The 45,628-nt window shown below is 45.4% G+C and carries 50 protein-coding genes and 1 tRNA gene (1 of these 51 running past the window's edge); 10 read left to right on the top strand and 41 right to left on the bottom strand.

Translation table 11 applies throughout. The features are described 5' to 3' along the window. Positions 1–185: 185 nt before the first annotated feature. The 6 genes from QGT46_RS09920 to QGT46_RS09895 form a co-directional block, all read right to left on the bottom strand. Positions 186–258 (bottom strand) — tRNA-Arg (locus QGT46_RS09920). 47 nt (positions 259–305) lie between these two features. Then, positions 306–539 carry a type II secretion system F family protein gene (locus QGT46_RS17285; RefSeq protein ID WP_369882344.1) on the bottom strand — a complete coding sequence of 78 codons (234 nt, stop codon included), beginning with the start codon at positions 537–539 and terminating at the stop codon, positions 306–308. A gap of 72 nt (positions 540–611) precedes the next feature. Then, entirely contained in the window at positions 612–1,388 is a 777-nt protein-coding gene (locus QGT46_RS09910) for a prepilin peptidase (protein ID WP_024727267.1), read from the bottom strand. A gap of 105 nt (positions 1,389–1,493) precedes the next feature. Beyond that, positions 1,494–1,787: a hypothetical protein gene (locus QGT46_RS09905; protein WP_235824599.1), complete on the bottom strand. Its 294-nt coding sequence runs from the start codon at positions 1,785–1,787 to the stop codon at positions 1,494–1,496. A gap of 237 nt (positions 1,788–2,024) precedes the next feature. Further along, positions 2,025–2,204 (bottom strand): hypothetical protein, encoded by a 180-nt coding sequence (locus QGT46_RS09900; protein ID WP_270433330.1) that lies wholly within the window; start codon positions 2,202–2,204, stop codon positions 2,025–2,027. Positions 2,205–2,208: 4 nt separating this feature from the next. Then, positions 2,209–2,526 carry a hypothetical protein gene (locus tag QGT46_RS09895; protein ID WP_301590637.1) on the bottom strand — a complete coding sequence of 106 codons (318 nt, stop codon included), beginning with the start codon at positions 2,524–2,526 and terminating at the stop codon, positions 2,209–2,211. A gap of 57 nt (positions 2,527–2,583) precedes the next feature. On the opposite strand from QGT46_RS09895, the gene QGT46_RS09890 reads away from it, so the two are divergent. Both QGT46_RS09890 and QGT46_RS09885 read left to right on the top strand, forming a co-directional pair. Continuing rightward, positions 2,584–2,997: an acyl-CoA thioesterase gene (locus QGT46_RS09890; protein ID WP_148459714.1), complete on the top strand. Its 414-nt coding sequence runs from the start codon at positions 2,584–2,586 to the stop codon at positions 2,995–2,997. 392 nt (positions 2,998–3,389) lie between these two features. Further along, positions 3,390–3,581, top strand: coding sequence for a MerR family DNA-binding transcriptional regulator (locus QGT46_RS09885; protein WP_301590634.1), 192 nt, complete (start codon positions 3,390–3,392; stop codon positions 3,579–3,581). 199 nt (positions 3,582–3,780) lie between these two features. Here the strand turns inward: QGT46_RS09885 and QGT46_RS09880 are convergent, their stop codons facing one another. The 14 genes from QGT46_RS09880 to QGT46_RS09815 form a co-directional block, all read right to left on the bottom strand. Further along, complete coding sequence (locus tag QGT46_RS09880; protein ID WP_148459715.1) at positions 3,781–4,656, bottom strand: sensor histidine kinase; 876 nt, start codon at positions 4,654–4,656, stop codon at positions 3,781–3,783. A 19-nt stretch (positions 4,657–4,675) separates the two neighbouring features. Then, complete coding sequence (locus QGT46_RS09875) at positions 4,676–5,290, bottom strand: hypothetical protein (RefSeq protein WP_148459716.1); 615 nt, start codon at positions 5,288–5,290, stop codon at positions 4,676–4,678. Between the two features lie 28 nt (positions 5,291–5,318). After that, positions 5,319–5,492, bottom strand: coding sequence for a response regulator transcription factor (locus tag QGT46_RS09870; RefSeq protein WP_301590631.1), 174 nt, complete (start codon positions 5,490–5,492; stop codon positions 5,319–5,321). Next, positions 5,489–5,953 carry a 23S rRNA (pseudouridine(1915)-N(3))-methyltransferase RlmH gene (rlmH, locus tag QGT46_RS09865; protein ID WP_024727258.1) on the bottom strand — a complete coding sequence of 155 codons (465 nt, stop codon included), beginning with the start codon at positions 5,951–5,953 and terminating at the stop codon, positions 5,489–5,491. Before rlmH ends, QGT46_RS09870 begins: the two co-directional genes overlap by 4 nt. Then, complete coding sequence (locus QGT46_RS09860) at positions 5,950–6,432, bottom strand: YbaK/EbsC family protein (protein ID WP_334300623.1); 483 nt, start codon at positions 6,430–6,432, stop codon at positions 5,950–5,952. The genes rlmH and QGT46_RS09860 overlap by 4 nt, the downstream gene beginning before the upstream one ends. Before the next feature lie 349 nt (positions 6,433–6,781). Continuing rightward, positions 6,782–7,483, bottom strand: coding sequence for a zinc metallopeptidase (locus tag QGT46_RS09855; protein WP_024727256.1), 702 nt, complete (start codon positions 7,481–7,483; stop codon positions 6,782–6,784). A gap of 60 nt (positions 7,484–7,543) precedes the next feature. Then, positions 7,544–7,939 (bottom strand): hypothetical protein, encoded by a 396-nt coding sequence (locus QGT46_RS09850; protein WP_270433326.1) that lies wholly within the window; start codon positions 7,937–7,939, stop codon positions 7,544–7,546. Between the two features lie 88 nt (positions 7,940–8,027). Beyond that, complete coding sequence (locus tag QGT46_RS09845) at positions 8,028–8,756, bottom strand: YebC/PmpR family DNA-binding transcriptional regulator (protein ID WP_024727254.1); 729 nt, start codon at positions 8,754–8,756, stop codon at positions 8,028–8,030. 8 nt (positions 8,757–8,764) lie between these two features. Next, on the bottom strand, positions 8,765–9,715 hold the full coding sequence (locus QGT46_RS09840) for a hemolysin family protein (protein ID WP_270433325.1): 951 nt from the start codon (positions 9,713–9,715) through the stop codon (positions 8,765–8,767). Positions 9,716–9,784: 69 nt separating this feature from the next. Next, complete coding sequence (locus QGT46_RS09835) at positions 9,785–10,132, bottom strand: type II toxin-antitoxin system PemK/MazF family toxin (RefSeq protein WP_024727252.1); 348 nt, start codon at positions 10,130–10,132, stop codon at positions 9,785–9,787. A 117-nt stretch (positions 10,133–10,249) separates the two neighbouring features. Further along, entirely contained in the window at positions 10,250–11,416 is a 1,167-nt protein-coding gene (gene alr / locus QGT46_RS09830) for an alanine racemase (protein ID WP_270433324.1), read from the bottom strand. After that, positions 11,400–12,881: an NAD(P)H-hydrate dehydratase gene (locus tag QGT46_RS09825; protein ID WP_270433322.1), complete on the bottom strand. Its 1,482-nt coding sequence runs from the start codon at positions 12,879–12,881 to the stop codon at positions 11,400–11,402. The genes alr and QGT46_RS09825 overlap by 17 nt, the downstream gene beginning before the upstream one ends. Next, positions 12,878–13,240: a holo-ACP synthase gene (gene acpS / locus QGT46_RS09820; protein ID WP_024727249.1), complete on the bottom strand. Its 363-nt coding sequence runs from the start codon at positions 13,238–13,240 to the stop codon at positions 12,878–12,880. Before acpS ends, QGT46_RS09825 begins: the two co-directional genes overlap by 4 nt. A gap of 16 nt (positions 13,241–13,256) precedes the next feature. Continuing rightward, the gene (locus tag QGT46_RS09815; protein ID WP_024727248.1) at positions 13,257–13,916 is read right to left on the bottom strand and encodes a redox-sensing transcriptional repressor Rex; all 660 of its coding nucleotides are present in this window, start codon (positions 13,914–13,916) and stop codon (positions 13,257–13,259) included. A 152-nt stretch (positions 13,917–14,068) separates the two neighbouring features. Here QGT46_RS09815 and QGT46_RS09810 point away from each other — a divergent pair, with 152 nt between their 5' ends. Next, on the top strand, positions 14,069–15,979 hold the full coding sequence (locus QGT46_RS09810) for an ABC-F family ATP-binding cassette domain-containing protein (RefSeq protein ID WP_024727247.1): 1,911 nt from the start codon (positions 14,069–14,071) through the stop codon (positions 15,977–15,979). A gap of 195 nt (positions 15,980–16,174) precedes the next feature. Here QGT46_RS09810 and QGT46_RS09805 read toward each other — a convergent pair whose 3' ends face one another. Further along, positions 16,175–17,662 carry a hypothetical protein gene (locus QGT46_RS09805; protein ID WP_301590622.1) on the bottom strand — a complete coding sequence of 496 codons (1,488 nt, stop codon included), beginning with the start codon at positions 17,660–17,662 and terminating at the stop codon, positions 16,175–16,177. Between the two features lie 184 nt (positions 17,663–17,846). On the opposite strand from QGT46_RS09805, the gene QGT46_RS09800 reads away from it, so the two are divergent. From QGT46_RS09800 to QGT46_RS09780, 5 genes are all read left to right on the top strand, one after another. Next, positions 17,847–18,863 carry a glycosyltransferase family 2 protein gene (locus QGT46_RS09800; protein ID WP_024727246.1) on the top strand — a complete coding sequence of 339 codons (1,017 nt, stop codon included), beginning with the start codon at positions 17,847–17,849 and terminating at the stop codon, positions 18,861–18,863. A gap of 181 nt (positions 18,864–19,044) precedes the next feature. Then, positions 19,045–19,788 (top strand): MerR family transcriptional regulator, encoded by a 744-nt coding sequence (locus QGT46_RS09795; protein ID WP_270430747.1) that lies wholly within the window; start codon positions 19,045–19,047, stop codon positions 19,786–19,788. 71 nt (positions 19,789–19,859) lie between these two features. After that, entirely contained in the window at positions 19,860–20,576 is a 717-nt protein-coding gene (locus QGT46_RS09790; protein WP_270430748.1) for an ABC transporter ATP-binding protein, read from the top strand. Positions 20,577–20,580: 4 nt separating this feature from the next. Further along, positions 20,581–21,324, top strand: a complete 744-nt coding sequence (locus QGT46_RS09785) for an ABC transporter permease (RefSeq protein ID WP_270430749.1) — start codon at positions 20,581–20,583, stop codon at positions 21,322–21,324. Positions 21,325–21,400: 76 nt separating this feature from the next. After that, entirely contained in the window at positions 21,401–22,279 is an 879-nt protein-coding gene (locus tag QGT46_RS09780; RefSeq protein ID WP_024727242.1) for a S8 family peptidase, read from the top strand. On the opposite strand, the gene hemW is transcribed toward QGT46_RS09780, so the two are convergent. The 5 genes from hemW to gpr all read right to left on the bottom strand — a co-directional run bounded on the left by hemW (position 22,274) and on the right by gpr (position 28,564). Beyond that, positions 22,274–23,410, bottom strand: coding sequence for a radical SAM family heme chaperone HemW (gene hemW, locus QGT46_RS09775; protein WP_024727241.1), 1,137 nt, complete (start codon positions 23,408–23,410; stop codon positions 22,274–22,276). The two genes, QGT46_RS09780 and hemW, sit on opposite strands and share 6 nt — an antisense overlap. After that, positions 23,400–25,211 (bottom strand): translation elongation factor 4, encoded by a 1,812-nt coding sequence (gene lepA / locus QGT46_RS09770; protein ID WP_024727240.1) that lies wholly within the window; start codon positions 25,209–25,211, stop codon positions 23,400–23,402. Before lepA ends, hemW begins: the two co-directional genes overlap by 11 nt. A gap of 83 nt (positions 25,212–25,294) precedes the next feature. Continuing rightward, positions 25,295–26,524 carry a right-handed parallel beta-helix repeat-containing protein gene (locus tag QGT46_RS09765; protein WP_270430751.1) on the bottom strand — a complete coding sequence of 410 codons (1,230 nt, stop codon included), beginning with the start codon at positions 26,522–26,524 and terminating at the stop codon, positions 25,295–25,297. Positions 26,525–26,575: 51 nt separating this feature from the next. Next, the gene (gene spoIIP, locus QGT46_RS09760; RefSeq protein WP_148459730.1) at positions 26,576–27,691 is read right to left on the bottom strand and encodes a stage II sporulation protein P; all 1,116 of its coding nucleotides are present in this window, start codon (positions 27,689–27,691) and stop codon (positions 26,576–26,578) included. Positions 27,692–27,700: 9 nt separating this feature from the next. Continuing rightward, positions 27,701–28,564, bottom strand: coding sequence for a GPR endopeptidase (gene gpr, locus QGT46_RS09755; protein WP_148459731.1), 864 nt, complete (start codon positions 28,562–28,564; stop codon positions 27,701–27,703). 197 nt (positions 28,565–28,761) lie between these two features. Here gpr and rpsT point away from each other — a divergent pair, with 197 nt between their 5' ends. Continuing rightward, positions 28,762–29,025, top strand: coding sequence for a 30S ribosomal protein S20 (rpsT, locus tag QGT46_RS09750; RefSeq protein ID WP_270430753.1), 264 nt, complete (start codon positions 28,762–28,764; stop codon positions 29,023–29,025). A 61-nt stretch (positions 29,026–29,086) separates the two neighbouring features. Here the strand turns inward: rpsT and holA are convergent, their stop codons facing one another. From holA to argC, 13 genes are all read right to left on the bottom strand, one after another. Beyond that, positions 29,087–30,064: a DNA polymerase III subunit delta gene (gene holA, locus QGT46_RS09745; RefSeq protein WP_095142939.1), complete on the bottom strand. Its 978-nt coding sequence runs from the start codon at positions 30,062–30,064 to the stop codon at positions 29,087–29,089. A 2-nt stretch (positions 30,065–30,066) separates the two neighbouring features. Then, positions 30,067–30,975: a selenium metabolism-associated LysR family transcriptional regulator gene (locus tag QGT46_RS09740; RefSeq protein ID WP_148459732.1), complete on the bottom strand. Its 909-nt coding sequence runs from the start codon at positions 30,973–30,975 to the stop codon at positions 30,067–30,069. Next, positions 30,956–31,597 (bottom strand): nucleotidyltransferase family protein, encoded by a 642-nt coding sequence (locus QGT46_RS09735; protein ID WP_024727236.1) that lies wholly within the window; start codon positions 31,595–31,597, stop codon positions 30,956–30,958. The genes QGT46_RS09740 and QGT46_RS09735 overlap by 20 nt, the downstream gene beginning before the upstream one ends. Continuing rightward, positions 31,594–33,864 (bottom strand): DNA internalization-related competence protein ComEC/Rec2, encoded by a 2,271-nt coding sequence (locus tag QGT46_RS09730; protein ID WP_270430754.1) that lies wholly within the window; start codon positions 33,862–33,864, stop codon positions 31,594–31,596. The genes QGT46_RS09735 and QGT46_RS09730 overlap by 4 nt, the downstream gene beginning before the upstream one ends. Positions 33,865–33,869: 5 nt before the next feature. Continuing rightward, complete coding sequence (locus QGT46_RS09725; protein WP_148459734.1) at positions 33,870–34,388, bottom strand: GerMN domain-containing protein; 519 nt, start codon at positions 34,386–34,388, stop codon at positions 33,870–33,872. Between the two features lie 14 nt (positions 34,389–34,402). Continuing rightward, positions 34,403–35,803, bottom strand: coding sequence for an ATP-binding protein (locus tag QGT46_RS09720; RefSeq protein WP_148459735.1), 1,401 nt, complete (start codon positions 35,801–35,803; stop codon positions 34,403–34,405). 28 nt (positions 35,804–35,831) lie between these two features. Beyond that, positions 35,832–36,518 carry a response regulator transcription factor gene (locus tag QGT46_RS09715; RefSeq protein WP_024727232.1) on the bottom strand — a complete coding sequence of 229 codons (687 nt, stop codon included), beginning with the start codon at positions 36,516–36,518 and terminating at the stop codon, positions 35,832–35,834. Positions 36,519–36,532: 14 nt separating this feature from the next. After that, positions 36,533–37,102: a helix-hairpin-helix domain-containing protein gene (locus QGT46_RS09710; protein WP_270430757.1), complete on the bottom strand. Its 570-nt coding sequence runs from the start codon at positions 37,100–37,102 to the stop codon at positions 36,533–36,535. A gap of 109 nt (positions 37,103–37,211) precedes the next feature. After that, complete coding sequence (locus tag QGT46_RS09705) at positions 37,212–37,649, bottom strand: DMT family transporter (protein ID WP_024727230.1); 438 nt, start codon at positions 37,647–37,649, stop codon at positions 37,212–37,214. 60 nt (positions 37,650–37,709) lie between these two features. Then, positions 37,710–38,891 (bottom strand): aspartate aminotransferase family protein, encoded by a 1,182-nt coding sequence (locus tag QGT46_RS09700; RefSeq protein ID WP_270430758.1) that lies wholly within the window; start codon positions 38,889–38,891, stop codon positions 37,710–37,712. A 9-nt stretch (positions 38,892–38,900) separates the two neighbouring features. Continuing rightward, entirely contained in the window at positions 38,901–39,785 is an 885-nt protein-coding gene (gene argB / locus QGT46_RS09695; protein WP_024727228.1) for an acetylglutamate kinase, read from the bottom strand. Positions 39,786–39,796: 11 nt separating this feature from the next. After that, positions 39,797–41,023 (bottom strand): bifunctional ornithine acetyltransferase/N-acetylglutamate synthase, encoded by a 1,227-nt coding sequence (gene argJ / locus QGT46_RS09690; RefSeq protein ID WP_270430759.1) that lies wholly within the window; start codon positions 41,021–41,023, stop codon positions 39,797–39,799. Between the two features lie 21 nt (positions 41,024–41,044). After that, positions 41,045–42,085, bottom strand: a complete 1,041-nt coding sequence (gene argC, locus QGT46_RS09685; protein WP_270430760.1) for an N-acetyl-gamma-glutamyl-phosphate reductase — start codon at positions 42,083–42,085, stop codon at positions 41,045–41,047. Positions 42,086–42,368: 283 nt separating this feature from the next. On the opposite strand from argC, the gene QGT46_RS09680 reads away from it, so the two are divergent. After that, a complete protein-coding gene (locus QGT46_RS09680) occupies positions 42,369–43,586 on the top strand; it encodes an argininosuccinate synthase (protein WP_270430761.1) in 1,218 nt (405 codons plus the stop codon). Between the two features lie 115 nt (positions 43,587–43,701). Here the strand turns inward: QGT46_RS09680 and QGT46_RS09675 are convergent, their stop codons facing one another. Next, on the bottom strand, positions 43,702–44,376 hold the full coding sequence (locus QGT46_RS09675) for a SanA/YdcF family protein (RefSeq protein WP_270430762.1): 675 nt from the start codon (positions 44,374–44,376) through the stop codon (positions 43,702–43,704). A gap of 22 nt (positions 44,377–44,398) precedes the next feature. Then, positions 44,399–45,628: the 3' portion of a DNA topoisomerase III gene (locus QGT46_RS09670; protein ID WP_024727223.1), read on the bottom strand. 891 nt of this gene lie beyond the right edge of the window; only the last 1,230 of its 2,121 coding nucleotides appear in the window; the start codon falls outside the window, past its right edge; its stop codon occupies positions 44,399–44,401.

The following is a 45,628-nucleotide window of genomic DNA, read 5'->3' as shown; positions in this document are numbered from 1 at the left end:
ATATCGGGTTTCTGTCCGTAGGGCTACGATTTCGCTATCCCTTCTTCTCGCCCACACCTCACGATGCAAACCTTGGGAGTCGCTTACAAGTTCGTCGGTAGCTACGCCTATGTGGACTTGCACCACAGAACACGGACATGCCCGTCATACTTAAAAAAACCGCATATATATGCGGTTTTCAAAACTGCACCAGGCAGGAGTCGAACCTGCGACCAACAACTTCGGAGGCTGTCACTCTATCCACTGAGTTACTGATGCAAAGTAGTATATTAAATGTCCGTGTTATATATTACAACAATTCCAAATCATTTGCAATCATATTTTTGAAATTTTAGGACATTTTCTACATTAAATCCGGCATTCCTGACTTTTCCGTTGAGCCTGTTTTCTTTATCATAATGCTCCGCCATGTGCAGTGAGGTACGGTCCAAATTTCCATTGACCTCCGCAGAGCGCATCATACTGACTAAAAGGACCGGGAACGTCCTCCCCTGTTCCTCCATCGCCTCTGAGAAAGGAAATTCAGGGAGTGAACCAATGAGACTCCTTCATCTTTCTTTTGATTTATATTTATATTTCGGCATATATAATTTCCCTCCTCAAGCATCATCTCACGGCAAAAGTCCAAAATACCAGCCGAAGATCTCATTTCCCCAACAAATGGCTGCCCAGATGCCCACACATAAAAACGGTCCGAATGCAAAATGATCTTTGCCTCCTTTTTTCTTTCCGGCCAGCAGGTAGATTCCGTACAGCCCTCCGGCTAACATAGAAAAGAAAAATGCGGCGCCGGTAAGCTTTGCCCCCAGCAGGATTCCCGCTGCGGCCATCAGCTTAATATCACCGCCCCCGAAAGCTCCAGGGATCAGTACCGTAAGCAGCAGCATCGGAACGCTGACCGCAAAACATCCGGTCACCCTCACAGGCAGAGAAACTTCCGGAAACACAAAAAGAGACACGGCTCCAAGACACGCTAACGCCAGTACAAAGCCATTGGGAATTTCCATTGTGTCAATATCTACAAATGTCACTGCAGTCAAAAGAGCCCCAGTCATTAATAAAAAAACTGTTTTAAAAAGGTAGATGCCTGCTCCCGTCTCATCCAAAGGAACGGCTGCCGCACACTGAACAGCTAAAATTCCTCCCAGTAATTCTACAAAGAGGCAGCGGACCGGGATCTTTGATTTACATTTTCTGCATCTGCCTTTAAGGAGAATATAACTGAATACCGGTATCATATCGTATAGTTTTAGATTGGTCCTGCAGGACGGACAAAAACTTCTGCCGCCGACAAAAGAAATCTTCCTGGGCACCCTATAGATCAAGACATTCACAAAAGAAAAGACGGATGCTCCGATCCAGAAGAATATAAAATATACAAGTCCCATGTTTCCCCCTTTTGCAAAAGAAAAGGATACCCCAGAAATAAAAATACTTTTGGGACACCCTTTTACTTAAATCTCTTATGAATCCCCTATCATCCGGCTCAATCGCTACACTTTCCTGACTGGTTTTCCCTTCATTTCTTTGTAGCTTACGATGTAGCCATCCTCAATATATACAAGTTCTGTCACTTTTACATCCCGTCTGTCATAGGCAATGGTGTCGATCCTTCCATAACTCCTGGCAGTTTTTAAAATGTCCTTTTCCACATCCCCGGAGAACACCTGGCGTTTTCCCGCGTCAGGAACTTCTTCCCCTTTTGCATATTCTATGAACTTGTGATTTTTAAACCTTCTTCGTGTGCACAGGTTATACCGTCCGAAATGTAATAGAAACACTATCATATTTGCTTGCCTTTACCTCTGAAAGTTTCTCAACGAACGGGCAGCAGCAGCTGTACCAGCGGCAGAAAAGTAACCATCAATTCCACATGGGTCATTCCGCTTCCGTATTTTTCTCATGCAATCACTCCTGCCATTTTGTCGCCCAGATCCACTGCTCCGGCTCGCCAGTGTTTAGCTTTAAAGAATACCTGGTCGTTATATGATATTCCTGCTTTCTGGAACTTGCACTTACTTTTGTCACAAGTACAGCCTGGTCAAGGGATTCATCCTTTTGGACTCCCAGTAGACCGTAACCTTTATGTCTCCCAGTGTATCTTTCGCCGATTGGATCATCTCAATATCCAGAGTGCGGAAAGCTTCTTTTTTGCCGTAGCCTTCTTCTTTCTCATTGTAGTAGACCCGCTTATCGTTTTTCATCCTTTTAGTTCATGCCGTTATAATAGCCATTGATCGTGCGCTCGATTTTAGCATAAAAATCTTTTATATTTGCTTCTGAAAGCTGCGTCGGATCTACAGTAAAATTGCTGATCGTAACTTTCCTGCCTTCTTCAGTTCCCGATGTCCTGTAATTCTGAGTTCCCTGTCTTTCCACCGTCAGCTCTACCAATGTATATCCTCTGTTGCTTTCAGCCTGTTTTTTATAGAAGCTCTCCTTGCTTTCTTTTCTGCTGTCTGTTTCTTTTATGATACAATATAAATCTAAGAAATTCAACGATTCCATGAAAGATGGGTTAGACATATCAGGACGTTTTATTATATACTGGTAGAATTGACAAAGCTAAGAAAGGATGATTTTATGTACACATCAAAAATCGTTGTAAGATACGCGGAAACAGACCAGATGGGGATTGCTCATCACAGTAATTATCCAGTCTGGTTTGAGGTTGCAAGAACCGATTTTATCAAAGCCTCAGGAATCAGCTACACAGACGTGGAGAAAGCCGGCATTATCACACCTCTTACCGGTCTTACGGTCAGGTATAAACAGGCCGCTTTTTATGAAGACGAACTTTCCATCCGGATAAAACTGACAAGGCTTACACCGGTGCGCCTGGAATTCTCCTATGAAGTCATTCGGGAAAATCCCCGCGCCCTGATCGCCACCGGCACCACCTCTCACGGGATGGTCGGCAAAAATCTGATGCCGGTCAATGTAAAAAAAGAACATCCCGAGATCTACCGGATGTTTGAGGAAAGTCTGGACAAATAGAGTTCAGGCCATGCTTCTGTCCTCCTGTTCAGACAAAAAGAATTTCATTTTGGCCGGCTGTGGACAGTGAAAATTTGGGTATGTTCCCTGCACCGGTTCATACCCTGATGTTCATAAAATTTAAAATTACAGCTTGTGTCTGTAAACAGATAAATACTTTGAATCTCTTCATTTTTCATACAGATTTATACATCCAAAAATCTTGATAACCTGAAGTCTGGCTGCAGAGGCAGCTGTACAGAAAAACTCTTGCCAATTTAGATGCTGTCTCTGTCCATGTATTCTCTTATCCTGATTTGTTCTTTCATTTGATTGCTCCTATTCTAATTAAACTTATTGGTATATAATTACCTTAAAGTATTCAGTAAGTGTGAAGTCAAGGAGGAAATATCATGAATCGCCGCTCAATAAAGATGACAACTTCACAGTTTGCAAAAATCTACGCAATCACCAAGCGGACTCTGCACTATTATGATACGATCGGTCTGTTCTCACCACACTCTAAAGGAGATGATTTTGTGATTTCCAGTGCAGACGAATACATCACACAGATGATGATACAGTCAGAAACTAAAGAGAGGTAAGACATGAAATTAATTTTATTTCTTGTAATTATAGGCGTGAAATCCTTAATCACAAAGCTGGCCGCGCTGGGACTTATTTTTTTTATATTTTTGATGAAAGACAAATCTCTATGCTTCGCTCCCGGCAGATGGATCGGGTACGCGGCTTTCAATTTTATAATCTGTGGAACCGTTATATCCTGGATGAATGGAATAAGTATCATCCGTCAGAAGGAAGTTCGACATAGATCCACAGCCAGCCGTCCTTTTTTCTGGCCCTGACAGTTCCCCCCATCTGTTCTGCCAAAAGTTTTACAATGGCAAGGCCCATACCTCCCGGCCGGCTTGTTGATCGGTCTTCTCTGTAAAACCGGACAAACAGGCGATCCGGGTCTACTGTTACCGTTGTCCGGTTTCCAAATGAAAAAACCGCTTTTTTTGTTTTTACTACCCTGACCACAGCATCGGATTCTGCATAGGCAAGACAGTTACGAATCAAATTCTGAATAATTCTGATGAGCATTTCCTTATCCGCTTTTGCATAAACCAGATCTGTTTCTTTCATCCGGATGGAAAGTTTATGTTCTTCCAGCACCGGAACCATTTCCGCAATACATTCGGCGATCAATGCCCCAAGATTAATCCGTTCACATTTTGGCTCTGATGCTTTATAAGAAAAAAGAGAATACTCAAAAAATTGTTCGATCATCTTCCCCAGTTCATCTGCATGTTTCTGAGCGGTCCGGAGTCTTTCTCTCTGTCCTTCCTCCGTTAGTGTAGCCATGAGCAGCTGCTGGTATCCCTTGATTGCCGTCAGAGGTGTTCTGAGATCGTGGGATAAGTCTGCTATCATTTCCTTCTGCTCCTTTTCCCTGCGCACAGTCTCTTCCCTCAGTTTTTCCTCACTTTTCAGGCATCGGTTGATATTTCCCGCAAGGCTTGTAAGCCCGGAATCTATCAATTCCAGGCTTATCGGCTGTCTCGTATTTTCTTTTCTGCGTTTTTCCAGCTGGCGGTTTATTTTATTGACCTGCTTCCGGAGCAAAATCACATATCCGACCAGAATTACGATCACCGCTGACAATATAAGAACCATCTGTACATCTCCTATATGTTTATTTGATCTCGGCTCTCCTGAAAATGAGCATGGCCGCCAGGATCATCAGAACGGTAAAACCGACTCCGGTTCCGACACTCTTCAAAAACATTTCCGGTTCTGCGTCCATAGAAAGCCGGGTTAAATTTTTAAAGTGGAACGGCGTCATACTGATCATTTTTTCAAATACTTTGTTTCCTCCTGCCTGAAGCATTCCGCAGGTCATTGATACCAGATATCCAATCCCGATGACCGGCACCGGCCTGCGAAAAATAAACGCCAGCGGAAGACAAATGCTCAGCTGTCCCGCGTAGACCACACATACCGCCGCCGTGATCCCAAGAATTTTCAATACAGAATATAGTGTGAGCGCATTTCCTGATTCTCTGCAAATCAAAGTGAGAAACACAGACGGGATATACAGCTGATACTGGCTGTCTATAAAAAATGCCGTGATCGTGACTGCGAAATACGGAAGAATCAATAGAAAGAGGATCAAAAAATATGAAAGTGCTTTCCCCAGAACCAGCTGACTTCTTCCGATGCCTCCGGACACTGCATCGTGAACAGTCTTATTTTCAAAATCCCCGCAAAGAAACATTCCTGCGGCCACTGTTCCCAAAAGGGCCACCATCTGAGGATCTGCCAGGAAGGATGCATTGCTAGGGAAGCATCAGATCCAGGAGCACCAGGTCATAGCAGTGTTCTTTCAGTTTTCTAAGCCCGTCCGTTCCGGAAAAAGCTGACTCTGGCTGATAGCCGGACTCTAAGAGAAACTCCGACAGCATCCGGCTGACATCCTTATTGTCCTCTATGATCAATATTGATCCCATCATTCCTCCTTCATCCCTGCCGCATATACAAGCTGTTCCAAGAGGATCAGCCTCATCAGCTGATGTGGAAATGTCATTGCACTGAAACTCAGCTTAAATGTCCCCCTCCTCTGGACCGCACTGCAAAGTCCCAGAGATCCTCCGATAACGAATACAACCTCTGCATCCCTCTGCCTGTTCCATTTCTCCCACTTGTGCCTGAGTTCGTCTGAAGTCATTTGTTTTCCGTCAATACAAAGCGGGATCACAATGCTTCCTTCCGGAATCCGGTTTAAGATCCTCTTGCCCTCGATCTCCCGGATGCGCTCCTCCTCCTTCTCACTGGCTCCGTCAGGTGTTTTTTCATCTTTCAGTTCAATGATCTCCAGACGGCAGCTCCTGTTCAGTTCTTTCACACAGCGCTCGATCAGTTTTCTTAAATATGGCTCCTTAATCTTCCCCACACAGATAATCTTTACGTTCATTTTGGGGCTCCTGCGGCCTTTGTCACATCCACCCACTTCACGGCTTTTGCACATTGAAAGAGTTCTTCCGGTTTGAGCTCAATCGCAGAATTTGCGCTGCCGCAGGCAGGAAAAACAGTTTCAAACTTTACCAGCGACTCATCCAAAAATACTTCTGTATGCTCCGGATTTGCAAATGGGCAGACACCGCCCTTTTCATGTCCGGTAAGCTTTTTTACATCGTCTCCTCTCAGCATCTTTGCCTTTAACCCGAACATATTTTTAAATTTTTTATTGTCGATCTTTACGTCTCCGGCGGTTACCACAAGGATACAGCACCCATCCGGCCCGTAAAAGGATAACGTCTTGGCGATCCTCGCTTCTTCCACACCCAGTGCTTTGGCCGCTAGCTCTACTGTGGCACTGGAAGCTTCAAAATCCTTCATTCTGTCAGCCATATTAAATTCTTTTAAATAACTCCTGACCTCTGTTACAGACATGTCAATCATCCTTTCTCTTCCTGAATACTTACTCTTCACTATTTTAAGCTTTCTTTATTCAGTTGACAAGTTTTGCTTTCTGTGATCCGTGCATCCAGACTTTTCCCGAAACAAAAGAAGACAGCCAGGTTTGTTTCTCCCGGCTGTCCACTCCTCCATCTTCTTTTTCTTAAACAGACAGACTGCTGCTCCCGTCAATCGTATCACGCATCCAAAAATCCACGGCGTCTTATGTTTATTCCCAGTCTTTGCAACACGGTGTCTTTATCTTTATAAGAACTTTGGATACAGCGAAAAGACGGGCTTTTCAAAACCGAATGCAGAAAATCGAGAAAATCTCTTTAATTTATTAATCGTCTCTGCCGCCGCCGAATAAAATCACCAGACGCAGCAGACTCAAAATAGCTGCAGCCGCAGATGCTACATAGGTCAATGCAGCCGCAGATAATACTTTTCTTGTATCTTCCACTTCATCATCATACATCATCGCAGAGTCTTTCAAAACTCTCAGCGCACGGCTGGATGCGTTGAACTCTACCGGAAGAGTTACTAACTGGAAGATCACGGCCAGCGAGAACAGGAGTATCCCGATATTCAGGAGTGTCTGATTGGCCCCCATGATGATACCCAGGATAATAAAAACCCATGAAAGATTAGAGCCAATATTAGCTACAGGTACTAGACTTCCGCGGAGTTTGAGCGGTGCATACGCCTCTTTGTCCTGCATAGCATGACCGCACTCATGAGCGGCGACACCGATTGCCGCTACCGATGTGGCATTATACGTAGCGTCGGACAATCTTAATACTTTACTTCTTGGATCATAGTGGTCGGTCAGGTTACCGGACACACGTTCCACTACTACATCATAGATTCCCGCATAATTCAAAATTTTCGTAGCTGCCTGTGCTCCTGTCAGCCCTGAGTGACTGCGGACCCTTGAGTACCTCCTAAAAGCCGAATTCATCTTGGCAGATGCCGCAAGCGTAATAATAACACCTATTATAATCAAAATATAAGTCGGATCAAAAAATCCATACATCGGAAACATAAGTCATCCCTTCCTCTTCAAAAAGTTTATCTTTTCTTTACAGTAACATGCATTATATCTTCAAGCTGTTATAAAATCAATAGATTTTATAGTTATTTTAGAAAAAATCACAGGATGTTCACAAAGAAAATTCGTCCTGTCTTCTTTCATATAATCCTGAAAGATTAAGGTTATTAGTATCTCATAGGAGATCAAAATCCATACAAAGTTTACTTTCTGATTTTTAAATTCTGAGTTGGACGCTGTACAGATCTCATAACCGCTTGGCCTTTTATCCTTTTTCCAGCTGATCCTTAATTTTTTCCCTTTTATATTCTTAATGCTGAATGAAGGACGCTTCGGTGCCGCATTGACCGTAATATTTTTAGAAGCACTGCTATAAATGCCCGATTCAGGAACAGATACTTTGATCACAGCCCTGCCGGTTCCCCTGATGGCACCTTCCCGGATCTGCATGATATATCATCTTCTTAATTATATCATAAAAAGACCCTTCATCATGACATAAATGCATAATGAAAGGTCTCTGTTCGGTCTGTACAGTCTATTCGTTCCAGTTATGCCAGACATCCTGGACGTCATCATCTTCTTCCAGCAGATCCAGCGTCTTCTGCAGATTCTTGATATCATCCTCAGAAACCAGCTCTACCATGGTGTTCGGGATCATGGTGACTTCCGCACTGGCCATCTCGATGGACTCCGCTTCCAGGGCCTCCCTGACTTTAGAAAAATCATCCGGGTCCGTAACGATCTCATAGCTGTCTTCCTCTGCGGCAAAATCCTCTGCTCCCGCATCCAGCGCAGTCATCATGAGATCGTCCTCATCCATCTGACAATCCTCTTTTGCGATAATGATCTGGCCCTTTTTCTCAAAATTGTAGGAGACACAGCCCGGTGTCCCGATGCTTCCGTTTCCTTTGGTAAAGGCACTCCGGACATTGGAGGCAGTCCTGTTTTTGTTGTCTGTCAGAGCCTCTACGATGATCGCAACTCCGCTCGGGCCGTATCCTTCATATGTAATAGCCTCATAGTTGACGGCGTTTGCATCGCCCGCAGCTTTTTTGATGCTTCGGTCAATGGTGTCATTGGGCATATTGTTGGCCTTTGCCTTAGCGATAATATCACGGAGCCGGCTGTTATTTTCCGGGTCCGCACCGCCTTCTTTCACCGCCACAGCAATCTCTCTGCCGAGTTTGGTAAAGATCTTGCCTTTTTTCGCGTCATTTTTTTCTTTCTTGTGTTTAATGTTTGCAAATTTACTATGTCCTGACATAACTGTATTTACTCCTTCTCTGAATCATTTTCTTCTTTTTTTGTACGCTTTTTCTCCACTTTTACCTGTTTGATCACGTTGTCGTGAATATCCACGGATTTAAAAGACCATCCTTCATAAATGATCTCCACTTCTTCTCCCTGTTCCGGAAGATGGCCCAACTGGTCTACCAAAAATCCGCTCAGCGTTTCAATCTCTTCTACTTCAAACTCGATGCCGAGCACTTCCTCGATCTTTTCAAGTCTCGTGCTTCCCCGCATCAGGAAAATATCGGCCCAACCAAGCTTTGTGATCTCCCTGTCTTCCACATCATACTCATCCAGGATATTTCCAACGATCACTTCCAGCATATCTTCCATTGAAACAATGCCTTCTGTCTGACTGTATTCATCCACAACGATCGCCATATGGATCTTTTTTGTCTGCATTTCCTGAAACAACACAGACAGATTCATGGTCTGGTGTACATAGAACGGCTCCCTGGCAATCTCATAGAGCTCCAGATCTTTATTATTTATAAAGGCGTCGATCACATCCTTGAGATACAGGACACCGATGATATGATCGATATCCTCCTCATAGAGAGGAAATCTTGAATATGGCTCATCCAGCATAAAATGCAGGGCTTCTTCCAGAGACATGGTGCAGTCGATCCCATCGATCTTCTTTCTGGAAGTCATGACATCGGTTACATCTTTGTCCCCGAACTCAAAAATATTGGTGATCATCTTGGCTTCATCTTCCAAAATGGCCCCCTGCTCATGCCCCTGGTTGACAATGTTCATGATCTCTTCTTCATATTCATTGTCATTATCGTCATCCGCTTCCCGCTCTGTCTGATCGTTTTGCTTACCCTTGGGCTTATTTTTGCTTTTCGTTCCAATTATGTAGCCGAAGACGGCACCTAATACCAACGTAAGCAGCGGTATCAGGATCATCGCGGCACTTAAATCTTCCATATACATCTCCTTTATTCATCAGTCGTAATAAAATATACCATTTTACGAAGAAAAGGTCAATCTGTCCATCTATGTATCAAGACTTAAACTGATCTTTAGTGCCCTGTCAACTTTCTCCAATATAAAACTGTTCAGATGACAGACCTTTTCTCTCAGCCGGCTTTTATCGATCGTCCTGATCTGTTCCAGCAAGATAACCGAATCTTTTTCCAGCTGGCATTTCCTGCAGTCCACCGGCACATGCGTCGGAAGTTTTGCCTTGTTCATCTTGCTCGTGATCGCTGCACAGATGACCGTGGGGCTGTATCGGTTGCCCGCGTCGTTCTGCAAAATAATGACCGGGCGGACGCCTCCTTGTTCTGAGCCGACAACAGGCCTCAAATCTGCATAAAAAATATCTCCTCGCTTAATTACCATAAGCCTAATCACTCTCCATCTCTTTCATAATAGTTTATGAAGAGTATTGACATTTCTTTCAGAAGTATTCAACTTAATCCTATTTTCCAAACGATTTTCGTCCGGCTTTAGAATACCTCAGTCTTCCAGATAGTCCACTGCCTCTTTTGCCTTTCCATCCTGGAAGTATACTCTGGGAACCCTTTTTCCGATCCCGCAGACAAATTCATAGTTAAAGGAACCTGCCAGATCTGCCGCCTCTTCCACCGTGATATTTTTATCTCCGTCTGTCCCTACCAGGGTGACCTGGTCCATGACGCTGACGCCTTCGATATCGGTCACGTCCACCATAAACTGATCCATGCAGATCCTTCCAATAATCGGCGCATACTGTCCCCGGATAATGACCCTTCCCCTGGAAGATAAGGCCCTCGGATAGCCGTCAGCGTAACCTACCGGTATCGTCGCGATCCTGGTCTTCCTGTCCGTAACGAACGTTGAGCCGTAACTGACCCCTTCTCCCGGTCCCACTTCCTTTACATGGATCACATGGCTGATCAGGGAAAGTGCCGGCTTTAAATCAATGGCCGACTTATCCACTTCTTCGGATGGGTACAGTCCATAGGTGATGATGCCGGAGCGCACCATATCCATGCGGCATTCACAAAGGTCCATGATGGCTGCGCTGTTGGAGACGTGCTTGACCGGGATCTTGATCCCTTTTTCTTCAATCTTTGAGACAAACTGATCAAACAGTTCCTTCTGGTGTCTGGCTGATGTCTTCTCCTCCTCGTCCGCACATGCAAAATGAGTAAAAATCCCCTGGATCTTAATATTCGGAAGCTTCCGGATACGCTGTACCTGCCCGACAGATTCTTCCGTGGGCTTAAAACCGATCCTGTTCATTCCGGTATCCACTTTGATATGTATCTTGGCTTCCTTCTTCATCGTAACCGCAAATTTAGAGATCGCCTCCGCCATCTCATAAGAAAATACCGTCTGTTCAATTTCGTGCTGGATCAAAGAAGCATACTGATATTCCGAAGTATATCCAAGAATTAAGATCGGTTTTGTGATCCCCTGTTTTCTCAGTGCGATCCCTTCCTCAATGATCGCCACCGCAAAACCGTCGACGCCGATCTTATTCAATGCCTTCGCCACCGGGACTGCCCCGTGTCCGTAGCCGTCGGCCTTGATCACCGGCATGATCTTTGTATCCGGCCCCACAATTTTCTTTATCTCGCTGATATTTTGGCAGATCGCATCCAGGTCGATGGCTGCATATACTCTATAATATTGATTCATTGCTGATTCCTCCTAAAACACTGCTGACCGCGTCGATGATGTCTGATGCCAGCATGCTGTCGTATCCCAAAATTTCTGCAGCATGGTCTCCTGCAAGCCCGTGGACATAGACGCCCAGAACCGCAGCTTCCAAACATCCCATGCCTCTCCCGAGGAGACTTGCGATCATGCCGCTTAACACGTCTCCGCTCCCCCCTGTGGCCATTCCGTTGTTGCCGCTGCTGTTATAATAAACGGGCCGGTCGGCTGACACTACGAGCGTCGCCGCATCCTTCAGCACAGCAGTGCCGCGGAATCTGTCCGAAAGCCTCTGCCCCGCATCCGTCAAACTTTCTTTCACCTGCTCTGCGGATATTTCAAGAAGCCTTGCAGCTTCCAGGAGATGCGGTGTGAGAACACACCCTGCCGGATAATCGATCTCCATTCCATAACGGCTGACCGTATTCAGGCCGTCGGCATCCAGCAAAAGAGGTTTCTTTCCACACTGTAAAACCTCTTCCAATAATTCTTTGGTCCGCTCTGAGACTCCCATTCCAGGTCCGAATAAGATACAGTCACACCATTCAAGGGCTTTTTTTACATTCTCATATGTTCCGAACAGTACTTCCGGAAGCATAGACTGCAGAATCGGACGGTTGGCTTCACAGGAAATCACCTTTACCAGTCCGCTGCCCATGCGCAGAGCACTCTTTGCCGAAAAAAAAGCAGCCCCTGACATCGTCTCATTTCCTGCTATGATCAGGACTTTTCCGTAGGTGCCCTTGTGAGAATCCGCAAAACGGCCCGGAAGCCTCTTTAGATCTTCCCTGTCGTATGTGAATCCCCCTGCATGCTTCTTTAAAACGGAATCAAAGAAACCTATCTTTTCTACATACAGCCGTCCCGCATATTCTCTTCCCGGATAGAGCAGATGTCCTGCCTTGGGCCCGCCGAACGTCACCGTAGCGTCTGCCCTGACGGCGCATCCAAGGACTTTCCCCGTATCCCCGCTGATGCCGGAGGGAATATCGACCGACATGACTCTGGCTCTGCTTTCATTGATCCTCTCCACAACGGTCCGATATATCCCCGCTATCTCCCTGGAAAGGCCTACGCCGAACATTCCTTCCAAAATCCAGTCATAGCCGTTATAATCTATTTCTTTTTTTTGCTCATACCCAAGACGGGTAAGGATATCATACTGCGTCTTTAAATCTCCGGATGCCTTGGACAGCTCCCCCACGACTGTGAAATCCACAGAATATCCTTCCTCCAGAAGGATTCTGGCCGCAGCCAGCGCATCTCCCCCGTTATTTCCGCATCCTGCCACAGAAAGTATCCTGTCACTTTTTCTGACCGTTTCCATGAGCCTTCGGGCAATTTTTTCGCTGGCCCGCTCCATCAGCACAAGACCCGGCATTCCGATCTGCTGTATGGTCTCTTTATCAACATCCTGCATTTCCTGATTTTTCAAAACATATTTCATAGACACTCTCCTATGACAAAAGCCTGTGCCAGCCCCCCTGTGTTCGTAACCGACACATGAAATTTCGTAATCTGCATATCCGATGCCAGCTTTTCGGCTCTGCCTGTCAGTTTCACATAAGGCGCTCCTTTTGAATCCCGGAACACTCCGATCTCATAGGGCTCCAATCCGAAGAAGCCGGTTCCAAATACTTTGGAAACGGCTTCTTTAACTGCAAAATTACCAGCAAGAGTCGTACTGTTTAAACCTGCGTATGCCAGTTCCTCTTCTGAAAAAATCCGGCTTAGGCGGTTCTTTCTCTCCACCATCTTCTGTACCCGCCCGATTTCTATCAGGTCAGTTCCTATACCGACAATCATGGCGTTCCTCCCGTCTTTACTCCGCGCCCTCGCCGTCTTCCCTGCTGTGAATATTGTAAGTCAGCGTCATGAGACTTTCTGCCAGATGGACATTCTCCACGGTCACACTGTCTGGCAGCGTGAGATCCACAGGAGCAAAGTTCCAAAATCCTTTGATGCCCCAGGACACAAGATCTTTGGCAATCTTCGGCGCCTGGTCCTGCGGAAGCGTGAGGGCTGCGATCTTGATCTCATGATTCTTTATAAACTCTTCCATATCGTCAATATCGTGCACTTCTACTCCGTGCACCGTGATGCCGATCAGCTTCGGATTTACATCGAACAGTGCGATCACCTGAAAACCAATGCTGTTATTGTTGAAATCCTGATAATTGGCCAATGCCTGCCCCAGATTTCCGGCACCGACAATGATCATCTGATTGCTCTTGTCAAGCCCCAGGATCTTGCCGATCTCCACGTAAAGGTTTTCTACATTGTAACCGTATCCCTGCTGCCCGAAACCTCCAAAGTTATTCAGGTCCTGTCGGATCTGGGATGCAGTTACTTTCATTCTCTCGCTCAGCTCTTTGGATGAGATCCTCGTAATATTTTTTGCTTTCAAAGCCCCCAAATAACGGTAATATCTAGGTAATCTCTTTATAACTGCCGGTGATATATTCTTATCCATTGATGACATTATTACCCTCCCACTTATTTTATTAACTACTCAAATTAAATAAATTATATAAGATTGTCTAATAACTGTCAAACTTTTCGGTGCGTTTTTTCAGAAATTATGTTATGCTTAAAAGGAATTTTTACAGCTTAGAAATTTTGAAGGAGTGCACTATGGTTTTATCTTGTCAGAATATACATAAAACATTTGTCGACCAGGAAGTCCTGAAAGGAATTTCCTTTCATATCAATGAGAAGGACCGGCTCGCCGTCATCGGCTTAAACGGCGCCGGAAAGTCCACCCTGCTCAAGATCATCATGGATCAGATGACACCCGACGAAGGGGAGATCCACAAAAAGAAGGACGCCGATATCGGCTATCTCGCACAGCATCAGGACCATACTTCTTCCCGCACCATTTATGAAGAGCTTTTGACCATAAAACAAGATGTGATCGAACTGGACAAAAAACTCCGCTCTCTGGAGCATATGATGAAGCATTTAAGCGGCGCAGAGCTCGAAGAAAAGATGGAGGAATACACCAGGACCACTCATTTATTTGAACAGAAAAACGGTTTTGCCTATGAAAGTGAGATCGCAGGAATCTTAAAAGGACTCGGGTTTAAAGAGGAAGACTTTCAAAAAATGATTGAGACACTGTCCGGAGGACAAAAGACAAGGGTAGCTCTCGGAAAACTTCTGCTGATGAAGCCCGAGATTCTTCTCCTGGATGAGCCTACCAATCATCTGGATGTTGAGTCAATCCAATGGCTGGAAAACTATTTAAGCCACTATGAGGGCGCTGTCATCCTGGTCTCCCATGACCGGTATTTCCTGGACAAGATCGTCAACAAGGTGATGGAGATCGAGGCGGGGCATGCGATGCTCTTTGACGGCAACTACACTTCTTTTATTAAGAAAAGGGATCAGGTAAAGGCGATCCGCTTAAAGGAGTACGAAAACCAGCAGCAGGAGATCCGGCACCAGAAGGCGGTCATCGAAAAACTAAAGCAGTTTAACCGGGAAAAATCCATCCGCCGGGCCGAGAGCCGTGAAAAGATGCTGAACAAAATTGATGTCATCGAAAAGCCTGTGGAGATCGACGGGAAAATGCGCTTTGCTATCGAACCGTCGGTTGTCAGCGGAAACGATGTCTTAACGGTGGAACATCTGGAAAAAAGTTTCGGGCCGCATACGCTGTTTTCCGATATAAATTTTGAAATATTCCGCGGCGAGCGCGTGGCATTGATCGGCGCCAATGGAACCGGAAAGACTACGATGTTGAAAATCATCTGCAAACAAATGCCTAAAAACAAAGGACTGATCAGGCTCGGTTCCCAAGTATCCATCGGATATTACGACCAGGCACAGGACAACCTGCATCCGGATAAGACAATCTTCGAGGAGATATCTGATTCCTTTCCGGAACTGACCAACACAAAAATCAGAAATACACTGGCCGCTTTCCTTTTTAAGGGAGAAGATGTATTTAAACTTGTTTCTTCCTTAAGCGGTGGGGAAAAGGGGCGGGTATCTCTTGCGAAACTTATGTTATCCCATGCCAATTTCCTGATTCTTGACGAGCCTACCAACCACTTGGACATTCACTCCAAGGAAATCCTGGAATCCGCCCTGACCCAATACACAGGCACGGTTCTTTACGTATCCCATGACCGGTATTTCATAAACAAAACGGCTACAAGAATTCTTGAACTCTCTCCGAAAGACGGTCTTCACTCTTATCCGGGTGACTACCAGCACTATCTTTTAGAAAAGGAAAAGGAAGGCACGAAAGAGGTACAGGATGCTGAAACTGAGTCTGTATCCGATACGAAGCTGATCTGGCAGAAGCAAAAGGAGAAAGACGCAAAACGGCGGAAAAGAGAAAACCGCCTGAAAAAAATAGAACAGGAAATCGAGGAACTGGAGGCGGAAAACACAAAACTTGACGAAGAAATGTGCCTGCCGGAGAACGCAGTCAATACAAAGAAACTGCTGGAACTCTCCACTGGAAAAGCCCGGAATGAGGAACATCTGGAAACCCTTTATGAAGAATGGGAGACCTTGTCAGAAGAAACCGAGTGAAAATGCCATGGTATTTTTACAAATATTTGTTATAATAGACTAAGTACCATAATCTCTCGGAATCCTGAGTGATTATTATCGGCAACAGCCGAGAAACGTACTTTGAAAAGTAAATATTATTTAAAACAGAAAAAGAACATAGAAAATAGACATAACTGTCGCTATGCCTGAAAAATGGTGTATAATAGTAAAGGATTATGCCACATCTAAAATCAACTTTCTCAGGGTGGATTCATAGGGCAAATCCCAAGCATCCAAGTGCTGCAGCATAAGGATGTGATATAGGCGGCAGTACCACATCTTAGTTGAGCGGTGCCTGCCGCTTTCTAATTGAAAGTCTATTTTCTCACGTTTATTCGAACGTTCAGCTGAAGTTCTGGCATTGTATTCCAGTTTCCATTCTTTACTGTCACGAGGCGGGAAATTGATGAATCTTGGATTATCTTTCATTGCAAGATGGACGGTTCTCCCATATTTGGAGTCTGAGCAGGGGGTACTGCAGGAGCATCCGTATTTACGGCTGGCAAGTGGACAGCGAAATTTTAACCTTGCTTTCGATGGCTCAGAACCATCATGGTTCATTTTTCGCCCAGCTTTGCAAATAGGAATTCCATCTTTTGCAATGGTAAAATCATCCTTATATTTCATGCTAATTCCGCGTTTTTCATTTAAGTCGATAAAAGGCTGTATGCCGTTTTCACGGCAATACTGATAATACGGCATGGCATCATGAGCAGAATCCAAAAGCCATTTGCTGATATGAAAATCAGGAAGAAAGGCTCTGAAACGAAAGTAAGTTTCCAAAAAACCATGAGAATCATGTTTTGAGGCAGGATTGAGTAAAGGGAATAAAGGCAGATCACTTTCCGAGTTGGATGCAACCAGCATATATAAATCGTAGCCATGATAAAAACAGTCTCGAGAAGAATCATATCCGACATCACAATCGGGCTGGGAAAAGTAGCGGTCGCAATCACAGGAAGTGATACCATTTTCGGAACACTTACAGATACGGTGTTTCCGTTCACGTGCAGATGTAACAACAGGCATACCGTCACCGGCAATGGAAAGATTGGAGGTATCAATCAATCCTTTGGAGATGGAAACGGTTAAAAATTCATGGTTGTAAATCTTGAAAAGAGAAGCATATGGTTGGTCATCAATAGAAAAAGAAGAAGATTCCATGGATTTAAAAAGTTGTTCCACTGTGATTTTTTCAATAGATTCTGCTTTTTCTCCCTTCTGTTTTGGCTTTTGCACTTTTTTCTTTTTTAAAGGATGTATATGGGGAGAAAGATTATCAGAATCGGAATCCCAAAGCCTGTTAAGAAAGTCATAGAAAGTGCCGACTCCAGGAGTGTCACCAAAGTGAAACCCACTGAGGATTGCATAGAGTGGATTGATTTTCAATTGAGCAGCCCAGTCGGTAAGTGAATGAACTTTAAAATCAATGGAGAGAAGATAAGAACGCTGCATACAGGAAGGAGTCCTTGGTTTTGGACCAAAGACAGAATATTTGCTGCGGAGCAGTTCGTCGGTATAAGAAAGATCAAGATTCCAGAAACGTTCGATGATATCCCACGTTGATTTAGAAAAAACAGTGGGATCAGGATAATATTTACGAAGGTTTTCAAGTAAAAAAGTCTGATAGGCGGTATGACCGCCGGAATAAACAGGTAACATAAAAATCGCCCTCCAGTCGATAAAAATAAAATATATTTAATCGGCTTCGCCGCAAATTTTGAGCGATTTGTCAAGTCTTTTTTGACAAAAAAGTGGGGGATTTTAATAAAATGGAATCTACAAGCCTTGATTTTACTGGGCTGAAGATTCCGAGAGATTATTACCATTTTTAGGAGGTAACAAGATGAAATTAATATCGTTTGCTGTGCCATGCTATAATTCCCAGGAATATATGAGACACTGCATAGATACATTGTTGACCGGAGGTGACAAAGTTGAGATCCTCATCATCGACGATGGTTCCACGGACAATACCGGCATGATCGCCGATGAATATGAAAACAAATATCCCGGTATCTGCCGGGCGATCCATCAAAAGAACAAAGGCCACGGCGGTGCGGTAAACACTGGTATCGCTCATGCCAAAGGGATTTATTTTAAGGTCGTGGACAGTGATGACTGGGTCAGCGAACATGCTTATGAAGAAATCTTCAATCAATTAGAGACATTTTACCGTCAGGGAACCATCATAGACATGTTTATGTCCAACTATGTCTATGAGAAACAGGGTGTAAAGAGAAAAACCGTGATTCATTACCGCCATACGATCCCGGTTGAACAGATTTTTACATGGGACGATGTAAAGCGTTTTCCTCTGAGCCAGTACATTCTCATGCACTCCGTCATTTACCGTACTTCTCTTCTCCATGAGTGCCGCCTGTGCCTGCCGGAACATACTTTTTATGTAGACAACCTTTACGTTTTCAAACCGCTTCCATATGTGAAGACCATTTACTATCTGGATGTAAATTTTTACCGCTACTTCATCGGAAGGGACGACCAGTCTGTCAACGAAGCCAATATGATCAAACGGATCGACCAGCAGTTTTTTGTCACCAAAGCCATGATCGATTATATGAGCAGCTTTGAACTGGTGAACAAGCCGTTATACCGCTACATGAAACACTATCTGAGTATCATCATGACTGTGTCATCTGTCATTGCCATCAAATCCGGCATACCGGAGCATCTTCAGATGAAAAAAGAACTCTGGAAGTACCTGAAATCAAAAAATACAAAACTGTACCGCCAGATCCGGGGCTCTCTTGTTGGAAATGCAGTCAATCTCCCGGGCTATGGAGGCCGGAAAGTTGTCATCGCAGCTTACAAAGCAGCCCGGAAGTTCATTGGATTTAATTAAACGGACATGTCTGCCGGCGCAGACATCCCCAATCAGATCAGATAAAAATGACATTGGAAACAATAAAACCAATGTCATTTTTTATTCCATAAGAAAATTATAATCTGAAATCCAAAACCCTCCACTATATCACCATACTTCTGATCTGTGTTATTCTAAAGCTATGAATGGAGGTTTTTTCATGAAAACTTATAAAACATCTGAGGTTGCAAAACTCATAGGAATTCATCCCAATACCGTCCGGCTGTACGAAAAAGCGGGACTGATCCCAAAACCGGAGCGGCAGAACAATGGATACCGCATTTTTACCGATCTCCATATCGAACAGTTCCGACTGGCCCGTCTGGCTTTTCAAATGGAGGTACTGCAGAACGGGCTGAGGAAAAAGGCTGTCCAGATCGTAAAAACAGCGGCATCCTGTGATTTTTCCAAGGCTCTGGTACTGGCAGAAGAATACCTGGCACAGATCAGAAAGGAACACGCCAATGCCGAAGAGGCAGTTGAAATTGTAACAGAGATTTTAGCCGGAGAATCACAGGAACATACTCATCCCATGAAACGCAGGGAAGTATCCCGGTATCTCGGCATTTCTATGGATGCTCTGAGAAATTGGGAAATGAACGGCCTTTTGACTGTAAAACGCAGGCAAAATGGCTATCGCATATATACGAGTCAGGATATACAGAGGCTCAAAATCATTCGCTCCCTGCGGTGTGCAAATTATTCTTTGGAGTCTATTCTGCGTCTGCTCGGCCACCTGTCAAAAAATCCCGGGATTGATATCAAAGAAGTTTTGGATACTCCCAATAAGGATGACGAAATTATTGCGGTGTGCGACAAACTGGTTACTTCTCTACGGACTGCCGAGAATAATGCCCTGGAAATGATATGCAAACTGAAAAGAATGAAAAAACAATTTTCTTAAACCCTCCACTTTACCACCAATGTTTCCGTTGGTGGTATTCTTTTTTTATACAAAAAAAGGAGGTATCCTTCATGAATGAAGTGATAAAATCAGAAAAATTATGTAAAACCTATAACAAAACGCCTGCGGTAAACAATATCAGTTTATCCGTAAAGCGCGGAACGGTTTTCGGCCTGATCGGGGCCAATGGTGCAGGCAAGAGCACAACGATTGAATGCATTTTAGGTACAAAGACGGCAGACAGCGGAGAAATATCCATTCTGGGAATGAATCCGCAGACATCCAGAAAGCAGCTGTTTCAAAAGGTAGGAGTCCAATTTCAGGAGGCAACTTATCAGGATAATATCACCGTTTCGGAACTTTGTGAAGTTACCGCTGCCCTCTATCAGGAATCCGCAGATCCAGAAAAATTACTGCAAAAGTTTGGAATTGCCGGCAAAGCAAAAAGCCAGATCAAAGATTTATCCGGCGGCGAAAGGCAGAGACTTTTTGTTATACTTGCACTCATACCCAATCCTGAAGTTGTCTTCTTGGACGAGCTGACGACCGGGCTGGACGCTAGGGCCAGACGACAAGTGTGGAATATACTCTCCTCACTCAAGGAAAATGGACTGACGATTTTCCTGACGTCCCATTTTATGGATGAGATCGAGAACCTGTGTGACTGTATCTGTATTTTAAAAAAAGGAAAAATCATATTTTACGGTACGGTGGCGGAGGCAGTTGAATCGAATCCTTTTGATCATTTTGAAGACGCTTATCTTTGGTATACAGACGAGGAGGAATGAATCCATGAAAACTTTTAAGACAATGCTGAAAACAGAATTAAAATTATCTCTGAGAGGAATGGATATGTTTATATTTGCGATCTGTGTGCCTCTTGTGGTACTGGCAGTTATAGGAATTATTTATGGAGACAGGCCCGCATTCGGCGGTGCCGGATACTCTTTCCTGGAACAGTCGTTCGGAGCCGTCACCACCATATCCATCTGTGCGGGAGGTGTGATGGGACTGCCGCTGGTCGTCTCTGATTATCGGAGCAAGGGTATATTAAAGCGCTACAAGGTTACGCCGGTCAGCCCTTCCATGATCTTAGCGGTACAGGTGACAATTTATACTTTATATGCGGCTGTTTCTCTGGTCCTTCTTTATACCGAAGCAGTCGTTTTCTTTGGATATCAGTTCCGCGGATCTTTTGTGAGTTTTCTGGGATGTTATCTCCTGGTCATTGTGTCTATGTTCAGTATCGGCATGTTGGTAGGCGGTATTGCTCCGAATACTAAGATAGCGAGTGTCGCTGCGAGTCTGCTGTACTTTCCGATGCTGATTTTTTCAGGCGCAACGCTGCCCTATGAAATCATGCCCAAAGTGCTGCAGAAAGCTGCAGACATCATGCCGCTGACCCAGGGAATCAAGCTGCTGAAAGCCGCTTCTCTGGGAGAAGAATTTGGCAGTGTTATTGTTCCGGTTGTCACCATCGTCTGCATCGCAGTAATCTGTACCTCTGCCGCCCTCAAATTCTTTCAGTGGGAATAGCCTGCGCAAAATGTCATGTCTTTTCTGTATTTTGGGCGTATCTTATACTATAACACTTATTAGGAGACAGTATTTTATGAAGCTTATATCACAGATAATCCATGCGGATATCGCCCATAAACATGGCTTCCTGGGGAAGAATATAGGGATTGCCTTCCTGGATACCGGTATCTATCCCCATAAAGAATTTTATCCGGCCGATCAGCGGATCGCCGGATTCATAGATTATGTACACCACAGATCATATCCTTATGACGACAATGGACACGGAACCCATATCACGGGTATTGCCGCATCTGCAAGCTGCGGCATTGCACCTGCAGCACATATCATTTCCCTCAAAGTCCTGGATGCTCTGGGCAACGGAAATCAGCGCACTTTCCTAAACGGACTGTCCTGGATTCACCATTTTCACAAGCAGTATGGAATCCGGATTGTAAACATATCCATCGGCACTCCTGCCTCCGGAAGCGATGAAGCTGCCAATGCGATTGTGAAGCAGGTCAATCAGCTGTGGGATGACGGGCTGGTCGTCTGCATCGCCAGCGGAAATAATGGCCCCAGGGATAATACCATCACCGCACCGGGCAACAGCCGTAAGATCATTACCGTAGGTTCCAGTGACGATGCCAGTCGTCCCATGGGATCTCAGCGCTTTGCAAAGAATTATTCCAGCAGGGGGCCTACCTCTTCCTGTGTCATGAAGCCGGACGTAGTAGCTCCCGGAACAAATATTTATTCCTGCGGCCTGAACGGAGGACACAGCATCAAGAGCGGCACTTCTATGGCAACACCGGCAGTTTCCGGAGCCATCGCCCTGCTTTTGGAGCGGTATCCGTATTATACGAACAAAGATGTAAAAATGAAACTGCGGTACAATTGTGACAAACTTTCCACTCCGAGAAATCATCAGGGATGGGGACAGATCAACGTTCAGAAACTTCTGGATCTATAAAAGAAACTCCATCATTACCTGATTGCTTAAAAACAGGGCCTGTTGCGGGATCCAAATTCTTTCGGCATCCTGTTTTAACAGACCTTTTCCAGAGAGTTCTTGGATAGGTTTCCGGTAAACATCCAGGATACCTGTCCCGAACCGCTTGGAAAATTCCATTTTTGAGATCCCCTTTGTCATCCGAAGTCCCAAAAACATATACTCTTCCATCTCTTCTTTTTTGGACAGCTCGTTCTCTTTTTCAAATATGCCGCTGAAATCTGATAATGACAAATACTCTTCCATATCTGCCGGATTTGCAAAGCGTTTTTTCCCAAAATAAGAAGATGCCGCCAGACCAAATCCCAGGTATGGTTTTCCTGTCCAGTACCCGCAGTTATGCCTGCATTCATATCCCGGTCTGGCATAGTTGGACAGTTCATACCTTTCATAGCCTAAGGTATGAAGGATCGCTTCCGTCCTTTCGTACATGGCAGCGTCTTCATCTTCCGTCGGCAGGAGATCATCCAGCCCCTTCTTTTCATAGAAAGGTGTCCCTGCTTCGATGATCAGGCTGTAAACCGAGAAATGTTCCGGCTCAAGTTCTGCAGTTTTTAACAGGGTCTGCTCCATCGTTTCCATTGTCTGCATAGGGATCGCATTCATCAGATCCACATTGATATTTTGGAATCCGCAGTCCCGGGCTTCATAAAATCCCGAGACAAAATCCTCAAATGTATGAATCCGGCCCAGCATATTTAATTCTTCTTTCCTGGCACTCTGAAGTCCGAAACTGATCCTGTTGATCCCACAGCTTTGGTAGATCGAAAGTTTTTCTCTTGTGACAGTGCCGGGATTGGCTTCGATCGTGCACTCCATAGTTTCTGCACAGGAAAAAGAATCTCTGACCGTATTCATCAAAGATTCTATCTGCACTGCCGGAATCAGAGATGGAGTTCCTCCTCCGATGAATACCGTGCTCACTGACGGACTTTGGAGGCGTCTTCCCCAATACAGGATTTCCTGCTGAAGCTTTCGTATATAGATACTGATGTCATCATCTCCGGCCGGAAACGAACAGAAATCACAATAATTGCATTTTCTTTTGCAGAACGGTATATGAAGGTACAGTTCGAGTTCTCTAGTCTTCATCTAATTTCAGCACACTCATGAATGCTTCCTGCGGAATTTCTACATTTCCCACCTGCCGCATCCGTTTCTTTCCCTGTTTCTGTTTCTCCAGAAGTTTCCGCTTTCTGGAAATATCTCCGCCATAGCATTTGGCCAGCACATCTTTCCGCATGGCTTTTACTGTCTCCCTGGCAATGATCTTGCTGCCCACTGCCGCCTGTATCGGGATCTCAAATAAATGCCTTGGTATTTCTTCCTTCAGCTTGGAACACATTTTTCTTCCCCTCTCGTAAGCTGTCTCGGCATGAACGATGAAGGACAGTGCATCCACTTCTTCTTTGTTGATCAGGATATCCAGTTTCACGAGCTCTGATCTCTGATATCCCTTCATCTCATAATCCAGAGATGCATATCCCCTGGACCGTGATTTCAGGGCATCGAAAAAGTCATAAATGATTTCGTTAAGTGGAAGTTCATACCTTAAAACAGCCCGTCCCTCCTCGATATATTCCATTCCAATATAAACGCCTCTGCGTTCCTGGCATAGCCCCATGATCGCTCCCACATAATCGGATGTGACCATGATCTCAGCAGATACGATCGGTTCTTCCATATAATCGATCTGAGACGGGTCCGGAAGGTTGGAAGGATTGGTCAGTTCGGCCATCGTACCGTCCGTCTTATATACCCGGTAAACAACGCCCGGTGCAGTAGTCACCAGATCCAGATTGTATTCCCGTTCCAAACGTTCCTGAATGATCTCCAGGTGCAAAAGCCCCAGGAATCCACAGCGGAATCCGAATCCAAGTGCCACCGATGTCTCCGGCTCAAACTGTAGTGAGGCATCATTCAGCTGTAACTTTTCCAGGGCATCCCGAAGGTCCGGATACTTGGCTCCGTCGGTCGGATAAAGCCCGCAGAATACCATTGGATTTACTTTTTTATAACCTGGAAGCGGCTCGCTGCATGGATTGTCTGCATCCGTGATCGTATCTCCGACCGTGGTATCCTGGACATTCTTAAGACTGGCCGTCACATATCCTACCATGCCGGCGCTGAGTTCTTCCGACGGGATGAACTGTCCCGCGCCGAAGATGCCAACTTCCACTACCTCAGCCACGGCGCCGGATGCCATCATCTTCATCTTTGTTCCTGGCCGGATAGTGCCCTCTTTGATTCTTGCAAAAATAATAACTCCTTTGTAGGCATCATAAATACTGTCAAAGATCAGTCCCTGCAGCGGTCCCTCAGGATCACCGGACGGCGCCGGAATCTTCATTACGATCTGTTCCAGCACATCCTCGATGTTGATTCCGTTTTTTGCCGAAATCAGTGGTGCATCCTCAGCTTCAATGCCAATGACATCTTCAATTTCTGTCTTTACTCTCTCCGGATCTGCGCTCGGAAGATCGATCTTATTGATGACCGGCATGATTTCCAGGTCATGGTCCAGGGCAAGATAAACATTTGCCAAAGTCTGCGCCTCGATGCCCTGCGCGGCATCTACCACAAGAACAGCTCCTTCGCAGGCCGCCAGGCTCCTGGAAACTTCATAGTTGAAATCCACATGCCCCGGCGTGTCTATCAGGTTGAAAATATACTCCTCACCGTTCTCTGCCTTGTATACAATACGGACCGCCTGTGATTTAATCGTGATCCCGCGTTCCCTCTCTAGGTCCATATTGTCCAGCACCTGTTCCTGCATCTCTCTGTCAGTCAGGGTGCCTGTTTTTTGAATGATACGGTCTGCCAATGTGGACTTACCGTGATCTATATGCGCAATAATACAAAAATTGCGGATTTTACTCTGATCGATTGCCATAGTTTCCTCCTGTTGCAAATAAACATATTCGATTCAGTATAGCAAAAAAAAGGCTGAAAGTCCATTTCAACCTTTTTTCTATCTTAATATTCTTTTAAATAAATGGTTTTTGAATGTTTCGCTGCATAGTCTTTGTATCTCCAGTTAATACGGACATAATTTTCCCTGACACCGGAACACATATTCTGCTTCAGGCACTGATAGCTGTAATTTGAAAACTTATTATAGATCGTCTTATAGTTTTTCCCCGGCCCTGAATTTTTCCACGGCATAAACTGCACGGCACGGTCGAAATTCATAAACTTATTGTCTTTGATAACCGGATAGTATACCCCTGACCCGAGGATCGCGCGGTAATTTCCTTTCTTTGTTCCGGAAATCACATTATCCGTAATCTTAGATGACCTCCAGTTCATCATGCGTATTGCATCCTTTTTCATTCCTTTGATCGTACAATTCTTGATCGTGATATTGGTGTGGTATTTGCCGCCGCTGTACTTGTGAGTACCAATAGACCTTCCCAGGTTGCTGAAATAACACTGGTCAATGGTGACGTTTTTATTAGGTGTTTTATCAAACTTACTCCACGGCTGTGACCATCCTTTCGTCGTCTTATCCGGCGTATCCAGATTTATGGCCTCCTTGACGATATCGCCTTTTGCGTTCGTAAAGCTGCAGTTCGTCACAGAAGAATTCTGGTTCGCATCCATCTCAATGAAATGGCCGTTTTTCATATTTCTGAACTTGATATTATTAATCTTAATGTTCTTGTTATGTCCGGCAATAATGGCAATTCCTTTATTAAAATACTTCAGATCAATGGTCACATTTCCCCGGCCCTCAAATGTTACATTTTTCGTGCCGTTATATTTGCCGTAAACTTTCTTTTTCTTACTTTTGCTCGGCTTCACCAGCTGAAAGATGGAAGCCGACGGTTTCAGGCTTCTGGCACCGGTTTTGTTCCCTTTTTTAATGACAACGCCATCTTGAAATATCAGTTTTACATTAGACGGTACGAAGACTGCATTCGTATATGTATAAGTGCCCTTTTTAAAGATAATGGTCCCGCCCCTGCTCTTTTCCAGAGATTCCAGCCGGTCTCTCAATGTATAATAATTTTTTGTATATTTCGTGTATTTGTTAGACTTAAGATAATTTTTCTTTTTTGGTTTTGACTTTGGTGTGATTGTATAAGTCTTCCCCTTTGCTTCTGCCTGCTTTTCCGGCACAGCAAATTCCGGAAGTCCCGGAGCTGCTAAAAGGCCGGTAACCAGTGCTGCCGACGCTGCAAATTGAATCCATTTTTTATTCATATGTATCTCCCCTTATTTTAGTTTTATCGTTTTTTTATTTTATCACATCTTTCAAGGGTATAACACATCATTTAAAATTTCTGCCAGCGGTTTCATTGCATTTTTAGCCTGCTTTACTGTATTGTTTTGAGCACCCAACTCAATCAGAAGACTCCTTCCCCTGTAATGCAGATTATAACGGTATCCCTTGATGTAAATCTTCCTGGTAAGACCCGGATATTTTTTCATTGCCTCCGCCTGAAGCTGCAGGCTGAACGCCAGATTCGTCTTCTTGTTCGGATTTTTCAGGTATTTGATATCTCCATTTTTGGCAGTTCGGCTGATGCCGTTAAAAAACATAAACTGAGCCATTTCCACCCCATTTTGTTTTGAAACCAGTTTTGTACTCTCTTTCACTCCGTCCCGGTGCAGATCGATCACCACCTGGATACTCGGATATTTTTTAAGATATCTCTCAACAGAGGCCGCCGCATAATAATATGCTTTCGACCGGTCTTCCTTTCCGTTTTTTACATCGTAAATCCCTCTGTCATGTATCACATTGATCCCATATTGTTCTTTCAGGAGTTTTGTTAGAACATCTCCGGCTCCTATGACAGTGTCTGACTTTTCTCCTTTCCTGCTGTCCTTATAAGCTTCACTGCCGTGAGTGTGAAAGATCAAAATCTGGGGCTGCTTTGATTTCTTCAGGGAAAGGTCCTTATTTAAAAGAACCTTTCCATTGATCTCACTGTTCGTCACCATCGTAGTGCTGTCTACCTGATAAATATATTTTCTTAAATAATTCGGATCGTTCCACTTTTTACTGTTGAACACGGTCTTCTTCGCCGGAACTTCATCTACCCGGACTCCGCTCTGTTCATTATCCTCCAGATCATAGAACTGATTTTTTACTAAATCGGAACTTTTAACCTCGGAATAATTTTCACTGTAACAGATAGACGGCACAATGTCATTCCGGTAGGTCGTTATGATTTTATTCAGCACTGATCCGTAAATCGGCTGGCCGCCGCTGTGATAGGACGGAATCAGCTCATTTACTGCTTTTAGATAATAATTCTGGACAGCCGCGGACACCATGTCCGGATGTCCGGAAAAAAAACGGATTCCCATGATAAGGAAGACGGCAAACAAGACGCATCCCGCTGCTCTTCTCTTTTTTCCCATATCATCATTTTATTCAGCTTTTATATGATTATGCAGTAAATGATTAATTCCCTCTGAAATTGTGTAACTGATTCTCTTAATGGATTCGTCAATATTTTTCGGTGTCACATGCATGGAAGTAAAATCCTCGTCAAGCATTTCCAAAATATCTCCGTTATCCGACTCATTCCCCACAATATCACTGATGATAGCGGGAACAGAGATGACCGTCGGAACACCTATGGCAAGGACCGGGATTCCGACTGTTCTCTCTGTGATCTCATTTCTGTGATTTCCCACCCCGGACCCCGGTGCAATTCCGGTATCACTGATCTGGATCGTCTTATTCAGCCTGGAAGAACTCCTGGCTGCCAGGGCATCCACGGCGATCAACAGATCCGGCTGGATCTTGGCTGCCAGGGCCTCCAGCACTTCTGAAGTTTCAATACCGGTCTGTGCCATAACTCCCGGTGCGATCGCACTGAGTTCCATCGCATCTTTTAGATAACCTTCTCTTTTCAGATGCCGGGTAATCCAGAGATTATTTACAACCTTAGGTCCGAGAGAATCGGCCGTAACATCAGAATTTCCAAGGCCTGCCACAAACACCTTTGCATTTCTTGGAATCATTTCTTTTAAGTTCAAATACAAAGCCTCGCTCATCTCTTTGTGGTAGCTGCCGTCGTTTGCCGACAAGTCCTTTGCCTCGATCGTTATATACTGACCCATAGGTTTTCCAAGTACCTGTTCGCCCTCTTTGTCTTTGATCGTGATCCTCGTCTCTTTGATCTGATTGGAGACATCGATTCTGGTTTTCATGGAAACCCCTTTTAATCTGGATTCTTCCTCTGCTTCTTCTTTCAGTTCTAACGCTAAGTCTGTTCTGTTCTGCATCCCTATTCTCCTTTCTTCCTGTCCTTAGTATGAAAAGAATCCAAAAAAATATGTAAAAACAGGAACTTTTGCATTGACAGATCGGACAGACTTCTATAAAATAGAGAAGTATGTTTATAGAAGCTATTACCGTGTCTCGCTTCGAAGTAAACACCGAACGAAAAGATAAGTACAATTATTATATGGAGGTGCCCACATTGGCAAATATCAAATCTGCAAAGAAGAGAATTCTTGTAATCAACACAAAGACAGAAAGAAACAAAGCGATTAAAACAAAAGTAAAAACATATATCAAAAACGTAGAAGCAGCTGTTGCCGCAGGAGACAAAACTGCTGCAAACGAAGCGTTAACAGCATGTATCTCAGAGATCAACAAAGCAGCATCCAAAGGAATTTTCCACAAGAACACTGCTGCAAGAAAGGTTTCCCGCCTGACAAAAGCTGTCAATACAGTAGCTTAATTTTCAAAATGAATCTATAAAAAAAGAGCTAACCGTCAGCTCTTTTTTTATTACTTATTTATTACTTACTGAATTCTACGAGCAGCAGTTCCACTCCGATCCTGTCCGTGATTTTTCCGGTCTTGATCCCTTCATCTGTGACTGCACATTTTTTTATCATCGCATATAATTCTTCTCTTTTAAACAAGCGCACCTGCTGCTTCAGTTTTCCCACTACAAACGGAGGCACTTTCAGTTCTTTCGCCATCTCCCCCTGGGATTTGCCGGCTTCCAGAAGCGACTGGGTCTGTAAAAGCTGGTTGCACTGTCTCACCAGCAGAGCCAGTATCCCGAAAGGGGATTCCTTAAGTTCGATCAAATCATAATAGAGCTTTAAAACGGTATCCCGCTGTTTTTTTGCGATGGCTTCCAGCATGACAAAGATCTGATTGGTCGTCTGGGCTGTGGTCAGGGCCTCCAGATCTTCTGAACCGATGACCTCTCTGCCCTTCGTATAGGCAATCAATTTCTCCAGCTCATTTTTTATTGTAAACATATCCTGCCCGGTCTTATAAAGAAACAGCTGAATATCTTTCTGAGTCATTTTTTTTTGTTCTTTTTTCAGCATCTGGGCAACCCACAGGATCAGGTCTTTTTCCTTCGGCGTCTCAAAAGATACCGCACAGCCTTCTTTATTGATATACTTATAGATTTTTGACCTCTTGTCCACTTCATCTTCAATGATCAAAAGAATCGTAGTCTCCGGAATTTCCTTGAGCGCACTCAAAAAATCATCGTTGCTTTTCTTCCCAAGTTCTGTCTGATCCAGTACCAAGAGGCGGTAATCATTAAAAAAGGGCATTGTCTGTATCAGTTCTAAAATTTCCGGAAGGTCCGTCTTTTTTCCTTCAAAATAGGAGTAATTCATCGTATCCCCGGATGGAATCAGCGCCTCTTTTAACTTGTCCCGCGTCTGGGCTGCCAGATACTTTTCTTTTCCATAAAACAAATATAGGTTCTGATACTTCTGTTCTTTTATATGCTGTAAAACTCTTTTCATTGTCAAAGCCTCTCTCTTCCATTATATTTTCTGCACAGAGCTGTGAGATCTAAAATCGGGGACTGCTCTGCATCTTCTTTGCGGAAAGCCAGGTAAAGCCTCCTCTCGGCTTTCCCGGGGTCCAGATGAAAAATCAGCAGCTTTCCTCTTTTTGCCTCCTCTTCCACCGCTTTCAGCGGCATGACCGCGATGCCCATTCCCATACTGACGGAACGTTTGATGATCTCCTTATCATGTATTTTTGCAGCCACATGCAGCTTGCTCAGATCAACACCCTGCTCTTCTAAAAAACGGTCTTCATCTTCCTCCGTATCATCTGTGAGTTCTCTTAAAATAAAAGGTTCGCTGAGCAATTCCTGAAACGAATAGCCATTTTCAAGCAGATTCCGGTACTTTTCGTGATTCGGCGTGATCACTGCCTGCTGATCGGTCCCATAAGGGATAAAAACAAGTTCCGGCACATCCTCATGTTTTCCCAGAAATCCCAGATCAGCTTCTTTTTTGAGAAGCATCTTAACCGTATCCGCACTGTTCTTCTGGACGAGAGAGATGTCCACCTCCCTGTGCAGCTGCTTAAAATCCTTTAAGATATCAGGCAGAACATACTGCAGAGCAATCGAATCTCCAACAAGCACGAGAGAGAGCCTCTCTCCTTTCGGACGGATAAATTCCTCATATACTTCATCTCTTAAATCCAGTATTTTTGTGGCATACTCGTACAATCTCTTTCCATCTGCCGTGACTTCCACCCGCTTCGTCGTCCGGTCAAACAGACGGCAGGAAAGTTCCTGTTCCATTGAAACCACATGGGCACTGACCGTGGGCTGGGAAAGAAACATGATCTTTGCCGCCTTAGAAAAACTCTGATACTTTACTACATTTACAAAAGCTTCAATCTGCCGAAATTCCATGCCTTTTCCTCCCTGTTCCATAATATTCCATCAGTCTCACATAATCCTGCGGTGTATCCGTATCCATTATGCATCCGGGATCATCCTCCACTGTGACCAAAACCGTAGATTCCAGGTAATGGAGTAATGCCCGCCTGAGACCTCCCCCTTCTCTGAATCTTAAAAGATATGGAAAACACTCCCTCGAAATCACCGGAGGATGAATCCTCTGCCCGTTTCTGGACGGAATAACTACTGAGGCCTCTGAGGCCTCGAACCATGTAAAAAGCACCTGATATGTCTCTTCAGCGATCATAGGCATATCCCCCGGCACCACTACGGCGCCGTCAAAGGCCAGAGCCCTGGCAATCCCCATCTGTACGGATTCCATCATATCTCCGTGCTCAAAATTGTCATTATGTATGATCTCTGTCCCGCTCATAGAGGCCAGTTCTTCTTCAATCTCATCTGCGCGGTATCCTGCCACCACAATAACCTTGCTGACACCGGCGTCCAAAAGGCTTTTGACCGTACCTCTTATAATGGTTCCGTTTCCAAATGGAAGCAGCGGTTTAAACGCCCCCATCCTCCTCGATAATCCTGCACATGGGACAATACCTGCGATTTTCTTCTTTTTTATCATTGTTTTATTATATCAAGTTTGGAATTTAAATACCACCGCTTTCTTTTCACGGAAAACCAGAGCATTCCTGATCCGGCAGTCTCATAGATATTACATCCCGAATCTTTCAGTCTTCTCACCGTCTCCCGGTGGGGATGCCCGTATCGGTTCTTTTTCCCCGCGGAAACGATGGCAATCTTTGGCCTGAGCTGACGGAGCAGCTCCTCTCCTGTGCCGTTTTTAGATCCGTGATGTCCCACCTTCAATATGTCGACATGCTGTATCCCGCTCCGCACAAGCATCTCTTCCCCTTCGTTCTCCAAATCTCCTGTCAGAAGAACACTCAAGTCCTGTACCTTCAGCCGGAACACAAGGGATGCGGAATTTTTCTCCAGCCCGGTATCCGGCTTGGGATGCAGACATTCCATAGACCAGTCAGTCCCCGAAAACTTACTCCCCATCGACAAGTAACCGACCGGAACATGATATTGTTCGGCTTCCTTTTCTATTTCCATATATGCATTATCTTTCTTTACCCGGGGCAGATAAAGTCGCTTGATCATCCCCGACGGCAGAAGTTCTTTGATGCCCGAATAATGGTCAGAATCCAGGTGGGTGATGACTGCTGCTCTGATCGCCTGATATCCCTGTGATTTTACATACGGTGCTATGATATACCGTCCCACATCCTGTTTGGAGGAACTCCCGCCGTCCACCAGGATCATGTCCTGCCGGTTTAACGACAGGGCAATACAGTCTCCCTGGCCCACATCCAGAAAAGAAATTTTATCCTGCCCTTTCTGTACGTCCAATGCCAAAAAACAGCCGCATGCCAGCAGGCAGGCATACTTAAGATAAGACCTTTTTTTCAACGTTTTATGCATCAAGCAGAGCCCAGTATAAAATAAAATAATCCACAAAAAAGAAGGTTTTCCAAGGACAAGGTTTTGAACCGGCAGGCGGCGGGACAGCTTTGTTCCCGCCACAATCAGAGAAAACAATACGGATGCGGGGACCGAAAACAGGAAAACCGGCAGAAAAGCACTCAGGAATCCTGCCGTGAACCCTGCTGTCACGAGAGGGAGCATCAGAAAATTAAAAATAAAAGAAAAAGGATAACATTCATACTGAAAATATAAAAGAATCGGCATCATAATGATCTGGACCACAATACAGAAGACAAACCGGTTTATCTGTCTGTCTTTGAAAGTTTTCTGTTTTCGTGCCGGCAGCACTTCTCTGTAAATACCGGCAGAGACGACAGCCCCCATGGACATTAAAAATCCGGCATCCATGCATCTGAACGGACTTTCCAGCAAAAGCAGAAACCCCGCCGTGCCGCCGGATGACAGCAGATCATAAGAGCGTCCGCATATCTGGGACAGCACGAAGAAAAAGAACATGAGCAGGGCTCTTTTTGATGAACCGGACATTCCGGTCATGACACAGTAGGAAAAAGCAAACATCAGTCCGGCTGCACCTGACAGACAGAGAGAAACCCCTGCCCCTCTCAGTCTGCGGTAAATCCCTGCGCCTGCCAGCGAGATGTGCAGCCCGGAAATCGCCAGAATATGGACGATTCCGCTTTGGGTGAAAGTGTCTTTCAAATCTTCCGAAATATCTGTCTTGTCGCCCAGAATCATCGCCTCAAATATCGGCCGTATCTCCTCGCCATACTGGGAGGAAAGATGTTCCGACATGCGGTTCCGTATAGAAAACAACCTGCTCTTCCAAAAATTCTTCTCCTGCCCCAAAGTCTCCTTCTTATCCGGAAACATCGTAAATCCGATATTCCTGGAGAGATAGTAGATCCTCATATCGTTCTCTCCCAGATTGGACGGCCCTTCGTGAGCCAAAAGTTCCCCCGTCAGCACCACTTTATTTCCCGGCAGTATATGATCGAAATCGTCGTCATACACCATCACGTCCCCATCCAGATAAAGATCCCGGTCCGGCAGATATACATGGGATAGAAGCAGAAATTCTTTCTTCTTTGTCTTTCCTTTCCACTCTGCGGTACCCGCCGCTCTTACCTGTTCAGAGCCTTTTAACGCTTTTTCCTGCCGGGTGAACCTTTCGTTCTGATAAAGAAACATAAGAGCTCCCAACATAAAACCTGCAAAGGAAAATAAAACAGCCCTTCTCCATTCATACATTTGTTTCTTAAAAAAGAGCACAAATATCCCTGAAAAGAGAAGCGCTGCGAAAACCATCCGAACATCATTACATGCTGTGATTTCTCCAAGCCAACAGCCTGCAAATACTGCAAGAAATGGTCTGTTATTCATTTGTTTTACTCCATCGGAAGTTCACCGAACAGGAAGCTGTCCCGGTTCAGCCCACCAATCAGCTTACCGTCCGTATCGATGATCGGACGCCCGGAGACGGTGAATTCCACATAACCGACTCCCTTCAGCTGTGTCAGCGTATAGACGATGGCAGCTTTGCAGATGACATCTTCATTCGGTTCAATCTTCTTATACCCAACCGAAAAATCCACATAGGCAATATTGTTGGAAACCATCACATTGCTGATATTGATATCTTCCGGAATGGCTGTCCTATACTTGCTGTTCCTGCCGACCTTGGACATCTCGTCCAAAAGTTCCTCTGCCCCCAGCTGACTGTTCATTTGGACATCGATATCTTTATCCTTCCTGATCAGCTTCGTGCAGCTTTTGTTTGTGTAGTAAATTCCTGTCCCGTCTTTTGACTGTGTATCCTCTTCATCTTTCTTTGAACAGCCCGCACAGAAAACGAGCACACTGGAAAGGGTCAGAAGGATACATAATAAAATCGTTCGTTTTCTCACCGCCGTATCCCTCCTTATGCCTGATATTTGAGCGGAATCCGGACCGTAAATGTAGTGCCCTCTCCCTCTTTGCTGTACAGCTTAATCTCACCGTTATGGACAAGAACTGCATTTTTGGTAATAGCAAGTCCCAGACCGGTTCCCCCGGTCTCTCTGGATCTGGCCTTGTCTACCCGGTAGAACCGCTCAAACACCTGTCCCTGACAGTCTTCCGGGATGCCGACGCCTGAATCCGCTACCTTCACATAAAAATATTTGTGGTCGGCATTTAAAGATACCCTTACCCATCCGTCGTCCTGGTTATACTTGATTGCATTCTCAATCAGGTTAGAGAGCGCCAGGGTCAGCTTCACCTCATCGATCTCGGCCGTAACCGGACGGAAAGATTCCAGAATCAGCTCAATATTCCTCTGTCCCGCGATCGGTTTCAGCCGCTTCATGATCATCTCCAGCAGTTCATTGATATTGACGCTGGAAATCTCCAGCTTGGCTGCCTTCTTATCCAGTTTGACCAGAGATAAAAGGTCCGATATGATGACATTCTCCCGGTCGATTTCGGCCACAATATCATTCATGAATTCGCGGTAGAGTTCCGCCGGCACAGTCTCTCCCTGCTGAAGAAGTGAATCGGCCAGGACTTTCATGGAAGTCATAGGCGTCTTCAGTTCATGGGAAACGTTAGAGACAAATTCCTGGCGTGAATTTTCGAGAACCTGTGCCTTGGCAAGAATCTCATTCATGGCCGTAACCATGTTTTTAACTTCGGTGCATCCTACTACACTGATCGTCTCATCCTCATGTCCGGAAGAGATAAAATCCAGATCCTTCTGGATCTTACGGTAATCCTTCGTCAGCCAGTAGCTCAACAGCGCCCCGGCAGACATGCCGCATATGATAAACGCAACCACCAGCATATTCCTCTGCTGCTTCATCTCATTGGAGACAGCTACAATATCGCTCTTCGGAATCGTTGCGATGACGCTTCCCAGTACCTTCTTTTTCCGGTTTCCTTTGTTCACGATCGGAATCATGATCTCTACGTTGTTGCCCACCTCGGAGACAATACGTTTTTTGTTTCCTTTCATGACCTTCAGCAGTTCGTCAGAGATATAAAACTTATCCTGATAATCTGTCATTGTGTCTTTTACTATTTTATAATTACTCTTTACGACGATAATCCGTCCATGCAGGCTCGCCGCCAGCTCATTGGTCTGGTTGGAAATGGAGTTGGAACTGTCATCGATCAAAAAATCCACTCCGACAACCTGCCATGCCAGCCACTGACACTGGCTTTCAATCCCGTCGATCTTCTGCTGTTCTGCCTTTTCGCTGTATGAGTCGTTTAAAAGCTTGCTGAACAGCACCACCACGAATACCGTAATCACCAGCACTGACATAAAAATGAGGAACTGCATACTTTTAAAGTAGGAAAATCTGTCCTTCTTATGCCTGGAAATAATAACCTACCCCCCATTTTGTATGTACATAGTCAGGAACTCCCGGATTTACTTCGATCTTTTCGCGCAGACGCCTGATATGGACATCCACGGTCCTGGCATCACCCGGATAGTCATACCCCCAAACAGTGTTCAGCAGGTCTTCTCTGCTGTATACTTTGTTCGGATGGAATACGAGCAGTTCCAGCAAGTCAAACTCTTTCGCCGTCAAGTTAACCTCTTTGCCGTTGATATGCACTCTCCGGCTGTCACAGTCAATCTTTAATCCGCGGCTTTCTATCACCTTAGGCGTCTCTGCCGGAGCCGTGTGGCTGACACTTCTCCTTAAAATGGCTTTGATCCGCGCTTTTACTTCCAGAATATTGAATGGCTTGGTCACATAATCATCCGCGCCGTACTCAAGTCCGAGGATCTTATCCATGTCGTCGCCTTTTGCTGTCAGCATGATAATGGGTACGGTCGAAAACTCCCTGATGGCCTGACACACTTCATATCCCGTAAGCTTAGGAAGCATCACATCCAAAAGTATGATATCGTATTGATTTTCCTTTGCAAGGCCCAGGGCTTCCTCTCCGTCATAGGCACAGTCTACCTCCATCTCATCCTGCTCAAGGCTGAACTTGATTCCTTTTACTATCAATTTTTCGTCATCAACAACCAGTACCTTCTTCATATTTTCACCTCAAACTAAACTGTTATCATGTCTTTGATTTTACGGTAGATGCCCTGTTTAATCCCCCGGATCTTCATAATATCTTCCGGCTTTTCAAAGCCTCCGTTTTCTTCTCTGTAAGAAATAATGTCGGAAGCTTTGGCCTCTCCGATCCCTGTAAGGGTCATCAGTTCTTCCCTGGATGCACTGTTTAGATTCACCCTTTTGTCCTGAGCCCCGGAAACTCCGGTCTGTGAAGATGTATCCCTCTTCTTCCCGGCTTCCTTTTTCGAGGGCACATAGATCTGCTGCCCGTCTTTGATCCGTTCTGCCTGATTGACGTCTTCGGCTGAGGCATCCTTCGTGAATCCTCCTGCCAAAGCGATGGCAGAGACAATCCTTGCATCCTCCGGAAGTTCATAAACTCCAGGTTTCTTCACGCTGCCGCAGACATAGACGCAGATCTTCTCCTTCTCGGAAGCTTCTTCGGTTATTCGGGACTCGGACCCATCTTTTATCTGCATTCCGGACTTCTGTGTACATCCCGCCGCGCAGAATGCCAGTAACAGTATACCGGTCATGCATAACTTTTTTGCTCTATACAATCTAAGGACCTCCTTAACTGTACAAAGCGCCATCTATCCATGCGTAAAATCTCTATTGCTATTGTAACTAATCTGTCTCATTTTTACAAGGACATCTTTCAGGGGAACCTTATGATTTCCATTTGAAAATTAAGATGCCGGCAACAAACAATACGACGCCCGCAAGCTTCATCCACTGAAAACCTGTTTTTTCAACGCCGAACAGTCCGAAAACCTCGATTAAGTACGAAACGATCAGCTGTGCAGCCACGATCAGCATGGCAGATTTTGCCGGTCCGAGCAAACCGATGCTCTTGATAACTGTAAAGGTGATGCCCGCACCCATGACTCCTCCCAGAAGCACGTATTTGGGCGACACTTTCATGAGGCTTAGAAAGCTCTGGTCCCTTTCCGCAAAGCTCCAGACGGCAAGGCAGGTCAGCAGTCCGGTAAACTGCACGAAAGAACTTGCTGTCCACAATCCGGTCTGCTTTGAAACTTCGGTGTTAAACACACCCTGAATACTCATCAGGGCTCCTGATACTAATGCTATTATAAATCCAATCATAAAAAAACCTCCAAAGATTTGTTACCCATAGTTTATCCCTGGAAGTTTTTGATTATACATTTAAAAAGAGGCTCTGAGCTTTTCAGTCATCAGATCTACATGTTCCTTTTCGATGACAAGCGGCGGTACAAACCTCAAAACATTGTTTCCCGCAGAGATAAGGATCAGTCCGTTGGACAGAGCCTTCGATACAATCTGCCCAGCCTGTTTTTCTGACGAAAACTCCAGTCCCTGCATCAGTCCGGCGCCTCTGTGGGCAGTGATGAAACTGAATTCATTTTTAAGTTCTTCGAGTTTATCCCACAGATAGCCGCCCACTTCCCTGACATGTGCGACCAAATCAAGCTTTTCAAACTGCTCAAAGACAGCATTTACCGCTGCTCCCGCCAGAGGATTCCCCCCATAAGTCGTTCCGTGGTCTCCGGGCACTAAAACCCCGTCTGCTTTCTCACCTACTACAAACGCGCCCACAGGAATACCGCATCCAAGAGCCTTGGCAAGGGTCAGTATATCCGGTTTTACTCCATAGATATCATGGGCAAACATTGAACCGCACCGTCCCATGCCGCACTGGATCTCATCAAAGATCAGCAGAAGGTCATGCTCATCACAGAGTTTCCTTAAACCCTTTAAAAATTCAGGATCGGCAGGATAAATACCTCCTTCTCCCTGGACCACCTCGCAGATGATGCCGCAGGTCTTGTCCGTCACCTTGGAAGCCACATCGGAAAGATCATTGAATTCGGCAAACACCGCACGAAATTCCTTCGGCACAAAGCCTTCCTGATACTTTTCATTGCCTGTCACAGACAGGGCCCCCTGGCTTCTGCCGTGGAAGGACTGCTTCATTGCAATGAATTCATATTCCTTGTCCGGGTCCTCCTGATATTTGTATTTCCGTGCGACTTTCAGCGCGCCCTCGATGGCCTCCGTGCCGCTGTTAGTGAAAAATACTCTTTTCATCTTTGTGGCTTCTACGATTTTTTTTGCCGCTTCAATCGACGGCACATTGTAATACAGGTTCGACGTATGGATCAGTTTATCGATCTGGGCTTTCAGAGCATCATTGTATTCTCTGTTTCCGTACCCCAATGCGAAAACAGCGATCCCTGCCCCAAAGTCCAGATATTCTTTCCCGTCGGTATCATATAGGTTTACACCGTCCCCGCGGTCTAAAACCACTGGAAACCGGTTGTAAGTCTTTAATATGTATGCTTCTCCGTCTTCTATAAAATGATTCATGCTCTCCTCCTAAAAAATCGGATCTTTTAAGATCGCTGTTCCGATACCTTTTTGTGTAAAGAACTCAAGCAGCAGGCAGTGGTCCAGGCGTCCGTCCAGAATATGCACTCTTGCAACACCGTTTTCGATGGCCTCTATACAGTTTTTAAGCTTCGGAAGCATGCCCCCGCCAACGACTCCTTTGTCGACGAATTCATGCGCCTGGGTCAAATCCATCTCGGAGATCAGTGTGCTCTTATCTTCAGGGTCAATGAAGACTCCCTCAATATCCGTAAGGAAAACCAGCTTCTCTGCGTTCAAAGCAGAAGCAATGGCACAGGCCGTATCATCCGCATTAATGTTATAGCCGGCGTAATCCTCCCCAAGTCCGATGGGAGAGATAACCGGAACAAAATCATCCTCAATGAGCGCCTCTAAAAGGTCCGTATTGACTTCTGTTACATTTCCCACATAGCCGAGATCTTTTCCCGGGACTTCCTTTTTTTCTACCCTCATCATCTCCGCATCTTTTCCGGAAAGTCCGACGGCTTTGATGCCCTGCTGCGCCATCATGGCAACCAGCTCCTGGTTCACCTTGAACAGCACCATCTCTGCGATCTCCATCGTATCTTTGTCTGTGACACGGAGGCCATTGTAAAATTCAGGTTCCTTTCCTGAAAGCTTCACCCACTTGCTGATCTCTTTGCCGCCGCCGTGTACGATGATCGGCTTCATACCGATCAATTTTAAAAGGGCTACGTCCCGGATCACATTTTTCTGTAGTTCTGCGTCCAGCATGGCGCTTCCGCCGTATTTGACAACCACATATTTCCCGCTGAAATAACGGATATAAGGCAGAGCTTCAATCAATACCTTTGCTTTCAATGATTCTTCCTCCAACATCTTTTCGTCCATAGTTCCTCTCCTTAACTCCTGTAATCTGCGTTGATAGATATATATTCATGGGTCAGGTCACAGCCCCACGCCGTGGCTGTCACTTCTCCGTTATGGATATCAATGACGGCTGTCACTGCATCTTCGGCTAAAATTTCCGTGGCTTTTTCTTCAGAATAATCCGCAGCGACCCCATCTTTTACAATAGTAAGACTTCCTTTTTTGCTCTCTAATGAGATATCCACTTTCAGCGGATTAAATGCCGCTCCGGAATATCCCATGGCACAGAGGATTCTTCCCCAGTTTGCGTCTTTTCCATAAATGGCCGCCTTTGTGAGACTGGATGTGACCACTGCCTTGCTCAGAGTCTTGGCACAGTCCTTATCCGGTGCATGGTGTACCTGAACTTCAAATAACTTTGTACAGCCCTCACCGTCTCCGGCAATCTTTTTGGCAAGCTCCCGGTTCACATAAAACAGTGCCTCTTTGAATGCCTCGTAGTCTGCATTTTTCTCCGTGATCTTTGCATTCCCCGCCATTCCGTTTGCCAGCACGAACACGGTATCATTAGTGGAAGTATCACCATCTACAGAGATCATATTAAAGGTATCCTCGATCAGCTCCCTTTGAAGTTCCAGGAGCAAAGCCTTGTCAATGGCTGCGTCTGTGGTGATAAAACCAAGCATGGTTCCCATATTGGGATGGATCATGCCGGAGCCTTTGCAGATACCTCCAACGGTCACCTCCGCACCTGAAAGTTCCACAGAAACTGCTGCCTCTTTTGTCTTCGTATCGGTAGTAAGAATCGCCTCCGCCGCATCCCGGCTGCTCTGTCGGTCATGCTTCAGCTCCGGAACCAAAAGCCTTACACCCTTTTCAATGGCTTCCATCGGAAGCTGCTGACCGATCACTCCGGTAGAGCTCACCAGAACTTCTTCTTTTAAAACACCAAGCTCTGACGCTGCCATTTCCGCTGTCTTTACCGTGTTGTCATAACCTTTTTCACCGGTACAGGCATTTGCGATCCCTGTATTGACAACCACTGCCCGGACCGTCTCCTGCTCATTTACCAGTTTCTGTCCCCATAGTACCGGAGCTGCCTTCACAACATTTCTCGTAAATGTCCCTGCCACAGCCGCCGGTTCTTCGCTCAAAATCATAGCCATATCTTTATTTGTTTTTCCGGGTTTTATTCCAGCCCGCAGTCCTGCTGCCAAAAAACCTTTCGGGGACGTCACCCCTCCGTCTAATATCTTCATAGTTTATCTCCTTTCTCATCTCTACGGGAACATCGGGACCAGATTAAGTCCCTCTGTCTCATCGAGTCCGAACATCAGGTTCATATTCTGGACCGCCTGACCGGCCGCTCCTTTAACGAGATTATCCATGGCACCCATCATGATCACGCGGTTCGTTCTCGGATCAATCTTAAAATTCAGATCTACATAGTTGCTTCCCTCTACCCATCGGGTCTCCGGACATACGCCCTGGGGAAGCACTCTGACAAATGTTTCTTCTTTATAATAGGAATCGTAAATATTTTTTATTTGCTCATATGTAGCTTCTTCATTTAAGGAAGCGTAGGCTGTCACCAGGATTCCCCGGTTCATCGGCACCAGATGGGGGGTGAAATTAAGCACAACCGGCTGCCCGCACGCATAGCCGAGCTGATCCTCGATCTCCGGCGTATGTCTGTGGGACGCCACTCCATAAGCTTTGATATTTTCATTGACTTCACAGTACAGATTGTTGACCTTTGCACCCCTTCCCGCCCCGGAGGTTCCGGATTTGGCGTCGATGATGACCGTATTCATATCGATCAACCCCTCTTTCGCCAAAGGATAGACCGAAAGAATGGAGCAGGTCGGATAACAGCCCGGGTTGGCGATCAGTCTGGCTTTCTTTACATCTTCTCTGTTGATCTCACACAGGCCGTAAACGGCCTCCCTGATAAATTCTCTGCTGGGATGCTTGATTCCATACCACTCTTCATAGCGATCCGCATCCTTGATCCTGAAGTCTGCGCTTAAATCGATGATCTTTGTCTTAGATAAAACTTTCTCCGACACCAGGGAACTGCACAGCCCCTGAGGGGTAGCCGTAAAGATCACGTCCGCTTCTTCGGCCAGTTCATCCATATTGTCATCCATACAGCCTGCATCCACGATCTCGAACATATTATGGAAGACCTCATAGTACTTTTTGTCTATGTAGCTTCTGGAGCCATACCATACGATTTCTGCATCCTTGTGCTGCATCAGCAGACGGACTAGTTCCTGTCCGGCATAACCCGTAGATCCTATAATTCCTGCTTTTATCATAAAATTCTCCTCTTTTCCTGCGTTTACGAATTGTTTATAATTATACATCTCTGTAATGTAATATGCAACACCTTTTTTACCGATAAATCAGAGTTTTTAAATCTTTTCCCCACAAAGACATTATGAATATTTATTCATTTATTTATGTATATATTCATTTATTTTGAAATTTTATGCATTATTATTTGAAAAAGTCCTTGCATCTTCTCCTGTTATCCCGTATATTATTGGATAGAACACAGATAAAAAACTGATGGTACGAACTATATGAGGAGGAACAAGAATGAAAGAAAAAGTTGTTTTGGCATACTCCGGCGGGCTGGACACCACCGCGATTATCCCCTGGTTGAAGGAAAACTATGATTATGAAGTCATCTGCTGCTGTGTGGATGTCGGACAGGGAAATGAATTAGACGGTCTGGAAGAGCGCGCAAAGCTTTCCGGAGCCACAAAGTTATATATAGAAGATGTAGTTGACGAGTTTGTGGATGATTATGTGATCCCGACAGTAAAGGCCGATGCGGTTTACGAAAACAAATATTTATTAGGTACATCGTTCGCCCGTCCGGTCATCGCAAAAAAACTTGTGGAAGTTGCGAGAAAAGAAGGTGCCGTTGCGATCTGCCACGGCGCTACGGGAAAAGGAAACGACCAGATCCGCTTTGAGTTATCTATCATGGCGCTGGCTCCGGACATCAAGATCATCGCCCCATGGCGTGAACTGGACACATGGAAGATGGAATCCCGCGAAGATGAGATCCAGTACTGCAAGGACCACGGCATTGACCTTCCGTTCTCTGCAGAAAACAGCTACAGCCGTGACCGGAACTTATGGCACATCAGCCATGAGGGACTGGAATTAGAAGATCCGGCTGTGGAGCCTGATTACAATCACTTATTAGTATTAGGAAACTCACCGGAGCAGGCTCCGGAAGAGGGAGAATACGTGACCATCACCTTTGAATCCGGAGCTCCGGTTGCGGTAAACGGCGAGAAGATGAAGGCATCCAACATTATCCGCAAGTTAAATGAACTCGGCGGCAAACACGGCATCGGCATCATCGACATTGTGGAAAACCGTGTGGTTGGTATGAAATCCCGCGGTGTCTATGAGACTCCGGGAGGAACCATTTTAATGGAAGCCCACCAGCAGTTGGAAGAAGTAGTCTTAGACCGTGACACCATGGCGTTCAAAAAAATCGTAGCAGGCAAGTTTGCCGATCTTGTCTATGAAGGAAAATGGTTCTGTCCTCTGAGAGAAGGATTACAGTCTTTCATCGAGACAGTCGATAAAGACGTGACCGGAGAAGTAAAATTCAAGCTTTACAAAGGAAACATCATCAAAGCGGGTACTTCCTCTCCTCATACCCTTTACAGCGAATCACTTGCAAGCTTTACAACAGGTGACCTGTACGACCACCACGACGCAGAAGGATTCATCCGTCTGTTCGGCCTGTCAATGAAAGTAAGAGCCTTAAAAGACCAGGGCCTTGCCGATTAATTTTAAAACAAAAAAGCAGGTATTATACAAAAAACTGCCGGCCAGCTGAAAATATACAGCTGACCGGCAGTTTTTTATTTCTCAGGCGGATAAGGCGGGCTTGACCGCTTTGTCCTTAATCCGTCACATTTCCATTTCCGCTGACCGGTATTGCCTTTCCTAAGTATTTTGGTTTTGGCTTTACTGCCGTGTATCCAAAATCCTTGACTCTTGCAATAGCCTCCCGGAATTTTCTTGCTTTGTCTCCTTTATAAACAGCCTTATCACAGGCGATCCCTTTCACCTCAAGTCCCAGCGCCCCGGCATCATAAACGGCACGGTACAGATGATACTTCTGTGTGACTACAATAATACTTTTCGCCCTGAAAACATCTTTTGCCCGGTACATCGTCTCATAAGTAGAAAATCCTGCATGATCCTTAAAAATATGTTCGGACGGCACTCCCTTCTCTATGGCGTATGTCTTCATGGTGCTGACCTCATCATACCCCCCTGCTCCATGGTCTCCGCTCATAATGATCCGGTCCGCAAGTCCCTGTTTGTAAGCCTGAATCCCTAAATCAACACGTTCTTTCAGCATCAGGCTCATGCTGCCGTCTTTTCTCACTTTCGCCCCCAACACGACGACTGCATCCGCTTTTCTGCTTTTTTGCGAAGCAAGTTTCTGCAATGATTGTATTTCTTTTCCCGACCGGCGGACGACAAACCAGTTGATCCCTCCTGCGCTCAGAAGCCCCGCAAAGATGAGAATTAACAATAGTTTCACCCACCGTCTTTTCTTCTGTTTCATATTGCTCCCCCCTGCTGCACCTTTAAAGTTTCAGCTTCGCCAATGCATCCGCAAAGGCGTTATTGATCGGCTCCTGCGCTTCTTTCTGCTGCTTTTTCAGATACCGGTTCACTTCCTTTTTGCTGACTCCGGCACCCTCTTTTTTCTTCCGCTCTTTGAACGCACTGAGTTTTTCTTTGTGTCCGCACACACAGACAAACTTCTGGGCATCTCCTTCTCCGACCATCTCCATCTTTTTATGACAGACAGGGCATCTGGCGTTGGTTGTCCTTGAAAGTGTCTTTCTGCATCCGCATTCCCGATCCTGGCAGACTAAGAACGTACCGTGCTTTCCTTTCACTTTCAGCATGAATTTCCCGCACTCCGGACACTTATGGCGGGTAAGGTTTTCATGGCGGAACGTCCCGTCGGCATGTTTGATCTCTTCGATGATCTGTCTGGTGTACCCGCCAATCTCTCCCATGAATTTTCTGTCGCTTTCCCTGCCCTCGGCGATTGCCGTAAGCCTTTGTTCCCACTGAGCCGTGAGCTCTGCCTTTCTCAAATCTTCCGGGACCAGTTTTAAAAGCTGTTTTGCCTTGGCAGTCACAGTAACTTCATTGCCGTTCTTTTCGAGAAGAAATCCTGAAAACAGTTTCTCAATGATATCCGCTCTGGTAGCCACCGTGCCCAGGCCCTGCCGCTCCATTTTGGAAATCAGGGTTCCTTCCGTATACCGTGAAGGCGGACTGGTCGTCCCTTCTGTGATCTTTAAAGAGTCCACTTTGACATTTGTTCCCTCTTTAAAAATTTTAAGTATTTTCTGAGGCAGAGCCTCATTTTTTCCGTCCTCTTCCTGATAAATATCTTTCCATCCGGCTTTGACCATGACGGTTCCTTTTGCCTCAAACATCTCTCCCTGTATCTTTCCGGAAACAGACGTCTGCTCATATTCACAGGCCGGTGACAAAACGGCGAGAAAACGTTTTACTACCAGATCAAAAATTTTCCGCTCCTCAAAGCTCATATCACTCAGATATGCCGGCTGTTCTGTTGGAATGATGGCATGATGGTCTGATACCCTGCCGTCATTGATAAACGAAGCCGAGGCCTTGACCTGTTTTGTCATGAGCTTTGCGGTCCACTGCTTGTACGGGCCTACGCTCACGGCTTTCAGCCGTTCTTTTATGGTGTCTGCCATGTCGGTGGTCAGATATCTGGAATCCGTCCTCGGATAAGTCAATACCTTGTGGTGCTCATACAAACTCTGCAT

The organism is Anaerostipes faecis, assembly GCF_910574135.1.
Taxonomy (GTDB): Bacteria; Bacillota; Clostridia; order Lachnospirales; family Lachnospiraceae; genus Anaerostipes; species Anaerostipes hominis.
Note: the sequence above shows the minus strand (reverse complement) of the source record. Positions and strands in the feature narration are given on the sequence as shown.

What these genes read in the sequence shown, in the direction of transcription:
- QGT46_RS09910 (WP_024727267.1), bottom strand. Translation starts at nt 1,388, where the DNA reads ATGGGACTTGTATATTTTATATTCTTCTGGATCGGAGCATCCGTCTTT.
- QGT46_RS09905 (WP_235824599.1), bottom strand. Translation starts at nt 1,787, where the DNA reads ATGATAGTGTTTCTATTACATTTCGGACGGTATAACCTGTGCACACGA.
- QGT46_RS09900 (WP_270433330.1), bottom strand. Translation starts at nt 2,204, where the DNA reads ATGAAAAACGATAAGCGGGTCTACTACAATGAGAAAGAAGAAGGCTAC.
- QGT46_RS09895 (WP_301590637.1), bottom strand. Translation starts at nt 2,526, where the DNA reads ATGTCTAACCCATCTTTCATGGAATCGTTGAATTTCTTAGATTTATAT.
- QGT46_RS09890 (WP_148459714.1), top strand. Translation starts at nt 2,584, where the DNA reads ATGTACACATCAAAAATCGTTGTAAGATACGCGGAAACAGACCAGATG.
- QGT46_RS09885 (WP_301590634.1), top strand. Translation starts at nt 3,390, where the DNA reads ATGAATCGCCGCTCAATAAAGATGACAACTTCACAGTTTGCAAAAATC.
- QGT46_RS09880 (WP_148459715.1), bottom strand. Translation starts at nt 4,656, where the DNA reads ATGGTTCTTATATTGTCAGCGGTGATCGTAATTCTGGTCGGATATGTG.
- QGT46_RS09875 (WP_148459716.1), bottom strand. Translation starts at nt 5,290, where the DNA reads ATGGTGGCCCTTTTGGGAACAGTGGCCGCAGGAATGTTTCTTTGCGGG.
- QGT46_RS09870 (WP_301590631.1), bottom strand. Translation starts at nt 5,492, where the DNA reads ATGATGGGATCAATATTGATCATAGAGGACAATAAGGATGTCAGCCGG.
- rlmH (WP_024727258.1), bottom strand. Translation starts at nt 5,953, where the DNA reads ATGAACGTAAAGATTATCTGTGTGGGGAAGATTAAGGAGCCATATTTA.
- QGT46_RS09860 (WP_334300623.1), bottom strand. Translation starts at nt 6,432, where the DNA reads ATGTCTGTAACAGAGGTCAGGAGTTATTTAAAAGAATTTAATATGGCT.
- QGT46_RS09855 (WP_024727256.1), bottom strand. Translation starts at nt 7,483, where the DNA reads ATGTTTCCGATGTATGGATTTTTTGATCCGACTTATATTTTGATTATA.
- QGT46_RS09850 (WP_270433326.1), bottom strand. Translation starts at nt 7,939, where the DNA reads ATGCAGATCCGGGAAGGTGCCATCAGGGGAACCGGCAGGGCTGTGATC.
- QGT46_RS09845 (WP_024727254.1), bottom strand. Translation starts at nt 8,756, where the DNA reads ATGTCAGGACATAGTAAATTTGCAAACATTAAACACAAGAAAGAAAAA.
- QGT46_RS09840 (WP_270433325.1), bottom strand. Translation starts at nt 9,715, where the DNA reads ATGGAAGATTTAAGTGCCGCGATGATCCTGATACCGCTGCTTACGTTG.
- QGT46_RS09835 (WP_024727252.1), bottom strand. Translation starts at nt 10,132, where the DNA reads ATGGTAATTAAGCGAGGAGATATTTTTTATGCAGATTTGAGGCCTGTT.
- alr (WP_270433324.1), bottom strand. Translation starts at nt 11,416, where the DNA reads ATGAATCAATATTATAGAGTATATGCAGCCATCGACCTGGATGCGATC.
- QGT46_RS09825 (WP_270433322.1), bottom strand. Translation starts at nt 12,881, where the DNA reads ATGAAATATGTTTTGAAAAATCAGGAAATGCAGGATGTTGATAAAGAG.
- acpS (WP_024727249.1), bottom strand. Translation starts at nt 13,240, where the DNA reads ATGATTGTCGGTATAGGAACTGACCTGATAGAAATCGGGCGGGTACAG.
- QGT46_RS09815 (WP_024727248.1), bottom strand. Translation starts at nt 13,916, where the DNA reads ATGTCATCAATGGATAAGAATATATCACCGGCAGTTATAAAGAGATTA.
- QGT46_RS09810 (WP_024727247.1), top strand. Translation starts at nt 14,069, where the DNA reads ATGGTTTTATCTTGTCAGAATATACATAAAACATTTGTCGACCAGGAA.
- QGT46_RS09805 (WP_301590622.1), bottom strand. Translation starts at nt 17,662, where the DNA reads ATGTTACCTGTTTATTCCGGCGGTCATACCGCCTATCAGACTTTTTTA.
- QGT46_RS09800 (WP_024727246.1), top strand. Translation starts at nt 17,847, where the DNA reads ATGAAATTAATATCGTTTGCTGTGCCATGCTATAATTCCCAGGAATAT.
- QGT46_RS09795 (WP_270430747.1), top strand. Translation starts at nt 19,045, where the DNA reads ATGAAAACTTATAAAACATCTGAGGTTGCAAAACTCATAGGAATTCAT.
- QGT46_RS09790 (WP_270430748.1), top strand. Translation starts at nt 19,860, where the DNA reads ATGAATGAAGTGATAAAATCAGAAAAATTATGTAAAACCTATAACAAA.
- QGT46_RS09785 (WP_270430749.1), top strand. Translation starts at nt 20,581, where the DNA reads ATGAAAACTTTTAAGACAATGCTGAAAACAGAATTAAAATTATCTCTG.
- QGT46_RS09780 (WP_024727242.1), top strand. Translation starts at nt 21,401, where the DNA reads ATGAAGCTTATATCACAGATAATCCATGCGGATATCGCCCATAAACAT.
- hemW (WP_024727241.1), bottom strand. Translation starts at nt 23,410, where the DNA reads ATGAAGACTAGAGAACTCGAACTGTACCTTCATATACCGTTCTGCAAA.
- lepA (WP_024727240.1), bottom strand. Translation starts at nt 25,211, where the DNA reads ATGGCAATCGATCAGAGTAAAATCCGCAATTTTTGTATTATTGCGCAT.
- QGT46_RS09765 (WP_270430751.1), bottom strand. Translation starts at nt 26,524, where the DNA reads ATGAATAAAAAATGGATTCAATTTGCAGCGTCGGCAGCACTGGTTACC.
- spoIIP (WP_148459730.1), bottom strand. Translation starts at nt 27,691, where the DNA reads ATGGGAAAAAAGAGAAGAGCAGCGGGATGCGTCTTGTTTGCCGTCTTC.
- gpr (WP_148459731.1), bottom strand. Translation starts at nt 28,564, where the DNA reads ATGCAGAACAGAACAGACTTAGCGTTAGAACTGAAAGAAGAAGCAGAG.
- holA (WP_095142939.1), bottom strand. Translation starts at nt 30,064, where the DNA reads ATGAAAAGAGTTTTACAGCATATAAAAGAACAGAAGTATCAGAACCTA.
- QGT46_RS09740 (WP_148459732.1), bottom strand. Translation starts at nt 30,975, where the DNA reads ATGGAATTTCGGCAGATTGAAGCTTTTGTAAATGTAGTAAAGTATCAG.
- QGT46_RS09735 (WP_024727236.1), bottom strand. Translation starts at nt 31,597, where the DNA reads ATGATAAAAAAGAAGAAAATCGCAGGTATTGTCCCATGTGCAGGATTA.
- QGT46_RS09730 (WP_270430754.1), bottom strand. Translation starts at nt 33,864, where the DNA reads ATGAATAACAGACCATTTCTTGCAGTATTTGCAGGCTGTTGGCTTGGA.
- QGT46_RS09720 (WP_148459735.1), bottom strand. Translation starts at nt 35,803, where the DNA reads ATGCAGTTCCTCATTTTTATGTCAGTGCTGGTGATTACGGTATTCGTG.
- QGT46_RS09715 (WP_024727232.1), bottom strand. Translation starts at nt 36,518, where the DNA reads ATGAAGAAGGTACTGGTTGTTGATGACGAAAAATTGATAGTAAAAGGA.
- QGT46_RS09705 (WP_024727230.1), bottom strand. Translation starts at nt 37,649, where the DNA reads ATGATTGGATTTATAATAGCATTAGTATCAGGAGCCCTGATGAGTATT.
- QGT46_RS09700 (WP_270430758.1), bottom strand. Translation starts at nt 38,891, where the DNA reads ATGAATCATTTTATAGAAGACGGAGAAGCATACATATTAAAGACTTAC.
- argB (WP_024727228.1), bottom strand. Translation starts at nt 39,785, where the DNA reads ATGGACGAAAAGATGTTGGAGGAAGAATCATTGAAAGCAAAGGTATTG.
- argJ (WP_270430759.1), bottom strand. Translation starts at nt 41,023, where the DNA reads ATGAAGATATTAGACGGAGGGGTGACGTCCCCGAAAGGTTTTTTGGCA.
- argC (WP_270430760.1), bottom strand. Translation starts at nt 42,085, where the DNA reads ATGATAAAAGCAGGAATTATAGGATCTACGGGTTATGCCGGACAGGAA.
- QGT46_RS09680 (WP_270430761.1), top strand. Translation starts at nt 42,369, where the DNA reads ATGAAAGAAAAAGTTGTTTTGGCATACTCCGGCGGGCTGGACACCACC.
- QGT46_RS09675 (WP_270430762.1), bottom strand. Translation starts at nt 44,376, where the DNA reads ATGAAACAGAAGAAAAGACGGTGGGTGAAACTATTGTTAATTCTCATC.